The organism is Kitasatospora sp. NPDC001683 (genome assembly GCF_053596495.1).
In genome coordinates this window covers 1-55733 of the sequence record NZ_JBSFGK010000052.1, presented here as the reverse complement: position 1 = coordinate 55733, position 55733 = coordinate 1, and the positions used below count along the sequence as shown (strand labels likewise).

The 55733-nt window shown below is 72.2% G+C and carries 55 protein-coding genes and 1 rRNA gene (1 of these 56 running past the window's edge); 16 read left to right on the top strand and 40 right to left on the bottom strand.

Features of this window, described 5'->3' with window-relative positions:
* The 3 genes from ACWCYO_RS25800 to ACWCYO_RS25790 form a co-directional block, all read right to left on the bottom strand.
* Positions 1-107, bottom strand: partial view of a nuclear transport factor 2 family protein gene (locus ACWCYO_RS25800; RefSeq protein WP_270145010.1) — the beginning only. It extends 373 nt beyond the left edge of the window; 107 of the gene's 480 nt are visible here — the first part of the coding sequence; the start codon lies at positions 105-107; its stop codon lies beyond the left edge, outside the window.
* Between the two features lie 28 nt (positions 108-135).
* Positions 136-1008, bottom strand: a complete 873-nt coding sequence (folP, locus tag ACWCYO_RS25795) for a dihydropteroate synthase (protein ID WP_270145012.1) — start codon at positions 1006-1008, stop codon at positions 136-138.
* Between the two features lie 68 nt (positions 1009-1076).
* Positions 1077-2918, bottom strand: coding sequence for a phosphatidylglycerol lysyltransferase domain-containing protein (locus tag ACWCYO_RS25790; protein WP_270145014.1), 1842 nt, complete (start codon positions 2916-2918; stop codon positions 1077-1079).
* A gap of 378 nt (positions 2919-3296) precedes the next feature.
* Between ACWCYO_RS25790 and ACWCYO_RS25785 the strand changes: the two genes are divergently transcribed.
* Together ACWCYO_RS25785 and ACWCYO_RS25780 are read left to right on the top strand one after the other, a co-directional pair.
* Complete coding sequence (locus ACWCYO_RS25785) at positions 3297-4451, top strand: alpha/beta hydrolase (RefSeq protein WP_270145016.1); 1155 nt, start codon at positions 3297-3299, stop codon at positions 4449-4451.
* 114 nt (positions 4452-4565) lie between these two features.
* Entirely contained in the window at positions 4566-5354 is a 789-nt protein-coding gene (locus tag ACWCYO_RS25780; RefSeq protein ID WP_449785525.1) for a ferritin-like domain-containing protein, read from the top strand.
* A gap of 26 nt (positions 5355-5380) precedes the next feature.
* Here ACWCYO_RS25780 and folE read toward each other — a convergent pair whose 3' ends face one another.
* The 6 genes from folE to dacB form a co-directional block, all read right to left on the bottom strand.
* On the bottom strand, positions 5381-5986 hold the full coding sequence (gene folE / locus ACWCYO_RS25775; protein WP_218204572.1) for a GTP cyclohydrolase I FolE: 606 nt from the start codon (positions 5984-5986) through the stop codon (positions 5381-5383).
* Positions 5987-6105: 119 nt separating this feature from the next.
* Entirely contained in the window at positions 6106-8157 is a 2052-nt protein-coding gene (gene ftsH / locus ACWCYO_RS25770; RefSeq protein ID WP_270145021.1) for an ATP-dependent zinc metalloprotease FtsH, read from the bottom strand.
* A 225-nt stretch (positions 8158-8382) separates the two neighbouring features.
* Positions 8383-8937 carry a hypoxanthine phosphoribosyltransferase gene (gene hpt / locus ACWCYO_RS25765; protein WP_045692298.1) on the bottom strand — a complete coding sequence of 185 codons (555 nt, stop codon included), beginning with the start codon at positions 8935-8937 and terminating at the stop codon, positions 8383-8385.
* A 71-nt stretch (positions 8938-9008) separates the two neighbouring features.
* Positions 9009-10136 carry a tRNA lysidine(34) synthetase TilS gene (gene tilS / locus ACWCYO_RS25760; protein WP_270145023.1) on the bottom strand — a complete coding sequence of 376 codons (1128 nt, stop codon included), beginning with the start codon at positions 10134-10136 and terminating at the stop codon, positions 9009-9011.
* A 338-nt stretch (positions 10137-10474) separates the two neighbouring features.
* Entirely contained in the window at positions 10475-11659 is a 1185-nt protein-coding gene (locus ACWCYO_RS25755) for a zinc-dependent metalloprotease (RefSeq protein ID WP_449785524.1), read from the bottom strand.
* 675 nt (positions 11660-12334) lie between these two features.
* Complete coding sequence (gene dacB / locus ACWCYO_RS25750; RefSeq protein ID WP_449785523.1) at positions 12335-13903, bottom strand: D-alanyl-D-alanine carboxypeptidase/D-alanyl-D-alanine endopeptidase; 1569 nt, start codon at positions 13901-13903, stop codon at positions 12335-12337.
* Between the two features lie 142 nt (positions 13904-14045).
* Between dacB and ACWCYO_RS25745 the strand changes: the two genes are divergently transcribed.
* Positions 14046-14537 carry an inorganic diphosphatase gene (locus tag ACWCYO_RS25745; RefSeq protein ID WP_030059594.1) on the top strand — a complete coding sequence of 164 codons (492 nt, stop codon included), beginning with the start codon at positions 14046-14048 and terminating at the stop codon, positions 14535-14537.
* A 133-nt stretch (positions 14538-14670) separates the two neighbouring features.
* On the opposite strand, the gene ACWCYO_RS25740 is transcribed toward ACWCYO_RS25745, so the two are convergent.
* From ACWCYO_RS25740 to ACWCYO_RS25730, 3 genes are all read right to left on the bottom strand, one after another.
* The gene (locus ACWCYO_RS25740) at positions 14671-14880 is read right to left on the bottom strand and encodes a dodecin (protein ID WP_030288965.1); all 210 of its coding nucleotides are present in this window, start codon (positions 14878-14880) and stop codon (positions 14671-14673) included.
* 98 nt (positions 14881-14978) lie between these two features.
* Complete coding sequence (locus ACWCYO_RS25735) at positions 14979-15938, bottom strand: asparaginase (protein WP_449785522.1); 960 nt, start codon at positions 15936-15938, stop codon at positions 14979-14981.
* Positions 15939-16011: 73 nt separating this feature from the next.
* Positions 16012-16650: an RsiG family protein gene (locus tag ACWCYO_RS25730; RefSeq protein ID WP_449785521.1), complete on the bottom strand. Its 639-nt coding sequence runs from the start codon at positions 16648-16650 to the stop codon at positions 16012-16014.
* A 536-nt stretch (positions 16651-17186) separates the two neighbouring features.
* Between ACWCYO_RS25730 and ACWCYO_RS25725 the strand changes: the two genes are divergently transcribed.
* Positions 17187-17720, top strand: coding sequence for a D-aminoacyl-tRNA deacylase (locus tag ACWCYO_RS25725; RefSeq protein ID WP_270145030.1), 534 nt, complete (start codon positions 17187-17189; stop codon positions 17718-17720).
* Between the two features lie 9 nt (positions 17721-17729).
* Here the strand turns inward: ACWCYO_RS25725 and ygfZ are convergent, their stop codons facing one another.
* The 4 genes from ygfZ to ACWCYO_RS25705 all read right to left on the bottom strand — a co-directional run bounded on the left by ygfZ (position 17730) and on the right by ACWCYO_RS25705 (position 20240).
* Complete coding sequence (gene ygfZ / locus ACWCYO_RS25720; protein WP_270151082.1) at positions 17730-18692, bottom strand: CAF17-like 4Fe-4S cluster assembly/insertion protein YgfZ; 963 nt, start codon at positions 18690-18692, stop codon at positions 17730-17732.
* Between the two features lie 19 nt (positions 18693-18711).
* Positions 18712-19176 carry a Fur family transcriptional regulator gene (locus ACWCYO_RS25715; RefSeq protein ID WP_449785520.1) on the bottom strand — a complete coding sequence of 155 codons (465 nt, stop codon included), beginning with the start codon at positions 19174-19176 and terminating at the stop codon, positions 18712-18714.
* A gap of 148 nt (positions 19177-19324) precedes the next feature.
* The gene (locus ACWCYO_RS25710) at positions 19325-19909 is read right to left on the bottom strand and encodes an FABP family protein (protein ID WP_270145033.1); all 585 of its coding nucleotides are present in this window, start codon (positions 19907-19909) and stop codon (positions 19325-19327) included.
* 52 nt (positions 19910-19961) lie between these two features.
* Positions 19962-20240, bottom strand: a complete 279-nt coding sequence (locus ACWCYO_RS25705; protein ID WP_270145035.1) for a hypothetical protein — start codon at positions 20238-20240, stop codon at positions 19962-19964.
* An 18-nt stretch (positions 20241-20258) separates the two neighbouring features.
* Here ACWCYO_RS25705 and ACWCYO_RS25700 point away from each other — a divergent pair, with 18 nt between their 5' ends.
* Positions 20259-20621 carry a DsrE family protein gene (locus ACWCYO_RS25700; protein ID WP_030288986.1) on the top strand — a complete coding sequence of 121 codons (363 nt, stop codon included), beginning with the start codon at positions 20259-20261 and terminating at the stop codon, positions 20619-20621.
* A 6-nt stretch (positions 20622-20627) separates the two neighbouring features.
* Here the strand turns inward: ACWCYO_RS25700 and ACWCYO_RS25695 are convergent, their stop codons facing one another.
* The 7 genes from ACWCYO_RS25695 to ACWCYO_RS25665 form a co-directional block, all read right to left on the bottom strand.
* Complete coding sequence (locus ACWCYO_RS25695) at positions 20628-20909, bottom strand: DUF3099 domain-containing protein (RefSeq protein ID WP_270145038.1); 282 nt, start codon at positions 20907-20909, stop codon at positions 20628-20630.
* A gap of 65 nt (positions 20910-20974) precedes the next feature.
* Positions 20975-21265 carry a DUF1416 domain-containing protein gene (locus ACWCYO_RS25690; RefSeq protein WP_270145040.1) on the bottom strand — a complete coding sequence of 97 codons (291 nt, stop codon included), beginning with the start codon at positions 21263-21265 and terminating at the stop codon, positions 20975-20977.
* Between the two features lie 41 nt (positions 21266-21306).
* The gene (locus tag ACWCYO_RS25685; protein ID WP_270145042.1) at positions 21307-22143 is read right to left on the bottom strand and encodes a sulfurtransferase; all 837 of its coding nucleotides are present in this window, start codon (positions 22141-22143) and stop codon (positions 21307-21309) included.
* Positions 22144-22387: 244 nt separating this feature from the next.
* On the bottom strand, positions 22388-22468 hold the full coding sequence (locus ACWCYO_RS25680) for an Ms5788A family Cys-rich leader peptide (RefSeq protein WP_369405619.1): 81 nt from the start codon (positions 22466-22468) through the stop codon (positions 22388-22390).
* 228 nt (positions 22469-22696) lie between these two features.
* The gene (locus ACWCYO_RS25675) at positions 22697-23419 is read right to left on the bottom strand and encodes an LmeA family phospholipid-binding protein (protein ID WP_270145044.1); all 723 of its coding nucleotides are present in this window, start codon (positions 23417-23419) and stop codon (positions 22697-22699) included.
* A gap of 184 nt (positions 23420-23603) precedes the next feature.
* Positions 23604-24920 (bottom strand): hypothetical protein, encoded by a 1317-nt coding sequence (locus ACWCYO_RS25670; RefSeq protein WP_270145046.1) that lies wholly within the window; start codon positions 24918-24920, stop codon positions 23604-23606.
* Positions 24921-24925: 5 nt separating this feature from the next.
* Positions 24926-25219: a MoaD/ThiS family protein gene (locus tag ACWCYO_RS25665; RefSeq protein ID WP_270145048.1), complete on the bottom strand. Its 294-nt coding sequence runs from the start codon at positions 25217-25219 to the stop codon at positions 24926-24928.
* 655 nt (positions 25220-25874) lie between these two features.
* On the opposite strand from ACWCYO_RS25665, the gene ACWCYO_RS25660 reads away from it, so the two are divergent.
* The 5 genes from ACWCYO_RS25660 to ACWCYO_RS25640 all read left to right on the top strand — a co-directional run bounded on the left by ACWCYO_RS25660 (position 25875) and on the right by ACWCYO_RS25640 (position 31465).
* On the top strand, positions 25875-26606 hold the full coding sequence (locus tag ACWCYO_RS25660; protein WP_270145049.1) for a response regulator transcription factor: 732 nt from the start codon (positions 25875-25877) through the stop codon (positions 26604-26606).
* 133 nt (positions 26607-26739) lie between these two features.
* Entirely contained in the window at positions 26740-27798 is a 1059-nt protein-coding gene (locus ACWCYO_RS25655; RefSeq protein ID WP_270145051.1) for a LacI family DNA-binding transcriptional regulator, read from the top strand.
* Positions 27799-27928: 130 nt separating this feature from the next.
* Positions 27929-29116, top strand: a complete 1188-nt coding sequence (locus tag ACWCYO_RS25650; protein ID WP_449785519.1) for a S1C family serine protease — start codon at positions 27929-27931, stop codon at positions 29114-29116.
* Positions 29117-29204: 88 nt separating this feature from the next.
* Entirely contained in the window at positions 29205-29975 is a 771-nt protein-coding gene (locus ACWCYO_RS25645) for a response regulator transcription factor (RefSeq protein WP_270145054.1), read from the top strand.
* Between the two features lie 38 nt (positions 29976-30013).
* Positions 30014-31465 (top strand): HAMP domain-containing sensor histidine kinase, encoded by a 1452-nt coding sequence (locus ACWCYO_RS25640; RefSeq protein ID WP_449785518.1) that lies wholly within the window; start codon positions 30014-30016, stop codon positions 31463-31465.
* Positions 31466-31529: 64 nt separating this feature from the next.
* Here the strand turns inward: ACWCYO_RS25640 and ACWCYO_RS25635 are convergent, their stop codons facing one another.
* The 6 genes from ACWCYO_RS25635 to ACWCYO_RS25610 form a co-directional block, all read right to left on the bottom strand.
* Positions 31530-33329, bottom strand: coding sequence for a bifunctional metallophosphatase/5'-nucleotidase (locus ACWCYO_RS25635; protein ID WP_449785517.1), 1800 nt, complete (start codon positions 33327-33329; stop codon positions 31530-31532).
* 232 nt (positions 33330-33561) lie between these two features.
* Positions 33562-34911, bottom strand: coding sequence for an ATP-binding protein (locus ACWCYO_RS25630; protein WP_449785516.1), 1350 nt, complete (start codon positions 34909-34911; stop codon positions 33562-33564).
* A gap of 72 nt (positions 34912-34983) precedes the next feature.
* Positions 34984-36558 carry an SCO6880 family protein gene (locus ACWCYO_RS25625; RefSeq protein ID WP_449785515.1) on the bottom strand — a complete coding sequence of 525 codons (1575 nt, stop codon included), beginning with the start codon at positions 36556-36558 and terminating at the stop codon, positions 34984-34986.
* Positions 36559-36565: 7 nt separating this feature from the next.
* Positions 36566-37780, bottom strand: a complete 1215-nt coding sequence (locus ACWCYO_RS25620) for a hypothetical protein (protein ID WP_449785514.1) — start codon at positions 37778-37780, stop codon at positions 36566-36568.
* Positions 37781-37832: 52 nt separating this feature from the next.
* Positions 37833-38651 carry a hypothetical protein gene (locus ACWCYO_RS25615; RefSeq protein WP_449785513.1) on the bottom strand — a complete coding sequence of 273 codons (819 nt, stop codon included), beginning with the start codon at positions 38649-38651 and terminating at the stop codon, positions 37833-37835.
* Between the two features lie 166 nt (positions 38652-38817).
* Entirely contained in the window at positions 38818-39168 is a 351-nt protein-coding gene (locus tag ACWCYO_RS25610; protein WP_387624880.1) for a hypothetical protein, read from the bottom strand.
* Positions 39169-39416: 248 nt separating this feature from the next.
* On the opposite strand from ACWCYO_RS25610, the gene ACWCYO_RS25605 reads away from it, so the two are divergent.
* Both ACWCYO_RS25605 and ACWCYO_RS25600 read left to right on the top strand, forming a co-directional pair.
* A complete protein-coding gene (locus ACWCYO_RS25605; RefSeq protein ID WP_449785512.1) occupies positions 39417-40571 on the top strand; it encodes an NlpC/P60 family protein in 1155 nt (384 codons plus the stop codon).
* Positions 40572-40750: 179 nt separating this feature from the next.
* On the top strand, positions 40751-41473 hold the full coding sequence (locus ACWCYO_RS25600; protein WP_449785511.1) for a phosphatase PAP2 family protein: 723 nt from the start codon (positions 40751-40753) through the stop codon (positions 41471-41473).
* A 25-nt stretch (positions 41474-41498) separates the two neighbouring features.
* Here the strand turns inward: ACWCYO_RS25600 and ACWCYO_RS25595 are convergent, their stop codons facing one another.
* Positions 41499-41693 carry a hypothetical protein gene (locus ACWCYO_RS25595; RefSeq protein WP_270151503.1) on the bottom strand — a complete coding sequence of 65 codons (195 nt, stop codon included), beginning with the start codon at positions 41691-41693 and terminating at the stop codon, positions 41499-41501.
* A gap of 161 nt (positions 41694-41854) precedes the next feature.
* Here ACWCYO_RS25595 and ACWCYO_RS25590 point away from each other — a divergent pair, with 161 nt between their 5' ends.
* The gene (locus tag ACWCYO_RS25590) at positions 41855-42754 is read left to right on the top strand and encodes a hypothetical protein (RefSeq protein ID WP_270145073.1); all 900 of its coding nucleotides are present in this window, start codon (positions 41855-41857) and stop codon (positions 42752-42754) included.
* 193 nt (positions 42755-42947) lie between these two features.
* Positions 42948-43136, top strand: coding sequence for a hypothetical protein (locus ACWCYO_RS25585; protein WP_405000664.1), 189 nt, complete (start codon positions 42948-42950; stop codon positions 43134-43136).
* A 35-nt stretch (positions 43137-43171) separates the two neighbouring features.
* On the opposite strand, the gene ACWCYO_RS25580 is transcribed toward ACWCYO_RS25585, so the two are convergent.
* A complete protein-coding gene (locus ACWCYO_RS25580; RefSeq protein WP_270145075.1) occupies positions 43172-43549 on the bottom strand; it encodes a metal-sensitive transcriptional regulator in 378 nt (125 codons plus the stop codon).
* A gap of 359 nt (positions 43550-43908) precedes the next feature.
* Here ACWCYO_RS25580 and ACWCYO_RS25575 point away from each other — a divergent pair, with 359 nt between their 5' ends.
* Together ACWCYO_RS25575 and ACWCYO_RS25570 are read left to right on the top strand one after the other, a co-directional pair.
* Positions 43909-44529, top strand: a complete 621-nt coding sequence (locus ACWCYO_RS25575) for a DUF47 domain-containing protein (RefSeq protein ID WP_030059626.1) — start codon at positions 43909-43911, stop codon at positions 44527-44529.
* A 5-nt stretch (positions 44530-44534) separates the two neighbouring features.
* Positions 44535-45530: an inorganic phosphate transporter gene (locus tag ACWCYO_RS25570; RefSeq protein ID WP_270145078.1), complete on the top strand. Its 996-nt coding sequence runs from the start codon at positions 44535-44537 to the stop codon at positions 45528-45530.
* A gap of 230 nt (positions 45531-45760) precedes the next feature.
* Here the strand turns inward: ACWCYO_RS25570 and pstB are convergent, their stop codons facing one another.
* From pstB to rrf, 9 genes are all read right to left on the bottom strand, one after another.
* Positions 45761-46537 carry a phosphate ABC transporter ATP-binding protein PstB gene (gene pstB, locus ACWCYO_RS25565; RefSeq protein WP_270145081.1) on the bottom strand — a complete coding sequence of 259 codons (777 nt, stop codon included), beginning with the start codon at positions 46535-46537 and terminating at the stop codon, positions 45761-45763.
* Between the two features lie 43 nt (positions 46538-46580).
* A complete protein-coding gene (pstA, locus tag ACWCYO_RS25560; protein WP_270151088.1) occupies positions 46581-47606 on the bottom strand; it encodes a phosphate ABC transporter permease PstA in 1026 nt (341 codons plus the stop codon).
* A 127-nt stretch (positions 47607-47733) separates the two neighbouring features.
* Entirely contained in the window at positions 47734-48711 is a 978-nt protein-coding gene (gene pstC / locus ACWCYO_RS25555; protein ID WP_270145083.1) for a phosphate ABC transporter permease subunit PstC, read from the bottom strand.
* 150 nt (positions 48712-48861) lie between these two features.
* Positions 48862-49998, bottom strand: coding sequence for a phosphate ABC transporter substrate-binding protein PstS (gene pstS / locus ACWCYO_RS25550; protein WP_270145085.1), 1137 nt, complete (start codon positions 49996-49998; stop codon positions 48862-48864).
* A gap of 257 nt (positions 49999-50255) precedes the next feature.
* A complete protein-coding gene (locus ACWCYO_RS25545; RefSeq protein WP_405000816.1) occupies positions 50256-50687 on the bottom strand; it encodes an NUDIX hydrolase in 432 nt (143 codons plus the stop codon).
* Positions 50688-50790: 103 nt separating this feature from the next.
* Complete coding sequence (locus ACWCYO_RS25540) at positions 50791-51915, bottom strand: CHAD domain-containing protein (RefSeq protein WP_270145087.1); 1125 nt, start codon at positions 51913-51915, stop codon at positions 50791-50793.
* Positions 51916-52039: 124 nt separating this feature from the next.
* A complete protein-coding gene (locus tag ACWCYO_RS25535; protein ID WP_270145089.1) occupies positions 52040-54217 on the bottom strand; it encodes an RNA degradosome polyphosphate kinase in 2178 nt (725 codons plus the stop codon).
* A gap of 382 nt (positions 54218-54599) precedes the next feature.
* Positions 54600-55574, bottom strand: coding sequence for a mycothiol synthase (gene mshD / locus ACWCYO_RS25530; protein WP_449785510.1), 975 nt, complete (start codon positions 55572-55574; stop codon positions 54600-54602).
* A 72-nt stretch (positions 55575-55646) separates the two neighbouring features.
* Positions 55647-55733: ribosomal RNA gene (gene rrf / locus ACWCYO_RS25525) — 5S ribosomal RNA — on the bottom strand; the annotation flags it as partial.

The window sequence follows — 55733 nt, the reverse complement described above, 5'->3', positions numbered from 1 at the left end:
ACCGCCTCGACGTCCCCCCGCTCGAGCGCCTCGTAGAACGCCCGGTTCGCCGCGAGCACCGCCTCCAGGTCCACCTCCCGGGCCCTTCCGGCCGTCCCGCCGCTCAACCTGCCGTCACCTGTCACAGACCCTCCCTCACCCCAGCCGCGCCGCGCGCTGCCAGGCCGCGACCACGCGGACGGCGTCCGCCGTACCGGACACGTCGTGCACCCGTACCGCCCAGGCTCCGGCCTGGGCCGACAGCACCGAGACCGCGGCGGTCGCGTCGTCCCGCTCGCGGGCCGGGCGCAGCTCCCCGGTTTCCGGGTCGGCGAGCAGCGTACCCAGGAACCGCTTGCGCGAAGCCGCGACGAGGACGGGACGGCCGAGCGCGGTGAGCGCGTCCAGCCGGCCGAGCAGCGCCCAGTTGTGCTCGGCGGTCTTGGCGAAGCCGAGCCCCGGGTCGAGGATCAGTTGGTCCTCCTTGACCCCGGCGGCCAGCAGCGCCTCCATCCGCGCGGTCAGCTCGGCGACCACGTCCCGTACGACGTCGTCGTAGACGGCCAGCCGGTCCATGTCGGCGGACTGCCCGCGCCAGTGCATGACCACGAAGGGCGCGCCGGTCCCGGCGACCACCCGGGCCATCGCCGGGTCGGCGAGGCCGCCGGAGACGTCGTTGACGATCGCGGCGCCCGCCTCGACGGCCCGTTCGGCGACCGAGGCCCGCATGGTGTCGACGGACACCACCACCCCGGCGGCGGCCAGCTCGCGGACCACCGGCAGCACCCGGCGCAGTTCCTCCTCCTCGGGCACCCGCTGGGTCCCCGGCCGGGTGGACTCGCCGCCGACGTCCACCAGGTCCGCACCGCGGGCCCGCAGGGCCAGCCCGTGCGCGATCGCCCTGGCCGGGTCGAACCACAGCCCGCCGTCCGAGAAGGAGTCGGGCGTGACGTTGACCACGCCCATCACGGCGCAGCGGTCGAGCCGCGGCAGACCGGCCGGCAGGGAGAAGGACGGCGTATCGCTCATGTCCCCATTATCGAACGGGGCCCCCGCCGAGGATTCTCGGCGGGGGCCCCGGACGGGTTCGAGCTGCCTCAGGCGGCCTCGCCGACCTCGCGGGTCGACGGGACCGGCATCAGGCCCTCGCGCTGGCGCTTGCGGCCGAAGCGCGGCATGCCGAGGGTGATGAAGGCCTCCGCCTGCATCGCGGCGAAGCCGATCCGGGGCAGGTCCCGGGTGCTCGGGAAGACCAGGAAGCGCGGCTCCCACTCGGGCTGGAACTTGGCGTTGAACTTGTACAGCGACTCGATCTGGAACCAGCGCGACAGGAACACCAGCAGTCCGCGCCAGGCGCGCAGCACCGGGCCGGCGCCGATCCGCTCGCCGCGGGCCAGTGCCGAGCGGAACATCGCGAAGTTGAGCGACACCCGGCGGATGCCCAGGGCGCCCACCTCCTGCAGGGCGGCGACGATCAGCAGCTCGTTCAGGCCCGGGTCGGCGGCGCGGTCGCGGCGCATCAGCTCCAGCGAGATGCCGTCCGGCCCCCAGGGCACGAAGTGCAGCACGGCCTTCAGGTCGTCGCCGCTCTCGCCCTCCTCCGGGGCCTTGTGGGCGGTGACCACCACGCAGTCGTCGTCCAGCGGGTCGCCGAAGCGGCCCAGGGCCATCGAGAAGCCGCGCTCGGTGTCGGTGCCGCGCCAGCGGGCGGCGGCGTCGGCGATCCGGTACTTCTCCTCGGCGCTGAGCTCGGAGACCCGGCGGACCTTGCAGGAGTAGCCGTTGCGCTCGATCCGCTTGACCATCTGGCGGACGTTGCGCATGGCCCGGCCGGCGAGCGAGAAGGTGCTGGTGTCGACGATCGCCTCGTCGCCCAGCTCCAGCGCGTCCAGTCCCGCCTCGCGGGTCCAGACCTCGCCGCCGACCTCGCTGCAGCCCATCACGGCCGGCACCCAGGCGTGCTCACGGGCCTCGGCCATGAACACCTTGATCGCGCCGGGCCAGGCCTCGACGTCACCGACCGGGTCGCCGGAGGCGAGCATCACGCCGGAGACCACCCGGTAGGAGATCGCGGCCTTGCCGGTGGGCGAGAACAGCACGCTCTTGTCGCGGCGCAGCGCGAAGTAGCCGAGCGAGTCGCGCTCGCCGTGCCGCTTGAGCAGCTCGCGGACCTTCTCCTCGTCCTCGGCGGTGAGCTCCGGCTTCGGCTTGCCCGGGCGCAGCGCCAGGTAGGCGGTGGTGAAGGCGGTCAGCAGACCGAGGCCGCCGAGCAGGTAGGCGACTAGGTCGGACATCCGCTCGTTGGTGTAGCGGACCGGGCCCTCGAAGCCGAACAGTCCGTACCCGACGTGCTGCAGCCGCTCCAGCAGGGCCGGGTGACCGACCTCGTACCTGGTGCGGGTGCTCACGATCAGCAGGCCGAGCAGCACGCTGAGGGTGCCCATGACGACCAGGTTGACCACCGCGCCCCAGCGGGTGCGCGGGTCGGCCTTGGCGTAGAACTCGCGCTGGTGCACCAGCATCACGGCGAGGACCACCAGGGAGACGACCGCCGGGCCGACCTGGTGCCAGCGCACGATGTGCAGCGCGGCGCTGACCGGCAGCAGCACGCAGACCGCCCGCCAGGCCCGCCGCTTGCGGCGGCGCAGCGCGTGCGCCAGCGGCACCAGCAGGATGCCGACCATCAGCGTGCCGACCGCGGCCAGGCTGGTGGTGCCGCCCGGCAGCTGCCCGGCGAAGGTGTGCATCTTGGTGTGCCGGAGCTTGGGGAACACCGCGCTGGCGATGTCCAGCAGCCCGATCAGCAGGCAGGCGTAGCCGACCGCACCGGGGAGCCAGGCCCTCGGGACGGCGGCCGCCTGGTTGCGCAGCGTCTGCAGACCGCGCCGACGGCGCGGCGGCTGCTCGGGGCTCGGCTCAACGGACACGGGAACGCTCATGGAAGCTCAGCGTAGAGGCTGCGGTGCGGTGTCCGTTCACTCCGGGGGAGCACGTGTGATGGACCTTCATGCGTATTCCTTCATCAGGCAATGCGCATACCAAGGACCCGGAAACGGACGGTAATCCGGGGCCGTGGGCGCGCTGCGGGTTGAGCCGTGGTGGGAGCCGTGGGCCCGCCGCCGCGTGGCGGGGCGGGACCCTCCGGTACGCGTTACGTACGGTGGACGCCGCATTCTAGGGCGCCGGTTGCCCCCTGCCATCCCCCGCCCTCCCGAGCCGGCCCGGGCGCCCGGACGGCCTAGCTGCGGTGGCCTGGCCTGACGGTCCGCCAGACGATGAAGCCTGCCCCGACAGCGTCCCACCGGAAGGCCGACGGCATGGAACTGACCAGCGAAGCGCTGGTGAACTCGCTGCTCGCACTCGGGGCCGCGGCCCTCGTCACCACCCTGTGGATCTGGCCCCGGCTGGCCAGGCAACGTCCGCTCGCGGTGCTCGGCCGGATCGGCCTGCTGACAGTCGTTCAAGTCTCGATCCTCGCGGTGCTGGCGCTGTCGGTGAACAACTCCTTCGGGTTCTACACCTCCTGGGACGACCTGCTCAACCCCGGTGGCGCGAAACTCGCGCTGACCAGCAACGAGAACCACAAGGGCGGTACACCGGTCTCCGACCAACTGGTCCAGCCGACCAACGAGGGCGGCCTGGAGAGCGTCTCCAACCTGCCCAAGGGCGCGCCGGAGGAGGTCGGGAAGATCGAGTCGGTCCGGGTCAACGGCAAGGAGACCGGTTTCTCCGACCAGATGTTCGTCTACCTGCCGCCCGAGTACTTCGACCCGAAGTTCGCCCTGGTCCGCTTCCCCGTCCTGCTGGTCCTGGCCGGCTACCCGGGCACCGCGCTGAACCTGCTCAAGGAGCTGCCCGTGGTGCAGACCGCGGTCGAGCTGCAGCACTCCGGCAAGATGCCGCCCACCGTCCTGGTCCTGGCCCGCCCCGCGGTGGCCCCGGCCCGGGACACCGAGTGCGTGGACGTCCCCGGCGGGCCGCGCACCGAGACCTGGTTCGTCAAGGACGTGCCCGAGGCGCTGCACAGCGCGTACCGGCTCGGCCGCTCGGCCGGCTCCTGGGGCCTGCTCGGCTACTCCACCGGCGGCAGCTGCTCGATGCGGCTGTCGATGCGCTTCCCGAACGTCTACGGCAGCGCCGCCGGCCTGCACGGCGACTTCGCGGTGCGCCAGGACCAGTACACCGGCGGTGACCTCTTCAACGGCGACAAGGCGCTGGCGCAGCAGTACGACCTGGGCTGGCGGCTGCAGAACCTCCCGGCCCCGCAGCTCAACCTGCTGGTGGTCTCCACCCGCAAGGAGTCGGACTACCCGCAGACCGCCCAGTTCGTCGACCAGGCCACCCAGGTCGCGGCGGCCAATCCGCAGTTCAAGGTGGAGTCGCTCTACCTGGACGACGGCGGGCACAACTTCGACAGCTGGACCAAGGAGCTGCCCGCCTCGCTCGAGTGGCTGGGTTCCCACCTGGGGTAGCGAGCGGGTGATTACCCGCCGGTCGGCCCGTCCGGCCGGCGGTTCGGGGGGACGTATCGCGACCGCCGCCCGACCCTCCGGCGGGCGCCGCCCCGGATCCGCGCAGGAGGCGCCGTGCTGAGCACCAGATCGCTCTTCAACGAGATCTACCGGAACGACCAGGCGTACCAGCTGTTCTGCAGCATCGCGGCCGGCGGCGAGGACCAGGGCGGCTGGGAGAACGAGCGGATCACCGCCCTCACCCGGGATCCGGTGCTCGCCCCGAAGATCGCCCGGCACGGCGCGGACGAGCGCAAGCACGGCCGGATCTTCACCCAGCTGCTGAACAAGCGCGGCCTGCCCAAGGTGCCCGTCCCGGACGAGGCCGACTACTGCATGCTGCTGGAGCGCCAGGGCGTCGGCCTCTCCCACGAGCGGCTGAGGAGCGACGCCCCGCTGACCGACCGGGAGATCATCACCTACCTGGCGCACAGCCGGGTCACCGAGCAGCGCGCCGCCGAGCAGATGCGCCAGCTGGTCAGGGTGTACGGGGACAACCCGGAGCTCTGCCGGGCGATGCGGATGATCTCCGCCGACGAGGACGACCACCTCGCGTACTGCCACGAGGAGCTGCTGCGGCTGACCGCCGAGGGCCACGGCGCGTACATCCGGCACGCCCTGGAGGCCAGCGCCCGCGGCGAGATCCGCACCCACCGGGACGTCGGGCTGGCGGTCTCCGCCCGGATGGCGCGGATCCTGCGCTGGCCGCGCTGGCAGCTGGCCGTGATCAACCTCGGGGTGCACGCGCTGTACCTGTACGACCTGGCCTTCGGCTGGCGCCGGATGGTCTCGCTGCGGATGCCGGAGCGCCGCAACGCACTGGGCACCCCGGCTCCGCCGCACGCGGAGCACGAAGTGCCCTGAGTCGTGGCCGCTACCTACCGGTGCCGCTACCTACCGATGATGAGGCTCATCGCCTCGGCCCGGGTGGCCGGGTCGCGCAGCTGGCCGCGCACGCAGGAGGTGATGGTCTTGGCGCCGGGCTTGCGGATGCCGCGCATCGACATGCACATGTGCTCGCACTCGACCACGACGATCGCCCCGCGCGGCTCCAGGATCCGCATCAGCGCGTCGGCCACCTGGCTGGTCAGCCGTTCCTGCACCTGCGGGCGGCGGGCGTAGACGTCGACCAGCCGGGCGAGCTTGGACAGCCCGGTGATCTTGCCGCTGGTGGACGGGATGTACCCGACGTGCGCCACGCCGCGGAACGGCACCAGGTGGTGTTCGCAGACCGAGGTCAGCTCGATGTCCTTGACCAGCACCATCTCGTCGTGGCCGAGGTCGAAGGTGGTGGTCAGGACGTCCTCGGGCTCCTGCCACAGGCCCGCGAATATCTCCTTGTAGGCCCGCGCGACCCGGGCCGGGGTCTCCAGCAGGCCCTCGCGGTCAGGGTCCTCCCCGACGGCGAGCAGCAGCTCGCGGATGGCGTTCTCGGCCCGCTTCTGGTCGAAGATCCCGACGGCGGGCGGACCGTCGAGCGTCACCGGGTCGATCATGCGGGCCTCGCTTACGTGTGGGAAGACTCTGGCTGAACAGCACGGATGCCGCGCCTCCAGGGTACAAACCCTGGAAACGCGGCATCCATTCCGCAGTGGGTTCCCCCGCGGGGGCCCGGTCAGCCCTCGACCGGCGGCTCGGTGGCCGGCAGCGGCGGGAGCTTCACGACGTCGACCGGAGCGGTGTCGGTGGCGACGGCGCCGTTGGTGAGCGCCAGTTCCTTCGGCGACTGCACCGGCGGCCGGGTGGACGGCGTGCGGCGGGCGGAGCCCGTCCAGGCCGGCCGGGCCGGGCGCTTGACGACCGGGGCGAAGATCTCGGCGATCTGCTCCTTGTTCAGGGTCTCCTTCTCCAGGAGCTCCAGGACCAGGTTGTCGAGCACGTCGCGGTTCTCGACCAGGATCTCCCAGGCCTCGTTGTGCGCGCTCTCGATGAGCTTCTTGACCTCTTCGTCGACCAGCCCGGCGACCTCTTCCGAGTAGTCGCGCTGGTGACCCATCTCACGGCCCAGGAACGGCTCCGAGTTGTCGGTGCCGAACTTGATCGCGCCCAGGCGCTCGGTCATGCCGTACTGGGTGACCATGGCCCGCGCCGTGGCGGTGGCCTTCTCGATGTCGTTCGAGGCACCGGTGGTCGGGTCGTGGAAGACCAGCTCCTCCGCCGCGCGCCCGCCCAGCATGTAGGCCAGCTGGTCGAGCATCTCGTTGCGCGTGGTGGAGTACTTGTCCTCGTCCGGCAGCACCATGGTGTAGCCGAGGGCCCGGCCGCGGGACAGGATGGTGATCTTGTGCACCGGGTCGCTGTACTGGCAGGCCGCCGCGACCAGGGCGTGACCGCCCTCGTGGTACGCGGTGATCTTCTTCTCCTTGTCGGACATGATCCGCGTGCGCTTCTGCGGACCGGCCACGACGCGGTCGATCGCCTCGTCCAGGATGCCGTTGTCGATCAGCTTCTTGTCCGAGCGGGCGGTCAGCAGCGCGGCCTCGTTGAGCACGTTCGACAGGTCGGCGCCGGTGAAGCCGGGAGTGCGCTTGGCGACGGCCGACATGTCGACGTCGGGCGCGATCGGCTTGCCCTTCTGGTGCACCTTGAGGATGTCCAGACGGCCCTGGAGGTCGGGGCGCTCCACCGCGATCTGGCGGTCGAAGCGGCCCGGGCGCAGCAGCGCCGGGTCCAGGATGTCGGGCCGGTTGGTCGCGGCGATCAGGATCACGCCGCCCTTGACGTCGAAGCCGTCCATCTCGACCAGCAGCTGGTTGAGGGTCTGCTCGCGCTCGTCGTGGCCACCGCCGAGACCCGCACCGCGGTGCCGGCCGACGGCGTCGATCTCGTCGACGAAGACGATCGCCGGGGCGTTCGCCTTGGCCTGCTCGAACAGGTCGCGGACGCGGCTGGCGCCGACACCGACGAACATCTCGACGAAGTCCGAACCGGAGATGGAGTAGAACGGCACCCCGGCCTCGCCCGCGACGGCACGCGCCAGCAGGGTCTTGCCGGTACCGGGCGGGCCGTAGAGCAGCACGCCCTTGGGGATCTTGGCGCCGACGGCCTGGAACTTGGCCGGCTCCTGCAGGAACTCCTTGATCTCGTGGAGCTCCTCGACCGCCTCGTCCGCGCCGGCGACGTCGGCGAAGGTGGTCTTCGGGGTGTCCTTGGTGAGCAGCTTGGCCTTCGACTTGCCGAACTGCATGACGCGCGAGCCGCCGCCCTGCATCTGGTTCATCAGGAACAGGAAGACCAGGACGATGATCACGATCGGCAGCATCGACAGCAGCAGGCTGACGAAGGTGCTCTGCTTCTCGGGGCTGACGGTGTAGCCCTCGGTGAGGGAGCTGCTCCTGTCGTTCATCTGCGACTGCAGCTTGTCGGCGATCGCGACGCCCTGGTCACCGATGTACGAGGCCTGGAACTTGCTGCCGGACGGGGCCTTGCCCGTGCCGGCGGGGGACAGCGTGGCGCCGTCCTTCAGTTGGATCTTGATCGTGTTCGAGTCACCAGTGGTGATCTGCGCCGACTTGACGTTGTGCGCGTCGATCGCCGCGACGACCTGACCGGTGTCCACCGTCTTGTAGCCGTTCGAGTCCGAAACGACCTGCATCAGTACGATGACGGCGAGGACGGCCAGCACGATCCACATGATCGGCGCACGGAAGTATCGCTTGACGTCCATCCATGCGGGGCGTTGCCGCCCCGTCCCTCCTGCCACTCAACGGCGCCGTGGGGCTGTGGGCCGCGGCGCATCCGGTCGGTGCTCATGTGAAGAGCGGTTTATTGGACCGTACCGCAGTCGGACCCACCGATGGCGGGAGCACGGCGACACGGCTGTGGTTCTTTGTCCCCCGGTCCAACGGGCGGGAACGACCTACTGTTCCCGCCCATAGCCCGAACGGGACCCTCAGCCGCCGTAGACGTGCGGGGCGAGGGTGCCGATGAAGGGCAGGTTACGCAGCTTCTCCGCGTAGTCCAGGCCGTAGCCGACCACGAACTCGTTCGGGATGTCGAACCCGACGTACTTCACGTCGATCTCGACCTTGGCCGCGTCCGGCTTGCGGAGCAGCGTGCAGACCTCGAGCGAGGCCGGACCGCGCGAACCCAGGTTGCCCAGCAGCCAGGACAGCGTCAGACCGGAGTCGATGATGTCCTCGACGATCAGGACGTCCCGGCCGGCGATGTCGGTGTCCAGGTCCTTGAGGATGCGCACCACACCGGAGGACTTGGTGCCCATGCCGTACGAGGAGACGGCCATCCAGTCCATGGTGACCTGCGAGTGCAGGGCCCGGGCGAGGTCGGCCATGACCATCACGGCCCCCTTGAGGACGCCGACGATCAGCAGGTCCTTGCCTGCGTAGTCCCGGTCGATGCGCTCGGCCAGCTCCTGGAGCTTGGCGTCGATCTCGTCCTTGCTGATGAGCACCTTCGCGAGGTCAGCGCCCATGTCGTTCTGGTCCACCGGGGATACGTCCTCAAACGTTCGGGGTCTGTGTGGCCGGCGGCCTGCTCCCCCGGGACATGCCTCGCCCCTCAGTCGCCCTGCCGCCGAAAGACCAGCGTGCCACACCTGCGGGTGGCCTCGACGCCCCCGGGTAGGTGCAGCGGCCCCTGGCCGCGCCATCCGGTGACCAGCAGGTCCACCGCCTCCAGGTGCCGCGCGAACAGGTCCCCGGCCGGACAGCCCGCGCGCAGCGCGGCCCGGCGCAGCACCCGGCGCCGTACGGCGGGCGGCAGTTCGGCCAGTTTCACGGCGTCCAGGGCGCCCTCGCCCGTACGGAGGTCGCGTTCGGCCAGGGAGGCCCACTGGTCGAGGGCGTCGGCGTCGTCGCGGAACAGCCGGGCGGTACGGGCCAGCGCCTCCACCACGCCACCGCCCAGGTGCTTCTCCAGCACCGGCAGCACCTCGTGGCGGACCCGGGAGCGGGTGTAGGCGGGATCACAGTTGTGCGGGTCGTCCCAGACCGGGATCGCCTGGGCGGAGCAGGCCTGCCGGGTGGCCGCCCGGTCCAGCTCCAGCAGCGGGCGGCGGTAGCGCCCCTTCTGGGCCGGCATCCCGGCCAGCGAACGGGAGCCGGAGCCGCGGGCCAGGCCCAGCAGCACGGTCTCGGCCTGGTCGTCCCGGGTGTGGCCGAGCAGCACGGCGATCGCGCCGTGGCGCTCGGCGGCCTCGTCCAGGGCGGCGTAGCGGGCGTCCCGGGCGGCGGCCTCCGGGCCGCCGGAGCGGCCGACCCGCACCGGGACCACCTCGACCGGGTCCAGGCCCAGCGAGCGCAGCCGCTCGGCCACCTGGGCGGCGCGGTCGGCGGAACCGGGCTGCAGGCCGTGGTCGACGGTGACGGCGCCGACCCGCAGGCCGATCTTGGGGGCCTCGAAGGCGGCGGCGATGGCCAGCGCCATCGAGTCCGCGCCGCCGCTGACGGCGACCAGGACCAGCGGCGAGCCGGGGGCGGCCGGGGTGCGGGGCAGCCCGGAGGGGTGGCGGGCGGCGTTGCCGATCAGGGTGGTGCCGACGGCGGCACCCACCAGCGGCGCCCCGGCGGGGCGCTCGCGGGGCTCGCGCACGGGCGCGGTGAAGGTGGTACCGGCCTCGGCGGCGAGGTCGGTGAGCGTACGGCGAACGGCCAGGCGTATCGCGGCGACGGCGGGGTGAGGGCCCACGGCGGACGACTCCTCGAGGGAGGGGGACAGGACTGCGGCGGGCGGCCGGGACCGCGCACTGCATGAGCGCCGCGTTACCGGGCGCTCACAGATGGTGGCAGAAAGTGGCGACCCGCTACGCCACCCGCGCCACCGGTACGACCACCGTCCCACGTTCGGGTGAATGGAGAAACGTATCTTCACCCACCATCTGCCCGATTGGACCACTCGTACGAGCGGGTTTGACCGCCACCGACCGGCAGCGGTCCCGCCACGCGCCGGAACCGCCCGCCCGGCGCCGCCCGCCCGGCGCCGCCCGCCCGGCGCCGTCCAACGGCCCCGGCAGGCCCCGGCGCCGCTCAGCGGCCGACCCGGGCGAGCCAGGCGGCCGGGTCGTGGATCTCGTCCTTGGTCGGCAGGGTGTTCGGGGACGTCCACACCCGGTTGAAGCCCTCCATGCCGAGCTGCTCCACCACGGCCCGCACGAACACCGCGCCGTCCTGGTACTGGCGCAGCTTGGCGTCCATGCCGAGCAGCCGGCGCAGCACCAGGTCGAGCCGGTTCGCCCCGCGATCACGGCGCTGCTGGAACTTCTCCCGGATCTCCGCGACCGTCGGCACCACGGCCGGGCCGACACCGTCCATCACCACGTCCGCGTGGCCCTCCAGCAGCGACATCACCGCCGTCAGCCGGCCGAGGATCTCGCGCTGCGCGGGCGACTGGACGATCTCCAGCAGGTTCCCCGCGGAAACGCCCTCCCGGCGCTCCCGGCTGCCCGCCCCCGGCAGCCCGGCCCCCAGCGAACCCGCCGCGTCGCGCAGCCGGTCCAGCAGCGCGCCCGGGTCGACGTCCGTCTCGGCCAGGAAGGACTGCACCTCGGACTGGATGTGGTCGCGCAGCCACGGCACCGCGGTGAACTGCGTCCGGTGCGTCTCCTCGTGCAGGCAGACCCAGAGCCGGAAGTCCGACGGGTCGACGTCCAGCTCGCGCTCGACGTGCACGATGTTCGGCGCCACCAGCAGCAGCCGGCCCGGGCCCGGCCCCTCCGGGCCCAACCGCGGCTTCTCGAACAGCGCCGCCGGACTGTCCGGCGGCTCCAGCGACGGCTCGGCCGGGGCGAAGGTCTCGTACTGGCCCAGCACCTTGGTCGCCAGGAACGCCAGCAGCGCCCCGACCTCGATCCCGGTCGCCTTCTCCCCCACCGCACCGAACACGCCCGCGGCCGCGCTGTTCGCCCGCCGTGCCTGCAGCTTCTCCACCAGCGGCTGGACGACCGTCCGGAAGCCCGCCACGTTCGCCCGCACCCACCCCGGACGGTCCACCACCAGCACCGGCGTGGAGGTGGCCGCGGTCAGACTGCTCGACCGCATCCCGGTGAACGCCCGCACGTGCTCCTCGGCCTCCAGCGCGTGCCGGCGCAGCTCGGCGACCACCGCCGCCGCCTCCGCCCGGCTCACCTCCGGCCCCGGCCGCACCAGCCTGGTCGCGGTTGCGACCGCGAGATTCCAGTCGACCATGTCAGCCCCGCCACTCGCGCTCGTCATGCCCTCACCGTACGTGCTCCCCACCACCAACGGCAGCCACCCACCACCAACACCCTGCCCGCCCCCGAACCCCCTCGAACCCACCACCGACACCTCCCTCGGAGCGGCGGTCGAGGACCCGACGGGCACCACCGGCACGGGCCCGAAACCCCGGGCCCCGCCCGGCCGAACCGGGCGACGACAGCGAACGCCAGAGGCACGACCAGCACCGCCCGGCCCCTCCTCTCCCACCACCCCGGTCGCCCCTTGGCGGCCGGGCGGCTACAGCCGACGAGGGTCGGCAAGGGCCGCGCAGCACGGCAGTTGCCGACGCCGTGGCGGCCGGAACACCGGGTGGGCCGCAGGCCGCGCCGGGGCGGAGACCTTCCGACGGCGCGAACGGTTCGGCGCTCCAGCGGCTCGCTCCCCCACCCGTCCGCGGGCACGGGCCTGGCATCACAGGCGTCGGGCCGGAACGGCGATTGAGGCCATCGCCCGGCCGCAGCGGAGTCGACCGGGTGGCTGCCACCCCCTCACTTCCCTGCCGCACGCCCCCACGGCGGCGGCAGGGGCGGGAGGCTCCTCACCGCGGGCGAGAACGTCGAGAAGAGGCGACAAGGAGTCACCCACGGCGCCGGGGCGGGGCGTTGCCGACGTCGCCGCCGTCGGGGCGCGACGGCGGCGGGCCGGGGTGGGTCAGTGGCAGCCGCAGGAGGCGAGGTGGGCCGCGATGCGGTCCATGGCGGCGCGGGTGGTGTCGGCCGGGGTGGTGGAGGGGGTGCGGGACATCACGGCGAAGGTGAGGAGGCGGCCGTCGGCATCGACGACGGTGCCGGCGAGGGTGTTGACGCCGCTGAGGCTGCCGGTCTTGGCGCGGATCAGGCCGGCCGCGTCGGCGGCGCCGGAACCGGAGCCGTAGCGCTTGTTGAGGGTGCCGGTGAAGCCCGCTATCGGCAGGCCGGTGAGGACCGGGCGCAGGGCGGGGTGCTGGTCGGAGGCGGCCAGGGCGAGGAGCCGGACCAGGACGGCGGGCGGGATCTGGTTGCCCAAGTGCAGGCCGCTGCCGTCGTTGAGGACCACCCCGGTCATCGGCACGCCGAGCTTGGTGAGCTCCTGGGTGACGGCGGTCGCCGCGCCCTCGAAGCTGACCGGCTGGTGCGCGGCGAGGGCGACCTGACGGGCGATCGCCTCGGCGATCTGGTTGTCGGAGGTGGTCAGCAGGCGCTCGATCAGCCGGGCGACCGTCGGTGAGTCGACCTTGCCGAGGACGGGGGCGTCGGCGGCGGCCGGGGCGGCGGCCGGCCCGGCCTTGCCGTCGACGGTGATGCCCTGGGCGGCGAGCAGCCGGACGAAGGCCGTGGCGGCCGTGGCGGCCGGGTCGGCGAACCGGTCCGGGGCCTCCTCGCGGCTCCTGGGGTCGATCTTGGCCTCGTCCACCATCAGCGGGACGACCGGGGCGATGTTCTGGTTGTCGGGGTTCGTCCTGTGCAGCGGGTTGCCGGAGTACAGCGACAGGTCGTAGTCCAGCTTGACCGTGCTGGTACCGGCCGCCTTGAGCGCGGCCGCGGTCTGCTGGGCGAGCGCCTCCAGCGAGGCGGGGGCGGTGTCGGCGTCGGCGGGCTGGCCGCCGATCTGCACCTGGTCGATGGGCAGCGCGGTGAGCGTCGGGTCCCCGCCGCCGACCAGGGTGATGGTGCCCGGGGTCGCGCCGCGGACCACCCGGGTGGTGAGCCGGGTGTCGCCGGGTATAAGGGACAAAGCCGCGATCGAGGTGGCCAGCTTGGTGGTGGAGGCCGGGGTGGCCGGGGTGTTCTCCCCGGAGCCGTACAGGAGTTGGCCACCGGCGGCGTCCGCGACGGCGATGGTCACGGTGCCCAGGTTCTTGTCGGAGAGATAGGGGGCGAGCGCCTGCTGGAGGCCCTGCGCGGTGGGGACGGCGACTTCCGGGCCGCTCTCGGCGGCGGCCAGCACGGCGTCCGTCGCGGGCCCCGGGGGCGCGGCCGGCGAACCGGCGCCGCCGGGCGTGGCGGCGGGCTGCTCGGCCCGCCGGCCGGGCCCGCCGGGGCTCTGGCTCGGACCGGGCTTGCCCTTGCCGTGGTCATCCTTGCGGCCGTCCCGGCCTTCCCGACCGCCCTGGTCGCCCTGGTCGCCCTGGTCGCCCTGCGCCTTGGCGTCCTCGCCCTGCCCCGCGCTGTGTCCCCCCGGAGTGGAGGACGGCTGCGCGTACGCACCGCCCGCTCCCAGCACCGTTCCGACGACCAGCACGGCCGCTCCGAACAGTCCGGCGGCCGTCCCCCTGCGACGGCGCGCCGCCCCTCCCCCTGCTCCCACCGACCGGCCCCTTTCCCGAGCACTCACTCCCGTAGGAGACACTTGGATTCTGTCAGTCCCTACCTTGGAGGAACCGTTGGAGTTCGACGTCCTTATCGAAATCCCGAAGGGCTCTCGTAACAAGTACGAGGTCGACCACGAGACCGGCCGTCTGCGGCTCGACCGGATGCTCTTCACCTCGACCCGCTACCCGGCCGACTACGGCTACGTCGAGGGCACGCTCGGCGAGGACGGCGACCCGCTGGACGCCCTGGTCATCCTGGACGAGCCGACCTTCCCGGGCTGCCTCATCAAGTGCCGCGCCATCGGCATGTTCCACATGACCGACGAGGCCGGCGGCGACGACAAGCTGCTGTGCGTCCCGGCGACCGACCCGCGCTGGGAGCACCTGCGCGACATCCACCACGTGTCGGAGTTCGACCGCCTGGAGATCCAGCACTTCTTCGAGGTCTACAAGGACCTGGAGCCGGGCAAGTCGGTCGAGGGCGCCAACTGGGTCGGCCGCGCCGAGGCCGAGGCCGAGGTCACCGCTTCGATCAAGCGCCTCGCGGAGCAGGGCGGCCACTGAGCCGTCGTTCCGATCTCGTTCGTTCCTCGTCCGTTCGGGGCAGCTCGGGGTAGGTCGGGGTAGGTCGGGACAGCCTGGGGCCGGGGCCGCGGATTCTTCCGCGGCCCCGGCCCCTGTCGTTCCCGGGAGGCGCTCAGTCCTCCAGTCGGAAGCCGACCTTGATGCACACCTGGTAGTGCTTGATCCGGCCGTCCTCCAGGTGGCCCCGGACCTGCGAGACCTCGAACCAGTCGAGGTTGCGCAGCGTCCGGGAGGCCCGTTCCACCCCGTTGCGGATCGCGGCGTCGACGCTCTCGGTCGAGGACCCGACGATCTCGGTCACCCGGTACACGTGGTCGGTCATGGCGGACTCCCTCAGCTGTGCGACGGCCCCCGGTCCACCGTGCACCGCGCCGGGGCCGCCCGCACTCCGACGGCGTCCGCGGGAGCCGCACGGAGCCGCTAGAAGGCCGCCCGGACCTCGCCGACCGGGGCGCCGCCGCCGAGCAGCGGGGCCGCGCCGATCCGCTCGACGGTGTCGTCCGCGCCGGTCACGCCGAGCCGGCGCAGCGCGGCCGCCAGCACCGGGCCACGGGCCCGCTCCGCGCCGTCGTCGATCTTGAAGGCGAGCGCCCGCCCGTCCGGCAGCGCGACCACCTGGACGGCCTCGGCGCCCATCTTGGACAGCGCGCCCGGGACGGCCCGCATCAGCCAGGTGTCGGCCCGGCGGGTGCCGGCCACGTACTCGGGGTGGGCGCGCATGGCGTCGGCCACCCGGCGCTGCGCGGTGCCCTCGGCGGCCAGCACCAGGCTGCGGTAGCCGCGGGCCAGGCCGGTCAGGGTGACGGCCAGCAGCGGGGCGCCGCAGCCGTCCACGCCGGTGTGCACGGGGGTCTCGCCGGTGCCCTCCGCGAGGGCCTCGCGGGCCAGCTCCTGGATCGGGTGCGCCGGGTCGAGGTAGCTCCCGGTGTCCCAGCCGTTGGCGACGCAGGCGGCCAGCCAGCCGGCGTGCTTGCCGGAGCAGTCCATCAGGATCGGGGCGCGCCGCCCGCCGGCGCCGAGCAGCAGCTCCGCCTCGGTCTCGTCCAGCGGCAGGTCGGCCGGGGTGCGCAGGGCCGATTCGTCGAGGCCGGCGGAGCCCAGGATGGTCCGGACGCCGTCGAGGTGAAACGATTCAGCGGAGTGGCTGGAGGCCGCCAGCGCCAGCAGCTCGCCCTCGATCGCCAGCCCGGCCCGCAGCGTGGCCACCGCCTGGAACGGCTTGGCCGTCGAGCGTGGGAAGACCGGCGCGTCGGGGTCACCGAGCGCGAACTCCACCGAGCCGTCGGCGGCGAGCAGGACCAGGGAACCGTGGTGGCGGCCCTCGGTGAAGCCCGAGCGTATGACCTCGGCGAGCACGGGCGGGTGGGCGGACTGGGACATCGGGGAGCCTTCCGGGGGCAAGGGTGGGCCGGGGGGAAGCCGGACCCAACCGCGCCCCCGACGACTCACCCGGTCAGAGCGGCCTCTCCGAGAGCAGGTCGTCGACCCGTGCTTCCCCATCACGGTACCTGCGGGTGATCTCGGCATTGCAACCGTCGGCCGTCCGCAACAGCCGCTGGCGCCGTCCGGACACCTCGCGCTCGTGCGCGCGCAGCCGCTCCAGGGCGGCCAGCAGCTCCTCGGCCGGGTGCGCGGCGAGGTCGGCGAGCTGGACGTCGCCCATCAGCGCGTCCGCCTCCAGCTGGGACTCCTGGGTGCGCGGCGGGCCGAGGGTGACGTGCCGGGCCGAGCGCCGCACGGTGGAGGGCGCGTCGGTCAGGATGGCCGGCAGCCGGTCCAGCAGGTCACCGCCGGGCTCCCCGCCGGCCGCCGGGGCGCTGTGGCCGTCTGCCCGGGCCGGGTGGGCGGGGCCGCCGCCGGGGCGCCGGTCGAGCTCGGCGCGCAGGATGTCCATCCGCCCGTGCAGCAGCCGCCGCAGGTAGGACAGGTCGGCCTCCTGCTCCAGGGTCTCCCGGCGCAGGATCCGCAGCTGGTCCAGGCCCAGCCGCTCCAGGTCGGGCTCACCGTCCGGGCCCGCCGCCCGGGAGGGGGCCCCGGGGGCCTGCGCCACCTGCCCGGATCGGTTCCACGCCGCGCCGCTCGCGTCCATCATCCAGCCCACCTGCCGTCGTCCGATCCCGCCCGCTCGCGGCACCCCGTCCCTGCCGCCGGTCCGGCCCGTCCCCCGACGGGCCCGCGCGTCCCGTCCGTTGGCACGCCCGGGGCCCCCGAAGGGTTCCGTTCCCCGGCCGGGACCACCCACCGGGGCGACCCCGACAGAACGCCTGACCTACCGGCTCGACCGCCCGGCCGAACCCCGGCCCGGTGCGGCGGACCTTCAGGCGCGCCGGGCCCTTCGTACGGTCCCCCAGCGTGCCACCCCACCCGGCGCGCGCGCACCGCCCGTGCACCCGAACGGCCCCCTGGCGAACGGGGGTGGCTGATATGACCGGGGCTTTCCACAGGAAGAGCGGCGCCCGATTCCGCGCAGGCGCGCGCTGCACGGCGTGCACCACCCTTTCGCGCGCCCCCGTGTGCGCCCCCTGGTGTGCCCCTCGGACGTGCCCTCGGGCTGTGCCCCTCGCACGCGCTCCGGACCCCGGCCCCGGTGCCCCGCCGGGTCGCACGGCGCTCCGGCACAATGGCGGCATGCGAGCAGTGGTGCAGCGAGTGACCGAGGCCCGGGTGACCGTGGCCGGAGAGACCGTCGGCGCGATCGAGGGGCCCGGTCTGTGCGTCCTGGTCGGCGTGACCCACGAGGACACCCCGGCCAAGGCGGCCCAACTGGCCCGCAAGCTCTGGACGCTGCGGATCCTGCCGCCCTCCCCCCGAGCCGAAGGCCGCGCCGACGCCGAAAGCGGGAGCGCCGGAGCGACGACCGTCGGCGTCGGATCCGGAGCGGCCGGAGGCGAGCGGGGGAGTAACAGCGTGGAGCAGAGTTGCTCCGACATCGGCGGCCCGCTGCTGGTGATCAGCCAGTTCACGCTCTACGGCGACGCCCGCAAGGGCCGCCGCCCCACCTGGACCGCGGCCGCCCCCGGGCCGGTCGCCGAGCCGCTGGTGGACGAGGTGGTCGCCCAACTGCGCGCGCTCGGAGCCAAGGTGGAGACGGGCCGGTTCGGCGCCGACATGCGGGTGGCGCTGGTGAACGACGGCCCGTTCACCGTCCTGGTCGAGGTCTGAGGGCCCCGATCACTGCGGGACGATCACGTCCTGGGTGCCCGGCACCGTTCCGGCCAGCAGCACCGCGTCCACCGGGACGTTCCGCTTGACGATCGCCAGTGCGATCGGCCCCAGCTCGTGGTGCCGGGCCGAGGAGGTCACGAAGCCCAGCGCCCGCCCGTCCGGGTCGGAGGCCAGCCGCACCTCGGTGCCGTGCGGGGGCAGCGACTCCTCGGTGCCGTCCAGGTGCAGGAAGACCAGCCGGCGCGGCGGGCGGCCCAGGTTGTGCACCCGGGCGACGGTCTCCTGACCGCGGTAACAGCCCTTCTGCAGGTGGACGGCGGTGCTCAGCCAGTCCACCTCGTGCGGGATGGTCCGGTGGTCGGTCTCGAAGCCGAGCCGGGGCCGGTGGCCCTCGATTCGCAGCGCCTCGTACGCCCAGACCCCGGCCGCCGGGCCGTACCCGGCGGTCAGCTCCGCCAGTTCGGCGCGAGGCACGAACAGGTCGCGCCCGTAGGGGAGTTCGCGGACGGCGGCGGCGCCCTCGACGGAGCCGGTGGAGCCGGCCGGCAGGTGGACCACGGCGTAGTCGGCGGTCGCGTCGGCGACCTCCACCCGGTAGAAGAACTTCATGCTCTCCAGGTAGGCCACCAGCGCCTGCTGGGTGCCCGGCTCGACGTGGGCCCAGGTGGTGGTGCCGTCGTCGACCAGGTAGAGCGCGTGCTCGACGTGCCCGTTCGGGGAGAGCACCAGCGCCTCGGTGGCGTGCTGCGGCTCCAGCTGGCTCACGTGCTGGGTGAGCAGCAGGTGCAGCCAGGAGAGGCGGTCGGCGCCGGTGACGGTGACCACGCCGCGGTGCGAGAGGTCGACGAAGCCGGTGCCCCTCGACAGGTTCCGCTGCTCGCGGAAGATGTCGCCGTAGTGGGCGGCGACGCCCTCGTCGGCCCCCTCGGCGGGGACGGCTCCGGGCAGGGCAAGCAGCGGACTCTTCACACCGGTCATACCGGCCAGCTTACGACCGGTCGTCCGCCCGCTCCGCGGTGCAGTCGGCGCAGCGGCCGAAGATGGCGAAGTGCTTGAGATCGGTGTCGAAACCGTGCTCCTCGCGCAGCCGGTCGATCAGCGGCTGGGCGATCTCGGTGCCGGTCTCGGTGACCTTCTCGCAGTCCCGGCAGACCAGGTGCAGGTGGTGGTGGCGGCCGGCCAGGTGGTAGGTCGGGGCGCCGTGGCCGAGGTGGGCGTGCGAGACCAGGCCCAGCTCCTCCAGCAGCTCCAGGGTCCGGTAGACGGTGGAGATGTTGACGCCGCTGGCGGTCTTGCGGACGTGGCAGAGGATGTCGTCGGGGGTGGCGTGGTCGAGGACGTCCACGGCCTCCAGCACGAGCTGCCGCTGCGGCGTGAGCCGGTAGCCGCGCTCGCGCAGGTCGGCCTTCCAGTCGCCGGAGAGCTGCCAGTCGGTGGTGCCGGTGTCCGCCACGGTTCTGTCCCTGCCAAGGTCGGGGTCCTGAGGCAAGTGTAGGGACCGGCCGGGGGCCGGTCCCTACCTCGTGCACGGGTATGCGGCGGCTCGGTGAGCCGTGCCCGCTCGGGCCGTGCCACTTGAGCCGTGCTTGTTCGAGCCGTGCCTACTTGAAGAATGCGATGCCGTCGTCCGGCAGGTCGTTGATGTCCTTGATCAGCTGGGCCGGGCTGAGCACCTTCTTCAGCTGCGCGGACATGTACGGGCGCAGCGGCACGTTCGGGGCGGCCTTCTCGCCGACCCAGAGCAGCTCGCCGTTGACGAAGCCGTACAGCCGCTTGCCGCCGGAGTACTCCGGGGAGCCCTCGATCCGGGCCACCGCGTCGGTGGAGACGTCGACCTGCGGCTTGCCGTCGGCCAGCTCGCCGTACCAGATCTCGACCGTGCCGTCGTCGCGGACGGAGGAGATCTCGATCCCGCGGGCGCCGGTGGTGCCGTCGTGGTTGCTGGTGATGCGCCAGAACGCGTGCTCGTTCTCCAGCGGACGGACCTTCTCGCCCTCCTCGTTCAGCACCCAGGTGCGGGAGCGGAACTCCAGGAAGGGGCGGCCGTCGTGCCGGATCACGATCTCCTGGCCGAAGTTGCACTTCTCCGTGCCGGGGAAGTCGTACACGCCCGCGCCCTCCCAGGTACCGAGGAGGAAGGCGAGCGGGACGACGTCCCTGTGGAGGTCAGAGGGGATCTCGATCATGTTCCTGGTCGCTGTCGTGGTCGGTGCGGTCTGCCTCAACCGTACGGCAGGGTCAGCGCTGGCCCTGGTACAGCTTCATCACCGAGAAGATGGCGAACCAGGTGATCAGCACGGCCATCAGGGCCAGCAGACCATCGAAGAACCATTCGAGACCGGTCACGGGGGACTCCCAGGCGGAGAGAGAGTGGTGGATTTTGCTCGCGCTCACTCTATCCGGCGTGTTACCGCCGGTCGCGGTGAGCCCCACCACGTCGGGTTTCGCGCCCCGCGCCACCCCGCCGTCCAAGGTTTGCCCAAGGGATTCCGGGATGACGGCAGGCTGGAGTGGCATGACCTCTAAGGTGGCGCCATGTCGAAGAAGCTCGTCATCAAGGTCACCGCCGGGGCGGACGCGCCGGAGCGGTGCTCGCAGGCCTTCACGGTGGCGGCCGTGGCCGTCGCCAGCGGGATCGAGGTCTCGCTCTGGCTGACCGGGGAGTCCTCCTGGTTCGCCCTGCCGGGGAGGGCGGCGGAGTTCGAGCTGCCGCACGCCGCGCCGCTGCCGGACCTGCTGGAGTCGATCCTGGCGGCCGGCTCGGTGACGCTGTGCACCCAGTGCGCGGCCCGGCGCGGGATCGAGCAGAAGGACACCGTCGAGGGTGTCCGGATCGCGGGCGCGCAGGTCTTCGTCAGCGAGATCACGGCGGACGGCGTCCAGGCGCTCGTCTACTGAGCCCGCCTACTGCGGCTTGTCGCGCGGCTCGTGGTCGGGGCGGTCCCGGTCGTGACCGGGGTCGTCCCACTTCGGGTCGTCCCAGCGCGGGTCGTTCCACCAGTCGTCGTCCGGGTCCCGCTTGTTGGCGAACACCGCCGCGGCGGGCGGGATGACCATCGCGACCACGCACAGGCCCACCGCGGCGCCCACCGAGAAGAACCGCACCACGCCCCAGGCCAGGACGAACAGGCCCAGGCACACGCCCATCATGGCGTAGTAGTAGCGCCGCCGGCGCCTCGTCTGCACGTCTTCCACGGTACGGCCGAGGGCCCCTGCGCGGCAGGGGCCCTCGGCGTGATCGTCCGGCCTGGTCAGACCGCGATCGCGACCTCGACGGCGGTGCCCCGGGAGGCCACCACCTGACGGTCCACGGTCTGGCCCGGGACCAGCGCCCGCAGGGTCCACTTGCCCGGGCGGGCGAAGAACCGGAACTGGCCGGTCGCCGAGGTGGGGACCTCGGCCGTGAACTCGCCGCCCTCGTCCAGCAGCCGGACGTAGCCGTTCACCGGCTCGCCGTCTCGGGTCACCGAACCCTGGATGATCGTCTCGTTCGCCACGTCAACTCCTGCCAGGTCCGGGCCGCCGGCCTTCGCACCGCACATGTCTGATGTTCCCTTCTGACTTACGGGTCGAGCCGGGGGGCTCAGTTGCTGCCGAGCTCGATCGGCACGCCGACCAGGCTGCCGTACTCGGTCCACGAACCGTCGTAGTTCTTGACGTTCTGCTGGCCGAGCAGCTCGTGCAGCACGAACCAGGTGAGCGCGGAGCGCTCGCCGATGCGGCAGTAGGCGATGGTGTCCTTCGCCAGGTCGATGCCCTCGGCCTCGTACAGGGCCTTGAGCTCCTCGTCGCTCTTGAAGGTGCCGTCGTCGTTGGCGTTCTTGGCCCACGGGATGTTGCGGGCGCTCGGCACGTGGCCGGGGCGCTGCGACTGCTCCTGCGGGAGGTGGGCCGGGGCGAGCAGCTTGCCGGAGAACTCGTCGGGCGAGCGGACGTCGACCAGGTTGAGGTTGCCGATGGCGGCGACCACGTCGTCGCGGAAGGCGCGGATCGAGGAGTCGGCGGCCTGGGCGGTGTACTCGGTGGCCGGGCGGGCCGGGACCTCGGAGACCAGGTCGCGGGAGTCCAGCTCCCACTTCTTGCGGCCGCCGTCCAGCAGGCGGACGTCGCCGTGGCCGTACAGCTTGAAGTACCAGTAGGCGTAGGAGGCGAACCAGTTGTTGTTGCCGCCGTAGAGGACGACGGTGTCGTCGTTGGCGATGCCCTTGGCGCTGAGCAGCGCCTCGAAGCCGGCCTGGTCGATGAAGTCGCGGCGGACCGGGTCCTGGAGGTCCTTCTTCCAGTCGATCCGGACGGCGTTGCGGATGTGGTTCTTGTCGTAGGCGGAGGTGTCCTCGTCGACCTCGACGATGACGACCTTCGGGTCGTCCAGGTGGGCCTGGACCCAGTCGGCGTCGACCAGGACGTCGCTGCGGCTCATGGTGGTGTTCTCCATCCGTGGGCGGTTTGCGGAAGGTGCTGCTCAGCGGGTGCTGCAGGGCTGCCCGGACGGGTGCGGCCCGAATTCCCGTCCGAAATGCTGTCCGAATGACGGGACGGAGGGACGGAGCCGGGACGACCGGGCGGGGAGTGCGGGGCACGGCGGCGACCATCGGCCCGAAGAGCCGGGCGAGGTCACCGGAGAGATCGGCGGCGGGCGTCAACTGCCCTGCCAGGATGCCGACTTAGCGCATTCGACACAGACAGGCAGCCACGCGGCACAGGTCGACCGCCCGCCGCTTCGTGAGATCCGCCTGTCGCTTCATGCCGACGATGCTAGGGACACCGGAGGCCCGCTGTCATCAGCGTATCGAATGCCGAGATCGAAACGCCCGAATGGCGGGATTTGACCTTCGGGTGCCCGGCCCGGCCCCGGCCGGGCTTCCGCCGGCGGCACACAACGGGCGGAAACGACACCGCTCCGCGCGCCGCGCTGGACAGCGCGTCTCGCGGAGCGGAACGGGAACCCGGTGCCTCGGGACGGCGGGCCGGGGTCACCCCAGCAGCTTGACGCCCTTGCCCTCGAAGGACAGCTGGAGGCCCTCCGGCAGCGGCGTCACGCCGTCCTTCGCGGCCAGCTTCAGCCCGGCCGGCATCGAGTCCAGGGTGAAACTGGCCGGCTCGACCTTCCGGTTGGTGAGCCCGGCGAACATCTCGGCCAGCGAGCTCAGCTTGAGGCCGTCCACGGTGATGGTGTTGCCTTCGTTGTGCACGGTGGCCTCACCCACCGAGACCGGCCCCAGCGAGGCCTTGACCTTGCCCGGACCGCCGTACGACAGGCTCAGCCGGGAGTTGCCGCCGCCCGGCAGCGGGGCGCCGCCCATCAACTGGGAGGCCGGGGGCAGCAGCTGGGCGAGGTCCTGGTAGCTGATCACACCGCTGCCGGTGCCGCTGTCCACGGTGGCGCTGTTCAGGCTGTCGCTCACCTCCACCCCGGAGAGCTTGGCCCTGAAGGAGTGCAGCGCCACCTGCTGGCCGTCGTTCCGGACGGTCAGGCCGTCCGAGGAGATCCGGACGTCGTCCAGCTTCTTCGAGACCACCTGGGTCAGGAACGGGAAGCCCTCGATCGTGACGTCCGGCCGCCGGCTCATCTGGCCGCTCTTCACCAGCTGGTCGGCGGCCTCGTCCTCGGCCACGCCGACCGCGATCCGGTCCGCGCCCACCAGCAGCCCGGAGAGCACCACCAGGGCGATCGTCGCCTTCAGCCATCCGCGCATCGTGTCCCCCGTCGTCGCCGGTCGCTGTCGTCGTCCACTGCGGTCCGTCGCCGCCCCGGAGCCTTCGCCGTCCCGGAACCGTCCCGTCCCGGAGCCGCCCGGACGCGGCCCCTTCCGCACGACCGTACGACGTCCCGCCCCGGAACGTGGTTCCGGGGCGGGACGCGGTCGTGACCCACCCGGCTCAGCCGGCCAGCAGGTCGGTGGCCATCCAGATCAGCGGCGCGGCCACCGCCAGCGGCAGCGCCACGCCCGCCGTCATGTGCACGAAGCGGGACGGGAAGTCGTACGCCGCGACCCGGCGGCCGACCAGCGCACCCAGCCCGGCGAGCGCCCCCAGCGCCACCGGCGCGCCCACCAGGAAGCCCAGCAGCACCGCCGCGACCAGGCCCAGCACCGGGCCCAGCTGCTTCGGACCGGGCAGCGGAGCCGCCGCCAGCAGCGTGGCCAGCGCAACCGCCCCCACCCCGGCCGGCACCCACTCGGCCAGCAGCAGCGTGGTGCACAGCGCCGTCACCACGGTGGCCGAACCCAGCACCGTCAGCGCGTAGAACCGCTCCTTGGGATCCGACGGGCGGAACGTCTGCAGCACCAGGACCAGCAGGAAGAACCCGCCCAGGGTGCCCACCACGGCCGCCACGCCGCCGTTCGAGTCCGCCAGCAACACGGCCGCGTCCGCGGTGAATCCGGCCAGCGCGGCGAGCAGGATGCCCTGCCGGGCCGGCCACATCCCGTTCAGCCGGAACCAGCCGGCCGCCGTCAGCAGCTGCAGCAGCGCGACCACCAGCGCCAGCGCCACCTGCCCCAGCGCCGCACCACCGGCCAGCAGCGCGGCCGCGCCGGCGGTGATCAGGGCGGGCTGCAGGCCCGGGTCGATGATCGGCGAACCGGTCCGGCCGCCCGGGACGGCGCTCGGCGCGGCCGCCGGCACCGGCTGCGCCGGGAGGGCGCCGTACGGCGGGGCGGACCCGTAGGGCGCGGCGGCGGGGGCGTCCGGGCGCTTGAGCGTCATGGTCGGCGGGTCGAAGCCGGGCCCGGCGGCGGGCGGCGGCACCGGGGGCATCCCTGCGGCGGGCGCGGCCTGCTGCGGGGCGGGCGGCGGCACCGGCGCCGCGTGCCGCGCCCGGGAGGGCTGCTGCGGCGGCTGCGGCTGCACAGGGCGCTGCTGCACCGGGGACCGCTGCATCGGGGGCTGCTGCACCGGCGGCTGCCCGAGGTGCTGCGGCGGGGCGACCGGCATCGCACCGGAGACCCGCACCGGCGGCAGCAGCGCGGTGGCCGCCGCGTCGTCGGCCAGCGGCGGGACGGGCGGCAACAGCGTGGTCGCGGCCTCGTCGTCGAACGCCGGCACCGGCGGCAGCAGCGTGGTCGCGGCCTCGTCGTCCACCGGATAGCCGTACGGGTGCTGCGGCGGCTGCTGCGGATGCGGATGGGGCGGATGGGGCTGCTGCGGCCAGTTGCCGTAGCCGCCGCCCTGGTTCGGGTTGGTCATGTCCGTCACGCCGCTCAGCCTCCCGCGAACGGCGGGAGGACCTCGACCGTCCCGCCCTCGGTCAGGGCCACGGTCGCGTGGTCCCGGCCGCCCACCTGCGCGCCGTCGACCAGGTACGAGCAGTGCCCGAGCAGCCGGACGAGCTTCGGCCGGTCGGCGTGCCGCTCCTTGGCCGCCGCCAGCGCCTCCGCCAGGGTCGCCGCCTCGTACGGCTCCTCGGCCAGGCCGGCCTCGGACTTCGCCGCCGCCCAATAGCGGATCGTCCCGCGCGCCCGGGCGCCGCTCGCGGGCTCGGTGGTCGCGCCCATCGGGCCACCCCTTCCGTTCGTCCTCGCCCGGCCCCGGTGGCCCGGTCCGGCTCGCCACCGGAGCGCCCGCCCGACCACCCGAACGATGGAACCGGTCAGCGCCGCCGATGTGCGTCCCATGATGGCGTGTCCGCCGGTCCGAGCGGCAATCGCCCTGGCCGGACCGGCGCAGTGCGGCGCTCGAAGCTGTGTCCAGACTCACCCCGCGCGCGCCCGGATTGGGCGAACCGCCGGATTCGCGCACTCCCGGTGCGCAGAGCGGTCGGCTATCCTCGACCTCCAAGAGGGATCCGGGCAGAGTCGCCCCCGGGTCCTTTTGTGCTTTCAGGACGCCAGTACGGACGTTCGTGCGATTCGCCGGCCCACCCCCGGCGCGCCGCAGGAACCGCCCCGCCTCTCGCGGCACAAGGACGTGCCGGCCCGGCGGGGTGTCGCCACCCGGCGCCGGGCCGCCACCCGGGACCGGACCAGACCGGAGGGTTCGCGGGATGAGCAGGGCAGGAACGGTGCGCCAGGGGTTGCGGGACCCCCGGTGCGCCACGCGCTCCCCCGAAGCCGCCCGGGCGTCCTCCCCCCTCCCCTCAGCACCTGCGCCCTCCGGCTGCGGCGGCAGCCGGGACGCATCCGCGACGACCCGGAAAGGGGACCACCGGGTATGAGTTCTCTCCTCCTCCTCACCAACGCGCTGCAGCCGTCCGCCGAAGTGCTGCCGGCCCTCGGCCTGCTGCTGCACAACGTCCGGGTAGCGCCCGCCGAGGGCTCGGCCCTGGTGGACACCCCCAGCGCGGACGTCATCCTGGTCGACGGACGGCGCGACCTGCCGCAGATCCGCAGCCTGTGCCAGCTGCTGCGCTCGACCGGCATCGGCTGTCCGCTGATCCTGGTGGTCACCGAGGGCGGCCTGGCCGCCGTGACCGCCGAATGGGGCATCGACGACGTCCTGCTGGACACCGCCGGCCCGGCCGAGGTCGAGGCCCGGCTGCGGCTCGCGCTCGGCCGTCTCCAGGTCGCCGTCGACGACAGCCCGATGGAGATCCGCAACGGCGACCTCTCGGTCGACGAGGCCACCTACTCCGCCAAGCTCAAGGGCCGGGCACTCGACCTCACCTTCAAGGAGTTCGAGCTGCTCAAGTACCTCGCCCAGCACCCCGGCCGGGTCTTCACCCGGGCCCAGCTGCTGCAGGAGGTCTGGGGCTACGACTACTTCGGCGGCACCCGGACGGTGGACGTGCACGTCCGGCGGCTGCGCGCCAAGCTCGGCGTCGAGCACGAGCAGCTGATCGGTACCGTGCGCAACGTCGGCTACCGCTTCGTCGTCCCGGAGAAGCCCGAGAAGAGCGAGCGCCCGGACCTCGCCCAGCGCCCCTCGGCCCCGCTCGAGGCCTGATCCGGCGGCCGGGCGGGCCCGGCGGGCCCCCGGGCCCGCCCACGCCCGGCTCGTCCGGATTGCTCCCGGTGTGCCACCGGAACGGCCTCAGGTCCCACTGCCGCCCCGGTGGCCACACGCGTAGACTCCCCCCGTGGCCAAGGTGACGCGCGACGATGTAGCCCGACTGGCTGGGACCTCGACGGCGGTCGTCAGCTACGTGATCAACAACGGGCCGCGCCCGGTCGCGCCCGCGACCCGGGAGAAGGTCCTCGCGGCGATCGAGCAGCTCGGCTACCGGCCGAACAGCGTCGCCCAGGCGATGGCCTCCCGGCGGACCAACCTGATCGGCATGGTCGTCCCCGACGCCCGCCAGCCCTTCTTCGCCGAGATGGCCCACGCCGTCGAACGGGCCGCCTCCGAGCGCGGCAAGCTCGTGCTGATCGGCAACTCCGACTACGTCGACGACCGCGAGGTCCACTACGTCCGCGCCTTCCTCGGCATGCGGGTCTCCGGCCTGATCCTGGTCAGCCAGGGCCCCTCGCAGCGCGCCGCCGAGGAGTTCGCCGCGATGGAGGGGGCGAAGGTGGTGCTGCTGCACCGCCGCCCCGAGGCGATCGACGACGTCGCGGTGGTCACCGACGACGTGGGCGGCGCCGAGGCCGTCGTCCGCCACCTGCTGGAGGTGCACGGGCACCCGTACGTGGCCTGCTTCGGCGGCCCGGTGGAGTCCCCCGCCCCCGGCGACCCGGTCATCGACCACGTCGAGGGCTGGCAGCGCGCCATGGACGCCCACGGCGTCCCCACCGCGCCGCACCTGATCGACGCGCCCTTCCACCGCTACGGCGCGTACGACGTCGCGCTCGGCGTGCTGCGCCGGCCGGACCGGCCGCGGGCGATCTTCTGCTCCACCGACGACCAGGCCATCGGCGTGCTGCGGGCCGCCCGCGAGGTCGGCCTGCGGGTCCCCGAGGACCTCGCGGTGGCCGGCTTCGACGACGTGCCCGAGGCCGCGCTCGCCGACCCGCCGCTGACCACCGTCGCCTCCGACCGCGACGCGATGGCCCGGGCCGCCGTGGACCTGGTGCTGGACGACTCCCTGATGGTGCCCGGATCGGACACCGAGCGGGTCCGCAAGTTCCCGTCCCGCCTGGTCATCCGCCGTTCCTGCGGCTGCGACGGCGCCGCGCCCGGCCGGGCGCTGCCGGAGTAGCCCGGAGCGGAGCCGCCGATTCCGCTCCACAGGCGGCCTGACCAGGCTTTATGAGAAGTCAACGCGCTTCTCGGGGCGTTCTGAGCCGCTTCTCATCCAGCCCTCATCCACCGGGCGGAGCTTGGTCGGCATGAGCGAACAGCAGCAGCACCCCGACGAGCACTACGGCCCGTACGAGCAGCCCCGCATCATCGAGGGCACCGTGCTCGGCGGCGGCGCCGGCAGCACCGACCCGCGCACCGGGTACGGTCAGGACCACGGCTACGGCTACCGCGAGGACCACTCCGGCGGCAGCTTCGACGGACCGCCCCCTCCCCCGCCCATGCCCCCCGAGCCGCCCACCCTGCTCGGGTACCCCTCCGCCGAGGGCCCCGAGGGCCCCGAGGGCCACGGCGGCCACGGCAACCGCGCCCGGCGCGGCCTGCTGCGCGGACGGCTCGCCCTGGTCACCGCCGTCGCCGCGATCGCCGCCGTCATCGGCGGGGTCACCGGCGGGGTCGTCGCCGCCGACCGGCAGTCCTCCGACACCAGGGTCGGCACCATCGCCAGCCCGGTCTCCGCCCGCACCGACGGCAGCGCCAACGTGCCGGCCATCGCCGCCGCCGTCTCGCCCAGCGTCGTCCAGATCACCGTCAAGAGCGGCAACGGCACCGCCACCGGCACCGGCGTCGTCGTGAACGGCAGCGGCCAGATCCTCACCAACTACCACGTGATCGACACCGCGAACGCCGGCGGCCGGATCACCGTCACCTTCAAGGACGGCTCCACCGCCCCCGCCACCGTCACCGGCACCGACAAGAACCTCGACGTCGCCGTGATCACCGCGACCGGCGCCAGGAACCTCACCCCCGCCGTCCTCGGCGACTCCTCCACCGTGGCCGTCGGCGACCCCGTCGTCGCCATCGGCAACCCCGACGGCCTCACCGGCACCGTCACCTCCGGGATCATCAGCGCCGAGAACCGCGACGTCACCGTCCAGCTCGACGAGGGCACCACCAGCGGCAACGGCGGCTTCGGCTTCCCCAACCTGCCCGGCCTGCGCGGCAGCCTCCCGCAGCAGCAGGGCGGCGGCGACACCACCACCTACAAGGCCTTCCAGACCGACGCCGCCCTCAACCCCGGCAACTCCGGCGGCCCGCTGATCAACGCCAACGGCCAGGTCATCGCCATCAACTCGGCCATGTACGCGCCCAACGGCGCCAACTCCACCGCCGGCGGCGGCAGCAGCACGGCCGGCAGCGTCGGCCTCGGCTTCGCCATTCCGATCAACGACATCAAGCAGGTCCTGCCGAAGCTCGAAGCCGGCGAGCGCCTGTGAGCCACAATCCCTGAGAGCCGGTAACCGTCCGCGAGGCGGACAATTGCTTCCAGCAGGCCCTCCACACGACGAGAAAGGGCACCAGCCCATGACCCCGTCCGCCGACGACCGCACCCCCGCCGAGGCCGGCCAGCCCTCCGCCCGGCTCCTCGTGGTCGACGACGAACCCGCCCTCCGGGACGCCCTGGAGAGCAGCCTCGCCTTCGAGGGCTACGAGGTCGCCACCGCCACCGACGGCTACGAGGCCCTGGAGTCCGTCGAACGCGACAAGCCCGACCTCGTCCTGCTGGACATCATGATGCCCCGGATGGACGGCCTCACCGCCGTCCGCCGGATGCGCTCCCGCGGCGACACCGTCCCCGTGCTGATGCTCACCGCCCGCGACGCCGTCGGCGACCGCGTCACCGGCCTCGACGTCGGCGCCGACGACTACCTCGCCAAGCCCTTCGAACTCGACGAACTCCTCGCCCGCGTCCGCGCCCTGCTGCGCCGCAACGCCCTCGCCGCCGAGGCCGCCGCGCGCGCCGCCGCCGAGGACGACAGCGAGGTCCTCGCCTTCGGCGACCTGCGGATGAACACCGCCACCCGCGAGGTCACCCGCGCCGGCAAGCCGGTCGAACTCACCCGCACCGAGTTCATGCTGCTGGAGATGTTCCTCGCCCACCCCCGGCAGGTCCTCACCCGCGAGCAGATCCTCAAGGCGGTCTGGGGCTTCGACTTCGAGCCCTCCTCCAACTCCCTGGACGTGTACGTGATGTACCTGCGCCGCAAGACCGAGCAGGGCGGCATGCCGCGGCTCATCCAGACCGTACGAGGCGTCGGCTACGCCCTGCGCCCGGCCGCCGGCACCGGCGCGTGAACGCTGTTCCGCCGCCGCCGCTGGCTCCGCCGCGCGTGGTGCCCAGCCGCCGCCAGCGCATCGTCCACTGGCTCCGCTCCCGCTCGCTGCGCGGCCGCCTCACCTTCCTGAGCGCGGCAGCGGTGGCGGTGGCGATCGCGCTGTCGGCGCTGGCCTGCTGGTTCATCGTGCACAAGCAGCTCTACGGCCAGGTGGAGACGGAGCTACGCAATGCGCCGGCTCCACGAGGGGTGACCCTCCACGTCCCCTGTCCCAGCACACCTGAGGCGGCACTACAGAAGGTGCAGACAGCTCCGCCCGAGGTGACGGGAGGTCCCGTCCCCCGGGACACCCAGTACGTCCTGGCGGATCCGGTCCAGGTCTGTCTACCCCCGAGCGCCAGCAGCGCGATCGCAATCCAGAAAAGTGACATCGAGGCCCTCCAACACTCGGGCAGCCAATCGATCATCCGCGACGGCCACTACACCAACGGTGATCCCGCCATGGTCCGAGTCTCCGTATTCCGCCGCCCCGGTCTCCCGCCCGTGCTGGTGATGGTGGCTACACCGACCAAGTCCGTCGAGGACTCCCTCCAGGGCCTCGCCATCCTCCTCGGCGCCGTCTCCCTCGGCGGCATCCTCCTCGCCGCCGTCGCCGGCCGCCTCGTCGCCCACTCCTCCCTCAAGCCCGTCGACCAACTCACCGACGCCGTCGAGCACATCGCCCGCACCGAGGAGGTCGGCACCACCATCCCGGTGCACGGCGACGACGAGATCGCCCGCCTTTCCACCTCCTTCAACTCGATGAGCACCGCCCTCGCCAACTCCCGCGAGCGCCAGACCCGGCTGATCGCCGACGCGGGCCACGAGCTGCGGACGCCCCTCACCTCGCTGCGCACCAACGTCGACCTGCTGATCCGCAGCGACGACACCGGCCGTCCGCTGCCCCCGGCGACCAAGACCAAGCTGCTGGGCAACATGAAGGCGCAGATGCAGGAACTCACCGTCCTGATCGGGGACCTGCTGCAGCTGTCCCGCCCCGACACCCCGAAGGCCGGCCCCAGCCTGACCGTGGTCGCGCTGCACGAGATCGCCGGCCGGGCCGTCGAACGGGCGAAGCTCCGCGGACCCGGGCTGGTCTTTGAGACGACCACCGAGCCCTGGTACGTGCACGGCGACGCGGCCGGCCTGGAGCGGGCCGTGATCAACCTGCTGGACAACGCGGTCAAGTACAGCCCGCCCGGGGGCACCATCGAAGTCCGGCTCCAGCAGGGCGTGCTGACCGTCCGCGACCACGGTCCGGGCATTCCGCCGGACGAGCTGCAGTACGTCTTCGACCGGTTCTGGCGTTCCCCCTCCTCGCGCCAGCTCCCGGGCTCCGGCCTCGGCCTGTCGATCGTCGCGCAGAGCGTGCGGGACGCGGGCGGCGAGGTCGCCCTCGGCCCGGCCGAGGACGGCGGCCCCGGCGCCCTGGCCACCGTCCGGCTGCCCGGCGGCCCCGCCCCCGAATAGACGGGAAACAGAACGGGCGGGGCGCCCCGACAGCGCCCCGCCCGTCCTCATTCCCGGCTCACGGTCAGTCGATGTCACTGCCCGGGCCGAGGACCTTGACCCGGTCCTGCGCCGGCGGCTTCAGCGGCGAGGAGGCCGAGCTGTGGGCCGCCAGGTAGGCCGTGAAGACGGCCAGGTCGGAGACGCCGACGAGCTTGTCGGTGCCGGCCGCGAAGGCCGGGAAGCCGTCGCCGCCGCCGGCCAGGAACTCGTTGGCCGCGACCCGGTACTTGGCGGCCGGGTCGACCGGCGCGCCGTTCAGCCGGATCGAGTCCAGCACCACCCGGTCCGCGCCGGTCTTGCGCATGTCCAGGGTGTAGTGCAGGTTCGAGGACACCTGGAGGACCTTCGGCGCCGCGCCGTTGAGGCCGCTCACCTGCTGCTGCAGCAGCTGGATCAGCTGGGCCCCGGTCAGCGTCTTGACCTGCATCATGTTGGTGAACGGCTGGACGGTGAACGCCTCCCCGTAGGTCACCACGCCGTCGCCCTCACCGCCCGAGGCCTTGTACACCAGGTCGGAGCGCAGGCCCCCGGGGTTCATGAAGGCGACCTGCGCCCCGCCCTTGTCGGCTGGGGCGAGCGCCTCCAGCTGCGCGTCGGCGATCACGTCGCCGAGCGGCTTCTCCAGGTCACTGCTGCCGCGGCCGTTGATGTCGGCGGAGATGTAGCCGATCGGGCGGTTGGCGATCGGGGCGGCCAGCTTGGCGTAGTGGTCGATCAGCGCCGTCATGTCCGGGGCCTTCTCGACCGTGCGCCGCACCACGTGGTTCTCGGCCTTGACCGACGGGCGGACGATCTCGCCGGTGGTCTTGTCCAGCTTCATGTCGATCTCGGTGAACAGCCGGCCGAAGGAGGCGGCACTGGTCACCGAGCGCGGCACGCCGTTGGGGTCGGGGATGCTGCAGGCGTACGCGTTGTGGGTGTGGCCGGTGACGATGGCGCCGACCGCCGGGTCGATCTTCCTGGCGATGTCGACGATCGGGCCGGAGATGCCCTGCCCGGCCGGGCCGCAGTCGTAGTTGTAGACGCTGCTGGCCGGGTAACCGCCCTCGTGGATCAGCGCGACGATCGAGTTGACTCCCTCGGCCTTCAGCTCGGCGGCGTACTTGTTGATCGTGGTGACCTCGTTGGCGAACTTCAGGCCCTTGACGCCCTCGGCGGTCACGATGTTCGGCGTGCCCTCCAGGGTGACGCCGATGAAGCCGATCTTCACGCCCTGGGACTTGGTCACCCAGTACGGCGGCAGCAGGGTCTTGCCGGTCTTCTCGTCGGTGACGTTGGCCGACAGGTAGTTGAAGTTGGCGCCCTTGAAGGTCCGACCGGGCTCGTAGCAGCCGTCGGTCGGGTGGCAGCCGCCCTCCTGCTTGCGCAGCAGCTCGGCCGCGCCCTGGTCGAACTCGTGGTTGCCGACCGAGGTGACGTCCAGGCCGAGCTCGTCCATCGCCTCGATGGTCGGCTCGTCGTGGAACAACGCCGAGGTGAGGGGGCTGGCACCGACGATGTCGCCGGCCGCGACGGTGATCGAGTCGTCGGCCGGGATCCGCGCCTTGCGCAGCTCGGTGGCCAGGTACTCGATGCCGCCGGCCGGGGTCGAGACGACCTGACCGGTGGCCGGATCGACCTCCTTGATCGTGCCGGAGGAGCCGGCCGGCGGCTCCAGGTTTCCGTGGAAGTCGTTGATCGCCAGCAGCTGGAGGTTGACGGTCCTGTGACGCTTGGCGTTGGCGTCGGCGGCCTGAGCGGCCGTCGGCACGGCCACCGTGCCGAACAGACCTGCGGCGGCGACGACGGCGAGCGCCGTCCGTCGTGATCTGACGGTGAGCATGAAAGGTTCCCCTGCACCTTGGAGGACCGCGCGACGGCGGAGGACACCGGCGCGCGGGCGATGAGTTGCGCGAGTGCAGCCTAGGGTCAACGCGCGTAGCTGTCAGGACGTCGGACATAACGAGAGGATCACCTGCTGACGAACCATCGCCTCCGGGCCGGGACGGGCAGCCTGCGCACGATCCCTCCGACGCCTGTCGGGCCGCTGCGTCGACTCCCGGTCGGAGCTCCGGTCAGACGCCCGGTTCGGCCGCCAACTGCCGCTCGGCCCGCTCCCGTTCGGCCACCGCGTCCTCGGTCATCGCACGGTCCGTGTACACCAGCGGCCGCTCGGTGTCGGTGATGATGTGCTTGACCACCTGGACGTTGCCGTTGACGTCCCACACCGCGATGCCCGGCGACAGGGTCGGGATGATCTCCACCGCCCAGCGCGGCAGCCCCAGTACCCGCCCGGTGGCCCGCGCCTCCTCGGCCTTCTGCATGTAGATCGTCCGGGTGGAGGCCATCTTCAGGATCGCCGAGGCCTCCTTGGCCGCCGCGCCGTCCACCACGTCCGACAGGTGGTGCACCACGGCGACGAAGGAGAGCCCGAGCCGGCGGCCGAACTTCAGCAGCCGCTGGAACAGCTGGGCCACGAAGGGGCTGTTGATGATGTGCCAGGCCTCCTCGACCAGGAAGATGCGCTTCTTCCGGTCCGGCCGGATCCAGGTGTGCTCCAGCCACACCCCGACGATCGCCATCAGGATCGGCATCGCGATCGAGTTGCGGTCGATGTGCGAGAGGTCGAAGACGATCAGCGGCGCGTCCAGGTCGATGCCGTCGGTGGTCGGGCCGTCGAACATGCCGCGCAGGTCACCGTCGACCAGCCGGTCCAGCACCAGCGCCACGTCCAGGCCCCAGGACTGCACCTCGTCCACCGCCACGCCCAGCGACTCCACCGAGGACAGCTCGGGGCTGCGCAGGGTGTCGATGATGTCGTCCAGCACCGGCTGACGGTCCTTCACCGTGGCCACCACGTGGGCGTGCGCGGCCTTCAGCGCGAAGCCCGCCCGCTCCTCCAGGCCGCGCCCCATCGCCACCTCGATGATGGTGCGCAGCAGCGACAGCTGGCCGGTCTGGGTGATCGCCGGGTCCAGCGGGTTGAGCTTCACCCCGCCGTCCCGGGCCGCCATCGGGTCCAGCCGGATCGACTTTATGCCCAGCGCGTTGGCGATCAGGTTCCACTCGCCCACGCCGTCCTCGCCCTGCGCGTCGAGCACCACGACCTGCCGGTCGCGGAACCTCAACTGCCGCAGCACGTAGGTCTTCTCCAGCGCCGACTTGCCGTTGCCGGACTCCCCCAGCACCAGCCAGTGCGGGGCCGGCAGCTGCTGCCCGTACAGCTGGAAGGGGTCGTACACGTAGCCCTTGCCGCTGTACACCTCCCGCCCGATGATCACCCCCGAGTCGCCCAACCCCGGTGCGGCCGTGGGCAGGTAGACCGCCTGCGCCTGCCCGGTGGAGGTGCGCACCGGCAGCCGGGTGGTCTCCACCTTGCCGAACATCAGGCTGGTGAACGCGTCGGTGAGGTTGCCGAGCGCCATGGGCGGCCTCCTGGTGCCAGCAGTAGGGGGTGGACGGGCGTGGTACGGGGGGACGGGGGGCGGTCGCGACGGTCAGCGGCGGATGCCGGTGGCGAACGGCAGGGTGTTGACGAAGGCCCGGTGGTGCTCGCGGTCGCACCACTCCAGCTTGAGGTAGCTCTTGCCGGCCGACGCCCGGATGGTCCGCTTGTCGCGGGCCAGCGCGTCGGGGTTGCGCGAGGAGACCGTGATGTAGCCGACCAGGTTCACCCCGGCCGCGCCGGAGGCCAGGTCGTCACCGCGCTGGTCCACCCGGCCGGTGTGCGCCAGGTCGCGCGGGTCGACCGTGCGGTTCATCTTGGCCGCGCGGTTGGCCTCCGCCTCGTCGTTGGTCTTCTCGGTCAGCATCCGCTCGATCGCGACGTCGGTGGGCTCCAGGTCCATCGTCACCGCGACCGTCCGGATCACGTCCGGGGTGTGCACCAGCAGCGGCGCCAGGAAGTTGACCCCCACCGGGGTCAGCGGCCACTCCTTGACCCACGCGGTGGCGTGGCACCACGGCTCCCGGGTCGCCGACTCGCGGGTCTTCGCCGTCAGGTACTGCGGGTGGGTCGCGTCCAGCTCGGCCGGCCAGGCGTTGCGCCGGGACATCGCCTGGATGTGGTCGATCGGGTGGTCCGGGTCGTACATCGAGTGCAGCAGCGAGGACAACCGGGCCTGGCCCAGCGGCTGGCGCACCCGGATGTCCGCCTCGGCCAGCCGGGCGCAGATGTCGGTCAGCTCGCGGGCCATCACGGCCGCCAGCCCGTCGTCGTCCCGGGCCCGCCTGCCGGTCGCCGTACGGCCCATCGCGTGCGCCTCTGCGGCCAGGTCACGGGTGTAGTGCATGCACGCCACCAGGTACGCCCGGTGCTGCTCCGAGGAGGTCGACACCATCGACTGCAGCTGGTCGTACGACTCCTGCAGCCAGCGCGGCGCGTCGTGGTCGCCGCGCCGCTCCACGTCCTTGGCGTGCGCGTCCGGGTCGGCCGGCAGGGTGCGGGCCAGGATCTGCAGCCTGGTCACGAAGCCGTCCCCGTTGGCGACGTGCTTCAGCAGCGTGCCGAAGCGGTCGACCAGGGCCTCCTGGTCCTCCGAGTCGCGCAGCCCGACGCCCGGGCCCTCGATCTCGATCGCGGCCGTCACCGTCCGCCGCTCCAGGTGCATCAGCACCCCGACCTCGTCCGGCCCGAACGGCGCGGTCAGCCAGCGCAGCCGCCCCACGCCGGGCGGCGGGCCGATCTCCACCTCCCGGCCGTCCATCCGGGTGCCCGCGTCCATCGCGTCCGAGCGCCACACCGAACGCCCGCTGCGGACCATCCGGCGGTAGGTGCGGTTGATCTCCACCCACCTGTAGAACGTCCGCTTGCGGTACGGCACGTAGACCGCCGCGATGGCCAGCAGCGGCAGGCCGAGCAGACCGGCGATCCGCAGCGGAAGGACCGGCATCAACAGGCCCCAGAGCATCCCGAGGAACGCCCCGAAGATGATCAGCAGGATCTCGCCGGACTCCCGGTTCCGGCCGATCGGCGCGTTCGGGCGGGCCTTGCCGATCAGGTAGGTGCGGCGCTGGTGCACGTACGGCTGGGCGTACTGGGCACCGTACTGGCCGAGCGGTTCGCTGCTCACTTACCCGTCACCCTCCCTTCGCTGGATTGCTGTCGCGGATCGGAACCGGGGCCGCCTGCGGCGGCCCGGCCTGCGGCGGTGGGGCCGGCGTCCGGCCGGCGTGCGCGGCGATCCCGGGCGCCACCGAACCGCCGCCCGCACCGCCACCCCCGCCGGCCGCCTGCGGACCGCGATCGCCGTGGGTGGTGATGCCCTGCTTCATCAGGTTCGCGGTGCCGTTGATCATCGCCGAGCCGGCCTGCACCGCGCTGGCCCGGGCCCGGCGCATGTTCAGCATCTCGTCGCCGAAGGTCGGGACGAAGCGGTACACCGCGGCGCTGGCGAAGATCGACAGGAACAGGATCGCCAGCCCGGACAGCACCCGGGCGAAGTCGTCGTTGGCCCCGGCCCCGGTCGCCACCGCACCCGCCAGACCCAGGATGATCACGATGATCGGCTTCGCCAGGTCGACCGCCAGCATCATCCCGGCCCACCGGCGCACGTGCTTCCACAACTGCCGGTCCACCAGCCCCGCGTACACCGCCGTCCCCAGCAGCGCCCCCACGTACAGCATCGCCGCCCGGATCACCAGCTCGATCCATAGCACCGCCGCCGCCAGCACCGCGACCAGCGACACGATCACCAGGATCAGCGGACCGCCGCCGACGTTCCCCTTCTCCAGGGTGTCGGCGAACCCGCCCAGGTACGTCCCGGTGTCCGACTTCGTCCCGACCGCGATCGCCTTGGTCAGCCCGTCCGTCACGCTCACCACGGTGTACAGGATCAGCGGCGTGAACGCGGAGGCCACCACGGTCAGCCACAGGAAGCCGACCGCCTCCGAGATCGCCGTCGTCAACGGCGCCCCCCGCACCGCCCGCTTGGTCACGGCCAGCAGCCACAGCACCAGCGTGATCACGGTCGACACCGCGAACACCACGGCGTACTGCTGCAGGAACGACTGGTTGGTGAAGTCCACCGACGTCGTCCCGTCGATCGCCCCCGACAGGTTCCGCACCACCCAGGCCGCCGCCTGGGCGCAGCCCTTGGCGAGCGAACCGAGCGGGTCGGTGACGTTGTTGACGGCGCCGCTCCCGGGGATGACGACCGCTCCGTTGGGAGCGCAGCCGGCATCGCTGCCCGGGATCGGGAGATCGACTTTCTGGCAGGTGGGTGTGGCGGTCGGCGACGGATCGGCGAACACCCGCTGGGCCGCCATCATCACCGCCACCTGCAGGGTGACCAAGGCGCCGACCACCGTGCCCGCACGGCGTGCGGTCGATCGGTGCGTGGTCTGGTCAACGGGCATAGCGGAACCCCCCGAACTGCTGGACGGCGCCGGTGATCTCCTCGGCGGTTGCGGCCTGCTGGTCTCCGGGCATCGGCGCGGGGCCCTGCCTGCTGGTGAAGTCGGTGAGTTTCCAGTCGCTTCCCGTCCAGTGGAGCGAGAGCGCGAGGGTGAACCAGTTGGCGGTCACCGGCTGGACGGAGCGTTCGCCGGCGAGGCCGGTGAGGCCGGCGCACCACACCTCGACCTTGGCGTCCGCGTCGCTGTAGCCCGTCGACTTGGTGCCGGCCGGGATGGTGCGGCTGACGAAGGTGAGGCCCTTCGGGGCGCGGCCCTGGGCGTCGAGGCCGTAGCGGGCGGCGGTGTCGCCGCCGAAGCCCTGGTCGAGCCGGCTCTGCAGCGCCGCCGCCGCCCCCGGGTCGGCGATGGTGGCGACGATGGTGTGGCGGCTGTCGGTGCGGAACATGTCCGCGGAGCCGATCGCCACCGCGTAGTTGGCGGCGGCGGACTGGGCGCCCTGGTCGCTGTGCGGGAAGCCGGAGGCGATGCCGTTGACGGTGGTGCCGACGGGCTGGTCGCCGCTGGGGGCCGGACCGGCGCCGGAGGCGGCGCCCGGGGCGGCGCGGTCGGCGGAGCTGCCGCCGCCGCTGCCGGTGCCGGGTTTGCCGCGGTTGGCGATGGAGATGGCGACGACGAGCAGGGTGACGACCACCAGGACGGTCAGCAGGGTGCGCAGTGGTCGTGACTGACGGAGGGTCTGGGGTGCGGAGGGCTGTGCGTCGACCGGCAGCCGCGTACGGGTGTGCGGCTGGTCGTCGGACAACGGCACGGCGGCCCTCCTGGTGCGGGGAGCCGGGGCGGCTCCGGGGGCCCTCCGGCCTGGGGCGGGCGCGGACGGAGGGTGGGAACGGGGTTGGAGTCCTGGCTGGTCGGCCACTGGGGAGATCCGGGCGGGAGCCTGCCCTCAGGCGGGCCGGGTCACTGCTGTCCTATCGTCAGATCGCCATGCCGTAGACAATGGTGAACAGTGTGCCGAGTGATCCGATGATGAACACGCCGGTCAGCCCGGCGATGATCAGCCCCTTGCCCTGTTCGGCGCCGAAGCTGTCGCGCATCGCGGTCGCACCGATCCGCTGTTTGGCCGCGCCCCAGACCGCGATGCCGAGGCAGACCAGGATGGCGACGGCCATGATGACCTCGACCATCACCCGGGCCTCCGACCCGAGGCTCGCGAACGGCCCCCAGTCCGGGGCGATCCCACCGATGATGGTGTCGATGCTCGGCTTCTTAGGGGGGTCATCGGCCAGGTGGCCGACCGCATAGGTGTGCACGCTGCTCAGGTTCATTTCCATCTCACCGCCCGATCAGGCAAATTCAAGGGCCCGGACCCCGCCCGCGCGAAGGGTCGGTGCCTATTCTTGGCCAGATCTGATGTCGACTTGGCTACTTCTCGCGGATTGGTCGTGAGGCGTCGGACACGTACGCGAGGATGTCCACCGTACGAAGGATAGCGCTCACTCTTTGTATCTCTGATGATTGCGGTGAGCAACGCCTTCCGGGACACTTCGACTGACGATTCGTCGGGATGGTGCTGATGGTACTCCGGAGGGCCGGTACGGCCGCCGCTGCGGCGGGAGTTGTCGCGTTCGGATTCCTCGGCCTGGTGACGATGGGGACGTATGCGGCAAGTGGGACGCCGCAGCAGTCGGCGAATCGTTCCGCCCTCTCTCCCGGAACCGTCCCGGCGGCCTACCAGGACGCGTTCCAGAAGTGGGGCTCGTTCTGCCCGGAGATCTCCCCGCCAATGCTCGCGGCGCAGCTGTACCAGGAAAGCGGTTTTGATCCCAAGGCCCAATCCCCGGTCGGGGCACAGGGAATGGCGCAGTTCATGCCGGGCACCTGGCCGGTGTACGCCACGGACGGTGACGGGGACGGCAAGAAGGACGTCTGGAACCCGTACGACGCGATCGCCACCGCGGCGGTGTACGACTGCGCGCTGGCCAAGGACGTCGCCGGCGTACCGGGCGACCCGCAGGCCAACATGCTGGCCGCGTACAACGCCGGCCCGTACGCGGTGACGAAGAACCAGGGCGTCCCGCCGTACAAGGAGACCCAGGGCTACGTGCGGAACATCCAGGCGATGGCCCGCAGTTTCACCGCCCAGACCGCGCCGGTGGAGGTGTCCGCCCAGTCGGCCGGCGCGATCTACTACGCCCAGACCAAGCTCGGCACGCCGTACTTGTGGGGCGGTGAGGGCCTGGCCTCGCAGAACGGGCAGTTCGACTGCTCCGGGCTCACCCTCCGCGCGTTCGCCTCCGTGGGCATCGACCTGCCCCGGGTGGCCAACGACCAGTGGTACGCCGGGCCGCACCCGTCGCGCGATCAGCTGCGGCCGGGCGACCTGGTGTTCTTCGCGACGGACCTGAGCGATCCGCGGAGCATCCACCACGTCGGGATCTACGTCGGCGGCGGCTACATGATCAACGCGCCTCACACCGGGGCGGTGATCCGCTACGACAAGATCGACACCAAGGAGTACATCGGAGCGACCCGGGTCACCTCGGACGGCGCCCAGGCACTGCCGACCCGCGACCACAACGGCAACGGCGCGGTCAACCCGCCGAGCCGCCCGGGCACCACGGCGCCGACCACCCCGGCGGCGACCGCCAACCCCGCGGCCGCCGCCCCGGCCGCCCCGACGGCTCCGAGCCGGTTCGACAACACCGGTGGAACCGGCGGGACCGGCTGAGTCGTCCGTCGATCTGTGTGCGGGCTGTGGACGCTGAGTCAAGTTTCCATAACCCCGCGTTTCCGTGGAACGCTGTGTCCCGGCGATGACGTTGGGTCCGATGGCCCCTCGTCAGCTTTCCGCGCCGGGCGGGCCCGGCGGAAAACGAACAGGTGCAGCGGACCAGAAGGAGGTGCGGCGTGTCGACGCCGCTTGCCGACACGACCAACCCCGACCTCGGCCTGCTCTACGCCGTCAACGGCCTGGCCAAGCGCTCCCCGCAGTGGCTGGACCACCTGGTCTCGTGGATCGGCGAGTACGGCATCCTGATCGGCCTCGCGATGCTCGGGCTGGTGGGCTGGCTGCAGGCCAGGCGCCGCCCGGACGCGCCGGTGGCGATCGCCGGGCTGCTCTGGGTGCCGCTCTCGGTGGCCGTCGCCGAGCTGGCCAACCTGCCGATCGCCGCGATCGTGGACCGGCCGCGGCCCTTCGTCGACCACCCCGGGCTGCTGGTGCTGGTGGACGGCAAGGCCGGCACCCACTCCTTCGTCAGCGACCACTCGACCATGACGATGGCCGTCGCGGTCTCGCTGTTCCTGGTGAACCGGAAGCTGGGCTGGATCGCCGGGGGCCTGGCCCTGCTGCAGGGCTTCTGCCGGATGTTCATGGGCGTCCACTACCCGACCGACGTGATCGGCGGCTTCGCCCTCGCCGTCGCCGTGGTGCTGCTGCTGGCGCCGATCGCGATGGCGGTGCTGGTCCCGTTCTGCCACGCGCTGAGCCGGACGGCGGTCGCCCCGCTGATCCGGGCGCCGGAGCGCGGCGGTACGGCGGCCCGCGGCACCGTCCCGCGCGGCCGTCGACGCGGGCGGGGCGCGGTGCACTCCGAGGAGCAGCCGCCGGAGTCGGACCTGGCGGCCTGACCGGCCGGACCGCCCGACCCGGGTCCTAGGGCGCCGCGTCGCCGCCGTACTCGGCGACGTGGTCGGCCGCCTCGCGGCGGGCCAGGTCGCGGGAGCGGCGGGCGGCGGAGTACCAGCCGCAGCTGCAGGTCGCGAAGGCGAAGGACCCGCGTTCGCTGATCTCGGCGCGGTGCTCGGGCATCGGGGTGGTGCCGGGGACGGTCGGCAGCTCACTGTGCACGTGGTTCACCGTAACGCGCCGGACGGCCGGTGCGCGACGCCCCGGCTCCGCCGGCGCCCGTAACCCTTCGCGGTTCAACTCGTTTGCCCGGAAAGAGCTCTGCCCACCCGGGGGTGTCCGGTGGGGCAGTCGGGCCCGAGGGGGTTGTCGCGAGGATGAAGATGACCGACCAGCAGCGAACCGGGCGGCCAGCGCGCCGTCCGGGGCCGCACCTGCGCTCGGCGGCCGGGGCCGCCCTGTTCGCCGCCGCCCTGGCCGCGGGAGCCGCCGGTTGCTCGGGCCACTCCGGCGGCGGCTCCGCCGACCAGCAGTCGGCCGTCCCCGACCAGCTGGCCGCCGACCCGCTGAAGGCGGTGCGCGACGCCGCCGACATCACCGGCCGCACCGGCTCCGCGCACGCCGCCACCGAACTGGTCACCGAGTCCGCCGACAAGAAGGCCTCCTTCAGCGGGAGCGGCGGCTACGACTACGTGAAGCGGATCGGCCGGCTGGAGGTCCAGGTGCCGCCGGGCGCGGCGACCACCGGGAAGATCGTCGAGGTGGTCCTGCCGGGCACCGTCTACCTGCAGAACAGCGGGGCCAAGGTGCCCGCGGGCAAGTGGGTCAAGCTGGACGTGCGCCAGCTGCCGGACGGCAACCTGGTGAGCAGCGGCGCCACCGACCCGGCCTCGGCGGCGGGCGCGCTGCGCGGGGTGCAGAAGGCCGAGCTGGTCGGCACCGAGACCGTGGACGGCACCCCGCTGCACCACTACCGGGGCACCCTGGACCTGGCCAAGGCGGCCGACGCCACCGGTGGCCGGGGCGGGGACGGCCTGCGGATGGGCGGGCAGACCTTCACCGTCAAGGAGGTCCCGTACGACGCCTGGCTGGACGACCAGGGCCGGCTGCACAAGGTGGTCGAGGTGTTCACCTTCGCCGGGGTGGCGGGGTCGAAGGAGGCCAAGGACCAGGTGAAGGTCACCTCGACCACCTCGCTGTCGGACTACGGCAAGCCGGTCGAGGCGGCCGAGCCGGCGGCCTCGGACATCTACCAGATGAAGCCCTCGGAGAGCCCGAAGTAGCCCTCGGCAGTGCTCCGGCGCCGGGGCGAGACGGGGCGCCGCCGGGGCGGGTGGCCGTGCGGGGAGCGACGGCCACCCGTTTCGGCGGCGCCGAGATGGCCCGTCCGTGCCATGTGGACGGGCCCCGGAGTGCCTAGGCTGGACGTCGGGTGGCTGCCGCCCGGGCTGGCGAGGCACTGAAGGGGTGGTGCAGGTGGTGTCGTCCACGGGCGGCCGCAGCGGTGGCCACGACGACGCGGCCCTCGACGAGATCGAGCTGGCCGGCGAGCTGATGATCGCCGCGACGGCCAGCGCCGGTGACCGGCTGCCGACCGAACGGATCGACGAGGTGCTGCTGGACCGGGTGGACCCGGCCCGGACCGAGCGGGAGGGCGACGGCTGACGGTCGCCCCGGGGCGCGCCGTGCGGCGGGCGGGTTCAGCTGCGCAGCAGTCGGCCGATCGCGGCCGAGGCCTCCGCCACCTTCGCGTCCAGCTCCACGCCGCCCTGTTCGGCGGCCGCGGCGACGCAGTGCCGCAGGTGCTCCTCGAGGAGGGACAGCGCGAAGGACTGCAGGGCCTTGGTGCTGGCCGAGACCTGGGTGAGCACGTCGATGCAGTAGACGTCCTCGTCGACCATCCGCTGGAGGCCGCGGATCTGGCCCTCGATCCGGCGCAGCCGCTTGAGGTGGGCGTCCTTCTGCGCGCTGTAGCCGTGCGGGCCGTGCCCGTTCCCGTGCGCGGCGGCGGGGGTGCCGGCGTGCGGGTCGGTCCCGGGCCCGTCGTCCGGCTCGGTGCGCGCTTGCGTCGTGGTCATCGGCCCGCCTTCGTCTGAGTGCCTGGTGGCTGCGTCGGCCACCAGTGTCCAACACCCGGGCCTTCCGCGGTGTTCCGACGGCACACCCGGCATGTGCCGAAGGGCCTGGTGGGGGTCGCGGCGGGGTTCACCCGTCTGAGCGGCGCCCCAGTCCCGTGCACGCAGGACGGGGGCGTTCGGGGCGAGGTTCCGTCAGACTGGGGAATCACGTCCGCACATGGCCGTGCGGTCCGGGTCGGCCGGTTCGGCAGCCGAACGGAAGGGGAGGTTCCGCCTCCTTGCTCACCACCCCGTTTGCGCGATCGCGCTCGGTTGCACCTAGCATCGTTCAGTCCCTACCCCGCACATCGGAGATTTCCGTGCGTTTTAGCCTGACCCCGAAGGAGACGAGTTTCTACGACATGTTCGCCGCGGCCGCGGAGAACCTCGTCGTCGGATCGAAGCTCCTGCTGGAACTGCTGGGATCAGACGTGTCGGCCCGCGCGGAGATCGTCGAGCGCATGCGCGCCGCCGAGCACGCCGGGGACGACACCACCCATGCCGTCTTCCACCAGCTGAACTCCTCCTTCATCACGCCCTTCGACCGCGAGGACATCTACAGCCTCGCCTCGTCGCTGGACGACATCATGGACTTCATGGAGGAGGCGGTCGACCTGGTCGTCCTCTACGACATCCAGACCCTGCCGAAGGGCATCGAGCAGCAGATCGAGGTGCTGGCGCGCGCCGCGGAACTCACCGCCGAGGCGATGCCGAACCTGCGCAGCATGTCCAACCTCACCGAGTACTGGATCGAGGTCAACCGGCTGGAGAACCAGGCCGACCAGATCCACCGCAAGCTGCTCGCCCACCTGTTCTCCGGCCAGTACGACGCCATCGAGGTGCTCAAGCTCAAGCAGGTCGTGGACGTCCTTGAGGAGGCGGCGGACGCGTTCGAGCACGTCGCCAACACGGTGGAGACCATCGCCGTCAAGGAGTCCTGACCCTCGTGGACATGGCTGCACTCATCGCCGTCATCGGCGTTGCGTTCTTCTTCACGTACACCAACGGCTTCCACGACTCGGCGAACGCGATCGCCACGTCGGTCTCCACCCGGGCGCTGACCCCCAAGGCCGCGCTCGCGATGGCCGCGGTGATGAACCTGGCCGGTGCCTTCCTGGGCAGCGGGGTGGCGCACACCGTCTCCAAGGGGATCATCGAGACCCCCAGCGGCAACCAGGGGATGGCGATCCTGTTCGCCGCCCTGGTCGGCGCGATCGCCTGGAACCTGGTCACCTGGTACTTCGGTCTGCCGTCCTCCTCCTCGCACGCGCTGTTCGGCGGCATGGTGGGCGCGGCGCTGGCCGGCGGGATCGACGTGATCTGGAGCGGGGTGATCGACAAGATCGTGATCCCGATGGTCGTCTCGCCGGTGGTCGGCCTGATCGGCGGCTTCCTGGTGATGCTGGCGATCCTGTGGATCTTCCGCCGGGCCAACCCGCACCGCGCCAAGCGCAACTTCCGGGTCGCCCAGACCGCCTCGGCCGCCGCGATGGCGCTGGCGCACGGCCTGCAGGACGCCCAGAAGACCATGGGCATCGTCGTGATGGCGCTCACCATCTCCGGCCACCAGACCACCGGCGACATCCCGGTCTGGGTGAAGATCTCCTGCGCGACCATGCTCTCGCTGGGCACCTACGCGGGCGGCTGGCGGATCATGCGGACACTCGGCCGCAAGATCATCGAGCTGGACCCGCCGCAGGGCTTCGCGGCCGAGGCCACCTCCTCGGCGGTCATGTACATCACGTCGTTCGTCTTCAAGGCGCCGATCTCCACCACCCACGTGATCACCGCGGCGATCATGGGCGCGGGGGCCACCAAGCGGATCCGCGCGGTGCGCTGGGGCGTCGCGAAGAACATCGTGCTCGGCTGGTTCATCACGATGCCGGCGGCCGCCATCGTCGCAGCGCTGGTGTACTGGTTCGTCCACCTGTTCTGGGGCTGAGCCCCGGACGGCCCCGCCCCGAGCCGAAGGGCCGCGCCGGTGCCGAAAGGGAGAAGCGACAAGCGAGGCACGAGCGCCGGAGCGCCGACCGTCGGCACCGGACCCGAAGCGTCCCGGAGGCGAGCGGGCGAAAACACAGCAGGGCCCGCCCCCACATCTCGGGGGCGGGCCCTTCTTCATGCCCCGCGGCGGCACCGCCATGCAGCACCGCGGGACAGCTGGGGTCCGGCTCAGCCGAAGCGGCCGGAGATGTAGTCCTCGGTCGCCTGCACCGACGGGTTGGAGAAGATCCGCTGGGTGTCGTCCAGCTCGATCAGCTTGCCCGGCTGGCCGACGCCGGCCAGGTTGAAGAAGGCGGTGCGGTCGCTGACGCGGGCCGCCTGCTGCATGTTGTGGGTCACGATGACGATGGTGAACTGCGACTTCAGCTCGCCGATCAGGTCCTCGATGGCGAGGGTGGAGATCGGGTCGAGCGCGGAGCAGGGCTCGTCCATCAGCAGGACCTGCGGCTCGACCGCGATGGCGCGGGCGATGCACAGGCGCTGCTGCTGACCGCCGGAGAGGCCGGCCCCCGGCTTGTTCAGCCGGTTGTGGACCTCCTTCCAGAGGTTGGCGCCCTTCAGCGAGCGCTCCACCACGTCGTCCAGGACGGACTTCTTCTTCACGCCGGCGAGCTTGAGCCCGGCGACCACGTTGTCGTAGATCGACATGGTCGGGAACGGGTTCGGGCGCTGGAAGACCATGCCGATGGAGCGGCGCACGGCGACCGGGTCGACGTTGGAGGCGTACAGGTTCTCGTCGTCCAGGAGGACCTTGCCCTCGACCCGGGCGCCGGGGATCACCTCGTGCATCCGGTTGAGGGTGCGCAGGAAGGTGGACTTGCCGCAGCCGGAGGGGCCGATGAAGGCGGTCACCGAGCGGGGTTCGATGCTCATCGAGATGTCCTCGATGGCCTTGGTGGTGCCGTAGTAGGCCGACAGTCCGCTGACGTCGATGCGCTTGGCCATGATCGTTGCTTCTCTCGTCTGTCTTCGTGCGTCAGTCGGTCGCTCAGTGTCCGCCCTTGGGCGAGCGCCAGCGTGCGATGCCCCGGGCGATGAGGTTGAGCCCCATCACGAAGGCGATCAGCACCAGCGCGGCGCCCCAGGCGCGGGCGTAGCCGAAGTCGTTGTTGACCACCGAGTACTGTTGCCAGATGTACATCGGCAGGGACTGCTGCGGTCCGTCGAACGGGTTGCTGTTGATGTAGTCGGCGCCGAACACCAGCATCATCACCGGGGCGGTCTCGCCCGTGATGCGGGCGACCGCGAGCATCACGCCGGTGGTGATGCCGCCGATGGCGGTGGGGAGGACGATCCGCAGGATGGTCTTCCACTTCGGCACGCCGAGGGCGTACGAGGCCTCGCGCAGCTCGTTCGGGACGAGCTTGAGCATCTCCTCGGTGGAGCGGACCACGACCGGGATCATCAGGATCGCCAGCGCGAGGCTGCCCGAGAAGCCGGAGTAGCTGAAGCCCAGCGCGAGGTTCCACAGCGAGAGGATGAACAGACCGGCGACGATCGACGGGACGCCCGTCATGACGTCGACGAAGAAGGTGACGGCCTTGGCGAGCCGGCCGCGACCGTACTCGACCAGGTAGACGGCGGTCAGCAGGCCCAGCGGGGCGGCCATCAGGGTGGCCAGGGCGACCTGCTGGAGGGTGCCGAGCAGCGCGTGGTAGATGCCGCCGCCGGGGCCGGACTGGATCACGCCCTTCATCGAGTGGCTCAGGAAGTTCCCGTTCACCACGCCGATGCCCTGCTGGATCGTGTAGACGGTCAGCGAGACCAGCGGCACGACGGCGAGGATGAAGGCGACCCAGACCACCGAGGTGGCGAACCGGTCCTTGGCCTGGCGCCGGCCCTCGACCCGGGCCGAGATCAGGTAGCCGCCCACCAGGAACAGCAGGGCCGAGATCAGTCCCCACTGCAGGTGGCTCCGCAGGCCGGCCGCGGCGCCGATCCCGCAGCCGACCGCGATCGAGCCGGCGGCGACGACGGCCGGGGTCCACCGGGGCAGCCGGTTGGCGGTCAGCATCGGACCGACCTGCGGCCGGGCGTCCTCGGGGACGGTGGTGAGGGTGCTCACGCGGCCTTCCTCGCTTCGCTCGTCAGGGCGCATTCGCACAACTCGCACCTCTCGATGGTTCGCTCGCTTCGCTCGCTCACGCGTTGGCCCCCGAGTACTCCTTGCGGCGGGCGATGATCAGTCGCGCGGCACCGTTCACCAGCAGGGTGATGACGAACAGGACGAGGCCGGAGGCCATCAACGCGTCGCGGCCGTTGTTGCCGGCCTCGGCGAACTTCAGCGCGATGTTCTGCGCGAAGGTGCCGCCGCCCGCGTCCAGGATGTGCAGCGACAGCACGCTGTTGGCGGAGAGCACCACGGCGACCGCGATGGTCTCGCCGAGCGCCCGGCCGAGGCCGAGCATGGACGCCGAGATGATGCCGGGGCGGCCGAACGGCAGCACCGCGGTGCGGATCATCTCCCAGCGGGTCGCGCCGAGCGCGAGCGCCGCCTCCTCGTGCATCCGCGGCACCTGGCGGAACACCTCGCGGGAGACCGCGGTGATGATCGGCAGGATCATGATCGCCAGCAGGATGCCGACGGTGAACAGGTTGCGCGGGGTGCCGGTCCTGGTCTGGTCGAAGAGGTACGTCCAGCCCAGGTACTGGTTGAGCCAGCTGGTCAGCCCGTCCATGTGCGGGACGAGGAACAGCGCGCCCCAGAGGCCGTAGACGATGCTGGGGACGGCGGCGAGCAGGTCGACCAGGTAGGCGAACGGCTGGGCGATCCGCCGCGGCGCGTAGTGCGAGATGAACAGCGCGATCCCGATGGCCACGGGGACGGCGATCACCATCGCGATGAGGGCGCTGACGATCGTCCCGAAGGCCAGGACGGCGATGCCGAAGACCGGCTTCGGGGCGTCCGGCGTCCACTCGAAGGTGGTGAGGAAGTTGCCGTTGTCGTTGCTGAGCGCCATGCCCGAGCGCCAGGCCAGGAAGCCGGCGATCGCGGCCATGATGACCAGCAGCAGGACGCCCGCACCGCGGGCGAGGTTCATGAAGATCTTGTCGCCGACCCGGCTGTCGCGCGGTCGGCGTTCCCTGCCTCGCGGGGCGGCAGGGGAGGATGAAGTCATTGGTCTACTCCGGTCTGGTGGCGCCGCCCCGGAAGGGGGACGGCACCATGGCGGCGGTGCCCCGGACGTTGGTGCTGGATGGTGGTGCTCCGGTGGGACGGCCCCTGCCCCCCTCGCTCACGGGGCCGTCCCACCGGGGGTCCTGTCGGGTCAGGCCAGGGCGCCGACGGCGGTCTTGACCTTGTCGCCGATCGCGGCCGGCATCGGGACGTAGCCCTTGTCGCCGATCGACTTCTGGGCGGCGTCGCTGATGGTGTAGTTGAAGAAGGACTTGAGGGTGTCCAGGGTCTCGGCCTTGTTGCCCTTGTCGCAGGCGATCTCGTAGGTCACCAGGACGATCGGGTAGGCGTTGTCGGCCTTGGTGCCGTAGTCCAGGGAGAGGGCGAGGTCGCCGTCGGTGCCGGACACGGTGGAGGAGGCGATGGTGTTCGCCGCGTTGGCGGCGGTCGCCTCGACCGGCTGAGCGGCGCCGGTGGCGATCTTGGCGCTCTTCAGGTTGTTGGTCTGGGCGTAGGACAGCTCGGCGTAGCCGATCGAGTTCTTGACCTGCTTGATCTGGGCGGAGACGCCGGCGCTGCCGTTCGCGGACTGGCCGCCCTTGCCCTTCCACGCCTTGCTCGGCTCGGCGCTCCAGGCGCCGCCGGAGGTCTTGGCGAAGTAGGAGGTCAGGTTGAAGGTGGTGCCGGAGTCGTCCGACCGGTGGAAGGTCTGGATCTCGGCGTCCGGCAGCTTGGCGCCCGGGTTCAGGGCGGCGATGGCCGGGTCGTTCCACTTGGTGATCTGCGAGTCGAAGATCTTGGCGGCGGTCGGGCCGTCCAGGACCAGGTTGTCGACGTTGTCGACGTTGTAGACCAGCGAGACCAGGCCGGCCACCATCGGCAGGTCGATCGCCTTGCCACCGGTGCAGACGGCCTTGGAGGCGTCGACGTCGGCGGCCTTCAGGGCGAAGTCGGAGCCGGCGAAGGCGACCTTGCCCTGGTTGAACTGCTGGACGCCGGCACCGGAGCCGCCGCCGCTGTAGTTGACCGTGGTGCCGGAGCAGGCGGCGCCGAAGTTGGTCTTCCACACGTCGATCGCCGGGGCCTGCGCGGTGGAACCGGCGCCGAGCAGCGTGCCGGCCTTGCCACAGTTGACCGCGGCACCGGCCGCGGAGGAGCCGCTGGAGCCGCCGGACGCCGTGGTGGTGTTGTTGTTGTCCGACCCGCAGGCCGCGAGCGACAGCGAGCTGACGAGCGCCATGGCACCGATGGCGAGGGCCTTGGAGCGGCCGTTCCGCTGGAGCTTCACAGGGGTGTCCCTTTCTGTGGCATTGCCCGTCGCGCGGGCCGTACGGATACGGCCGGGCGCGGGTTTTGCTGTGGTCCGGGGCCCGTTCGGCCCTCCGGTGGTCCCGAAGTTAGGCCGGGTAGGTGACGCGTCAGCCGGTCGCAAGTGAACGGGGAGTGAACCTCGAACGGATGACAGGAAACTACGTCACGTAGTAACGGTTGCGTCACGGCGAGGGCGCAGGGAGATCACTTCCGCCGTTCCTCCACCCGCGGCTCCTACCTCGTCCGTACGGGCTTCGCTCCCAGGATCACCAGCAGGGCGTCGACCAGCAACCGGTCGCGGTCGTGGGTCAGCCGCGCCCGGGCCTTGCCCGCCGGCAGCCACTCCAGCCGGTCGACCTCGCGGTTCGGCCGGAAGGCCCCGCCGGTCGGCACCGCCGCCCAGTACCGGACCTCCTTCGGACGGCCCTGCGCCAGGTAGTGCTGGGCGGGCAGCTCCGGGCCGAGCAGGCAGTGGAAGCCGGTCTCCTCCCGCACCTCGCGCAGCGCCGCCTCGACCACCCCCTCACCCGGGTCGAGCTTCCCCTTCGGCAGGCTCCAGTCGTCGTACTTCGGCCGGTGGATCACCGCGACCCGCGGCCGGCCCAGCCGGCCGCTCGGCTTCGGCTTCCCGGGCAGCCAGAGCACCGCGCCCGCCGCCAGCACCACCGGGGGACGGCCCGGGCCGGTCGCGGCCGGCCCGGTCGCGGCTGCGGCTGACCCGGTCGCGGTCGCGTCCGCTGCCGGCCCGGTGGTCAGGCGATCGTGCAATTCAGGCCGTCCGTGGTGCGGGGGAATGCCCCCAGCCCTCGGCAGGGGGAATCTCCAGCCAGCCGTCCAGGCCTGGCGGGAGTTCGGGCCACCGGCGGCCGAAGGCGTACCGTGCCGCCTCCACCTCCAGTCGCTGATCAGCATGCACCACGCCCAGCACGTAGGCGGTCGCGGGGGTGATCCGCGGGGTGCGCGCCGCGGTGGCCGCGGTGACCGCGGCGTCCGCCGCCTCCTGGTGCCGGCCCAGCACCGCGTCCAGCTCGTCCAGCTCGGAGGACGGGCGGCCGCACACCTCCAGCGCGTACCGGGCCCGCTTCACCAGGATCCGCAGCCGGGACCAGGGCGCGTCGTCGGCCGCCAGCGCGGTGTCGGCGTCCGCCGACCCGACCCGCGCGACGGGCCCCCGCTCCCCGGGGGCGGGCAGGGGAGAGGGCACCGCGCCCAGCCGGCGCAGCCCGTCCCCGCCGTACGGCGTCGCGGCCCGCTGCAGCGGCAACTGCTGGGCGCTCGTGGACAGCGCGGTGAACGCGGCCGCCGCCTGCGGCAGCAGCACCGCCGACGCCCGGCCGCCCGCCGCCTCCAGCAGCGGCGCCTCGCCGACCAGCAGGGTCATCCGGTCCGCCAGCGCGTGCAGCCGGGCCGAGCGGAGTTCCTGCAGCACGGTGGAGTGCGCCCTGGTCCGGGCCAGGGTCAGCTGCCGGTCCAGCAGCGCCCGCGCCTTGGGGGCGCCCGCGTGCCCGGCCAGCATGCCCGTCCCCTCCGGACCGGTGCCGCTCAGCGAGTCCACCGCGCCCAGCAACCGGGCCGAACGCCGGACGTAACCGGGCTCCAGCGCCAGCAGGTTGAGCAGCCAGCGCAGTTCGGTGCGCGACTCCTGCGCCCAGGTCTGCTCGAAGACGGCGCCGAAGGTGTGCAGCAGCCCGCCGATCCGGCGCACCGTCCGCAGCAGGTCGGCGGTGCCGCTCGACGGGACGGCCGCCGCCGAGCCCGGTCTGGCGCCGACCTCGCCCACCGCGAGCGGCAGGGCGCGCAGGAACGCCCCGGCCTGGGCGGTGAGATGGCGGGAAAGGATGTCCCCGGCGGTCGCTGTGGAGGCCGCCTGGGCCGTCATCGGCGCATCGGTCATGGCGTGGTTGATCCCCGTTCCCCCGGGGCCCTTCCCCGGGGCTGGTGGCCGACCGCCGGAGCGGGCGGGTCCCCTCGGGGCCCGGGGGCCCCGCCCGCTCCGGCGGCTCGCAGCAGTGGACGCGTCAACGCGGGGTGGCGGCCCGGCGGCGCTGGCGCGAGTCGATCAGCAGGTCCTGGAGGTGCCGCAACGGCCGGCCCTCGGAGTCCTGCGGGTGACGGGCCCAGACGCCGTCCGGCCCCAGGTGCCAGGACTCGGTCTCGTCCGACACCCCGAGGTCGATCAGCCCGGACAGCTCCGCGCGGTGCGCCGGATCGGTGATCCGCATCAGGGCCTCGATCCGGCGGTCCAGGTTGCGGTGCATCATGTCGGCGCTGCCGATCCACACCTCGGGATCGCCGTTGTTGCCGAACACGAAGATCCGGGAGTGCTCCAGGAAGCGCCCCAGGATGCTGCGCACCCGGATGTTCTCGCTCAGCCCCGGCACCCCCGGCCGGATCGCGCAGATCCCGCGCACCCAGACGTCCACCGGCACCCCGGCCTGCGAGGCCCGGTAGAGCGCGTCGATCACGACCTCGTCGACGATCGAGTTGACCTTGATCTTCACGTACGCGGGCCGGCCCGCCCGGTGGTGGGCGATCTCGTTGTGGATCCGCGAGACCAGCCCGTCGCGCAGGCCGCGCGGGGCGGTCAGCAGCCGGCGGTAGGACTCGCGGCGCGAGTAACCGGACAGCCGGTTGAACAGGTCGGAGAGGTCCGCGCCGACCTGCGGGTCGGAGGTGAGCAGGCCGATGTCCTCGTACAGCCGGGCCGTCTTCGGGTGGTAGTTGCCGGTGCCGACGTGCGAGTAGCGGCGCAGGGTGTCGCCCTCCTGGCGGACCACCAGCGACAGCTTGCAGTGGGTCTTCAGCCCGACCAGGCCGTAGACCACGTGGCAGCCGGCCTCCTCCAGCTTGCGGGCCCACTTGATGTTGGCCTGCTCGTCGAAGCGCGCCTTGATCTCGACCAGGACCAGCACCTGCTTGCCGGACTCGGCCGCGTCGATCAGCGCGTCCACGATCGGCGAGTCACCGGAGGTGCGGTACAGCGTCTGCTTGATCGCCAGCACGTCCGGGTCGGCCGCGGCCTGCTCCAGGAAGGCCTGCACCGAGGTGGAGAAGCTGTCGTACGGGTGGTGCAGCAGGACGTCGCGCTCGCGCATCGCCGCGAAGATGTCCGGCTGGGAGGCGGACTCGACGTCGGTCAGCCCGCGGGCCGTACCGGCCACGAACTTCGGGTACCTGAGCTCCGGGCGGTCCAGCTCGGCGATCCCGAACAGCCCGGTCAGGTCCAGCGGCCCGGGCAGCGGGAAGACCTCCGCCTCGGTGATGTTCAGCTCCCGCACCAGCAGGTCCAGGATGTAGGGGTCGATCGACTCCTCGACCTCCAGCCGGACCGGCGGGCCGAAGCGCCGCCGCATCAGCTCCTTCTCCAGGGCCTTGAGGATGTTCTCGGTGTCGTCCTCCTCCACCTCCAGGTCCTCGTTGCGGGTGACCCGGAAGGCGTGGTGGGCCAGCACCTCCATCCCCGGGAAGAGCTCCTCCAGGTGCGCGCCCATGACGTCCTCCAGCGGGACGTACCGCTGGGGGGAGGCCTCCAGGAAACGGGCCAGCGACTGCGGCACCTTCACCCGCGCGAAGTGCTTGTGGCCGGACACCGGGTTGCGGACCACCACGGCCAGGTTGAGCGAGAGCCCCGATATGTACGGGAAGGGGTGCGCCGGGTCGACGGCAAGCGGGGTCAGCACGGGGAAGATCTTCTGCCGGAACAGGGTGTGCAGCCGGGCCTGCTCCTTCTCGGCCAGCTCCGGCCAGCGGACCACCTCGATGCCCTCGGCGGCGAGGTCCGGCAGCACCTCCTGCTGGAACGCGGCGGCGTGCCGGGCCATCAGCTCGCGCGAGCGGGTCCAGATCAGGTCCAGCACCTCGCGCGGCTGCAGACCCGATGCGCTGCGCTGGGCGACGCCGGTGGCGATCCGGCGCTTGAGACCGGCCACCCGGACCATGAAGAACTCGTCCAGGTTGCTGGCGAAGATCGCCAGGAACTTCGCCCGCTCCAGCAGCGGGATCCCCGGGTCCTCGGCCAGCTCCAGGACCCGCTCGTTGAACGCCAGCCAGCTCCGCTCCCGGTCCAGGAAGCGGCCCTGCGGCAGTGCTTCGAACTCCTGCTCGTCCGTGGCCGGCAGCTCCGGCGGGATGCCCAGCGCACCGGACATCCTGGCCGGGGGCGCCAGCGGGGCAGGGACGGGGCGGGGGATGCTCATGGGTTCCAGCTCCTCCAGCAGGACGGCGTCCGGACGCGGATGGCTCTGCGGGCCGTCGTCCTCGCCCCGGGTCGCCCCCGGAGACAGCGCCCACCCACCGGGCGCGGTCCGTACAGGACCGGCCGACGAATGGCGGTCGACTCTGCACGAGCGAGACACTACGGACTTCATCCTGTGATCTTCGCGGCAGCAATTGAATCCACGGTAAACACCGCATGGCCGGGAGGAAAGCTGAGTCGGTCGGAGCAAGGGGCGGTGCCGTTCTCCGCCCCCGCCCGCGACCGCTCCGTTACGGCTGGGCCTTCCCGGCCTGGATTTCCGGTTCGGGTTCGAGTGTGGGTTCGGGCTCGGGTTCGAGTCGGGTTCGGGTGTGGGCCCGGGTCTAGGCGGGTGCCTGGGTCGGCCGGTCCGCCTGGTACCGGGCGCGGTACATGAGGTCCACCTCGTGAATGGTGAATCCCAATCGCTCGTATACCCGCACGGCGGCCGGATTGTCGGCGTCGACGTAAAGGAGGACCGTCGCCAGTCCGCGCTCGCCGGCACCTGACCCGGTCAGGTGCCGCAGGCCCGCCGCGGTCAGCGCGCGGCCCAGACCGCTGCCCTGCTCCGCCGGGTCCACCCCGACCACGTACACCTCGCCGAGCTCCGGCTCGGTGGCGGTGGCAGGGTGCACCTTGGTCCAGTGGAAGCCGACCATCTTGCCGCCCCGGGTGGCGAGGAAGAAGCCGGCCGGGTCGAACCAGGGCTCGGCGATCCGCTCGGCCAGGTCCTGCTCGGTCCAGGAGCCCTGCTCCGGGTGGTGGGCGAACGCCAGGGCGTTCAGCCGCAGCCACTCGGCGTCGTCCTCCCCCGGGCGGAAGGTCCGGAGCTCGACGCCCTCGGGAACGGGCACCGCCTCGGTCTGCGGACCGGTACGACGCATCTGCCGCAGCTCGCGGACCAGCTCGGCGCCGTACGCCCCGGCCAGGTGCCGGGCCGCCGGGTGACCACCGTGCACCCAGAAGTCCACCGCGTCCCGCCCGGCCTGGTGGGCCTGGGCCAGTACGGCGTCGACCAGCGGACGGGCCAGGCCGCGGCCACGGGCGGCCGGGTCGATCACCAGCTCGGCGGCGGGGTTGGCGCTCGGAGTCTCCGGAACCTCGAGCTGGCCGTAGCCGACGACGGACCCGCTCTCGCTCCCGATGAAGTGGGTGACACCCGGGCGGGGCGTCTCGGCGTTCCGCAGCCGGAGCCGGCCCTGCTCGGACACGGCGGCCCGGCCGTCGACCGCCTGGGCCTCCGCCAGAACACGCAGGGCGCCGTCGCGCTCCTCGGGGCGGAGCACATTGCTCGCAATGACCGCTGTCTGATCGTCCATGCACTGACGATACGTCAACGAAATGCGAAAAGCCCCTGATCCTTTTCGGATCAGGGGCTTTTCTGAAGAATTGTTCGGCGGCGTCCTACTCTCCCACAGGGTCCCCCCTGCAGTACCATCGGCGCTGTGAGGCTTAGCTTCCGGGTTCGGAATGTAACC

Coding starts and splice junctions, on each gene's coding strand:
- folP (WP_270145012.1), bottom strand. CDS start 1,008: ATGAGCGATACGCCGTCCTTCTCCCTGCCGGCCGGTCTGCCGCGGCTC.
- ACWCYO_RS25790 (WP_270145014.1), bottom strand. CDS start 2,918: ATGAGCGTTCCCGTGTCCGTTGAGCCGAGCCCCGAGCAGCCGCCGCGC.
- ACWCYO_RS25785 (WP_270145016.1), top strand. CDS start 3,297: ATGGAACTGACCAGCGAAGCGCTGGTGAACTCGCTGCTCGCACTCGGG.
- folE (WP_218204572.1), bottom strand. CDS start 5,986: ATGATCGACCCGGTGACGCTCGACGGTCCGCCCGCCGTCGGGATCTTC.
- ftsH (WP_270145021.1), bottom strand. CDS start 8,157: ATGGACGTCAAGCGATACTTCCGTGCGCCGATCATGTGGATCGTGCTG.
- ACWCYO_RS25755 (WP_449785524.1), bottom strand. CDS start 11,659: ATGACGAGCGCGAGTGGCGGGGCTGACATGGTCGACTGGAATCTCGCG.
- ACWCYO_RS25740 (WP_030288965.1), bottom strand. CDS start 14,880: ATGACCGACCACGTGTACCGGGTGACCGAGATCGTCGGGTCCTCGACC.
- ACWCYO_RS25735 (WP_449785522.1), bottom strand. CDS start 15,938: ATGTCCCAGTCCGCCCACCCGCCCGTGCTCGCCGAGGTCATACGCTCG.
- ACWCYO_RS25730 (WP_449785521.1), bottom strand. CDS start 16,650: ATGATGGACGCGAGCGGCGCGGCGTGGAACCGATCCGGGCAGGTGGCG.
- ACWCYO_RS25725 (WP_270145030.1), top strand. CDS start 17,187: ATGCGAGCAGTGGTGCAGCGAGTGACCGAGGCCCGGGTGACCGTGGCC.
- ACWCYO_RS25710 (WP_270145033.1), bottom strand. CDS start 19,909: ATGATCGAGATCCCCTCTGACCTCCACAGGGACGTCGTCCCGCTCGCC.
- ACWCYO_RS25705 (WP_270145035.1), bottom strand. CDS start 20,240: ATGCCACTCCAGCCTGCCGTCATCCCGGAATCCCTTGGGCAAACCTTG.
- ACWCYO_RS25700 (WP_030288986.1), top strand. CDS start 20,259: ATGTCGAAGAAGCTCGTCATCAAGGTCACCGCCGGGGCGGACGCGCCG.
- ACWCYO_RS25690 (WP_270145040.1), bottom strand. CDS start 21,265: ATGTGCGGTGCGAAGGCCGGCGGCCCGGACCTGGCAGGAGTTGACGTG.
- ACWCYO_RS25685 (WP_270145042.1), bottom strand. CDS start 22,143: ATGAGCCGCAGCGACGTCCTGGTCGACGCCGACTGGGTCCAGGCCCAC.
- ACWCYO_RS25680 (WP_369405619.1), bottom strand. CDS start 22,468: ATGAAGCGACAGGCGGATCTCACGAAGCGGCGGGCGGTCGACCTGTGC.
- ACWCYO_RS25675 (WP_270145044.1), bottom strand. CDS start 23,419: ATGCGCGGATGGCTGAAGGCGACGATCGCCCTGGTGGTGCTCTCCGGG.
- ACWCYO_RS25665 (WP_270145048.1), bottom strand. CDS start 25,219: ATGGGCGCGACCACCGAGCCCGCGAGCGGCGCCCGGGCGCGCGGGACG.
- ACWCYO_RS25660 (WP_270145049.1), top strand. CDS start 25,875: ATGAGTTCTCTCCTCCTCCTCACCAACGCGCTGCAGCCGTCCGCCGAA.
- ACWCYO_RS25650 (WP_449785519.1), top strand. CDS start 27,929: ATGAGCGAACAGCAGCAGCACCCCGACGAGCACTACGGCCCGTACGAG.
- ACWCYO_RS25645 (WP_270145054.1), top strand. CDS start 29,205: ATGACCCCGTCCGCCGACGACCGCACCCCCGCCGAGGCCGGCCAGCCC.
- ACWCYO_RS25635 (WP_449785517.1), bottom strand. CDS start 33,329: ATGCTCACCGTCAGATCACGACGGACGGCGCTCGCCGTCGTCGCCGCC.
- ACWCYO_RS25630 (WP_449785516.1), bottom strand. CDS start 34,911: ATGGCGCTCGGCAACCTCACCGACGCGTTCACCAGCCTGATGTTCGGC.
- ACWCYO_RS25610 (WP_387624880.1), bottom strand. CDS start 39,168: ATGAACCTGAGCAGCGTGCACACCTATGCGGTCGGCCACCTGGCCGAT.
- ACWCYO_RS25605 (WP_449785512.1), top strand. CDS start 39,417: ATGGTACTCCGGAGGGCCGGTACGGCCGCCGCTGCGGCGGGAGTTGTC.
- ACWCYO_RS25590 (WP_270145073.1), top strand. CDS start 41,855: ATGACCGACCAGCAGCGAACCGGGCGGCCAGCGCGCCGTCCGGGGCCG.
- ACWCYO_RS25580 (WP_270145075.1), bottom strand. CDS start 43,549: ATGACCACGACGCAAGCGCGCACCGAGCCGGACGACGGGCCCGGGACC.
- pstB (WP_270145081.1), bottom strand. CDS start 46,537: ATGGCCAAGCGCATCGACGTCAGCGGACTGTCGGCCTACTACGGCACC.
- pstA (WP_270151088.1), bottom strand. CDS start 47,606: ATGCTGACCGCCAACCGGCTGCCCCGGTGGACCCCGGCCGTCGTCGCC.
- pstC (WP_270145083.1), bottom strand. CDS start 48,711: ATGACTTCATCCTCCCCTGCCGCCCCGCGAGGCAGGGAACGCCGACCG.
- ACWCYO_RS25540 (WP_270145087.1), bottom strand. CDS start 51,915: ATGACCGATGCGCCGATGACGGCCCAGGCGGCCTCCACAGCGACCGCC.
- ACWCYO_RS25535 (WP_270145089.1), bottom strand. CDS start 54,217: ATGAGCATCCCCCGCCCCGTCCCTGCCCCGCTGGCGCCCCCGGCCAGG.
- mshD (WP_449785510.1), bottom strand. CDS start 55,574: ATGGACGATCAGACAGCGGTCATTGCGAGCAATGTGCTCCGCCCCGAG.